Annotated in this window: 53 protein-coding genes and 1 pseudogene (1 of these 54 only partly in view); 28 read left to right on the top strand and 26 right to left on the bottom strand. The window is 62.6% G+C overall.

Annotated features, from left to right (window positions below; genetic code table 11):
• From ACLIRY_RS12980 to ACLIRY_RS12960, 5 genes are all read right to left on the bottom strand, one after another.
• Positions 1 to 230: the 5' portion of a cbb3-type cytochrome c oxidase subunit I gene (locus ACLIRY_RS12980; RefSeq protein WP_413205825.1), read on the bottom strand. 1,876 nt of this gene lie to the left of the window's left edge; only the first 230 of its 2,106 coding nucleotides appear in the window; the start codon lies at positions 228 to 230; the stop codon falls past the left edge of the window.
• Complete coding sequence (locus ACLIRY_RS12975) at positions 227 to 1,117, bottom strand: cytochrome c oxidase subunit II (protein WP_413205824.1); 891 nt, start codon at positions 1,115 to 1,117, stop codon at positions 227 to 229. The genes ACLIRY_RS12980 and ACLIRY_RS12975 overlap by 4 nt, the downstream gene beginning before the upstream one ends.
• Before the next feature lie 179 nt (positions 1,118 to 1,296).
• Positions 1,297 to 3,012 (bottom strand): thiamine pyrophosphate-dependent enzyme, encoded by a 1,716-nt coding sequence (locus ACLIRY_RS12970; RefSeq protein ID WP_413205823.1) that lies wholly within the window; start codon positions 3,010 to 3,012, stop codon positions 1,297 to 1,299.
• Positions 3,013 to 3,066: 54 nt separating this feature from the next.
• Positions 3,067 to 3,873 carry a class II glutamine amidotransferase gene (locus ACLIRY_RS12965; protein WP_413205822.1) on the bottom strand — a complete coding sequence of 269 codons (807 nt, stop codon included), beginning with the start codon at positions 3,871 to 3,873 and terminating at the stop codon, positions 3,067 to 3,069.
• A gap of 102 nt (positions 3,874 to 3,975) precedes the next feature.
• Complete coding sequence (locus tag ACLIRY_RS12960; RefSeq protein WP_413205821.1) at positions 3,976 to 5,601, bottom strand: FMN-binding glutamate synthase family protein; 1,626 nt, start codon at positions 5,599 to 5,601, stop codon at positions 3,976 to 3,978.
• Positions 5,602 to 5,862: 261 nt separating this feature from the next.
• On the opposite strand from ACLIRY_RS12960, the gene ACLIRY_RS12955 reads away from it, so the two are divergent.
• The 11 genes from ACLIRY_RS12955 (at position 5,863) to ACLIRY_RS12905 (ending at position 18,130) form a co-directional block, all read left to right on the top strand.
• A complete protein-coding gene (locus ACLIRY_RS12955; protein ID WP_413205820.1) occupies positions 5,863 to 7,545 on the top strand; it encodes a sensor histidine kinase in 1,683 nt (560 codons plus the stop codon).
• Between the two features lie 27 nt (positions 7,546 to 7,572).
• A complete protein-coding gene (locus tag ACLIRY_RS12950) occupies positions 7,573 to 8,940 on the top strand; it encodes a sigma-54-dependent transcriptional regulator (protein ID WP_413205819.1) in 1,368 nt (455 codons plus the stop codon).
• A 173-nt stretch (positions 8,941 to 9,113) separates the two neighbouring features.
• The gene (locus ACLIRY_RS12945) at positions 9,114 to 10,475 is read left to right on the top strand and encodes an ABC transporter substrate-binding protein (protein WP_413205818.1); all 1,362 of its coding nucleotides are present in this window, start codon (positions 9,114 to 9,116) and stop codon (positions 10,473 to 10,475) included.
• Positions 10,472 to 11,806, top strand: a complete 1,335-nt coding sequence (locus ACLIRY_RS12940) for an ABC transporter substrate-binding protein (protein WP_413205817.1) — start codon at positions 10,472 to 10,474, stop codon at positions 11,804 to 11,806. The genes ACLIRY_RS12945 and ACLIRY_RS12940 overlap by 4 nt, the downstream gene beginning before the upstream one ends.
• A 210-nt stretch (positions 11,807 to 12,016) precedes the next feature.
• Positions 12,017 to 12,916: a branched-chain amino acid ABC transporter permease gene (locus ACLIRY_RS12935; protein ID WP_413205816.1), complete on the top strand. Its 900-nt coding sequence runs from the start codon at positions 12,017 to 12,019 to the stop codon at positions 12,914 to 12,916.
• A gap of 1 nt (position 12,917) precedes the next feature.
• A complete protein-coding gene (locus tag ACLIRY_RS12930) occupies positions 12,918 to 13,910 on the top strand; it encodes a branched-chain amino acid ABC transporter permease (protein WP_413205815.1) in 993 nt (330 codons plus the stop codon).
• Complete coding sequence (locus ACLIRY_RS12925) at positions 13,907 to 14,692, top strand: ABC transporter ATP-binding protein (protein ID WP_413205814.1); 786 nt, start codon at positions 13,907 to 13,909, stop codon at positions 14,690 to 14,692. Before ACLIRY_RS12930 ends, ACLIRY_RS12925 begins: the two co-directional genes overlap by 4 nt.
• Positions 14,689 to 15,333 carry an ABC transporter ATP-binding protein gene (locus tag ACLIRY_RS12920; RefSeq protein WP_413205813.1) on the top strand — a complete coding sequence of 215 codons (645 nt, stop codon included), beginning with the start codon at positions 14,689 to 14,691 and terminating at the stop codon, positions 15,331 to 15,333. Before ACLIRY_RS12925 ends, ACLIRY_RS12920 begins: the two co-directional genes overlap by 4 nt.
• Positions 15,334 to 15,355: 22 nt before the next feature.
• Complete coding sequence (locus ACLIRY_RS12915) at positions 15,356 to 16,513, top strand: iron-containing alcohol dehydrogenase (protein WP_413205812.1); 1,158 nt, start codon at positions 15,356 to 15,358, stop codon at positions 16,511 to 16,513.
• 11 nt (positions 16,514 to 16,524) lie between these two features.
• The gene (locus ACLIRY_RS12910) at positions 16,525 to 16,971 is read left to right on the top strand and encodes an acyl-CoA thioesterase (RefSeq protein ID WP_413205811.1); all 447 of its coding nucleotides are present in this window, start codon (positions 16,525 to 16,527) and stop codon (positions 16,969 to 16,971) included.
• A gap of 4 nt (positions 16,972 to 16,975) precedes the next feature.
• Positions 16,976 to 18,130, top strand: coding sequence for an iron-containing alcohol dehydrogenase (locus tag ACLIRY_RS12905; RefSeq protein ID WP_413205810.1), 1,155 nt, complete (start codon positions 16,976 to 16,978; stop codon positions 18,128 to 18,130).
• A gap of 513 nt (positions 18,131 to 18,643) precedes the next feature.
• Here the strand turns inward: ACLIRY_RS12905 and ACLIRY_RS12900 are convergent.
• From ACLIRY_RS12900 to ACLIRY_RS12890, 3 genes are all read right to left on the bottom strand, one after another.
• Positions 18,644 to 19,183 carry a GNAT family N-acetyltransferase gene (locus tag ACLIRY_RS12900; protein ID WP_413205809.1) on the bottom strand — a complete coding sequence of 180 codons (540 nt, stop codon included), beginning with the start codon at positions 19,181 to 19,183 and terminating at the stop codon, positions 18,644 to 18,646.
• A 214-nt stretch (positions 19,184 to 19,397) separates the two neighbouring features.
• Positions 19,398 to 20,246: a pyridoxal kinase gene (gene pdxY, locus ACLIRY_RS12895; RefSeq protein WP_413205808.1), complete on the bottom strand. Its 849-nt coding sequence runs from the start codon at positions 20,244 to 20,246 to the stop codon at positions 19,398 to 19,400.
• Positions 20,243 to 20,923, bottom strand: a complete 681-nt coding sequence (locus tag ACLIRY_RS12890) for an MOSC domain-containing protein (protein ID WP_413205807.1) — start codon at positions 20,921 to 20,923, stop codon at positions 20,243 to 20,245. The genes pdxY and ACLIRY_RS12890 overlap by 4 nt, the downstream gene beginning before the upstream one ends.
• Before the next feature lie 220 nt (positions 20,924 to 21,143).
• Between ACLIRY_RS12890 and ACLIRY_RS12885 the strand changes: the two genes are divergently transcribed.
• Positions 21,144 to 22,586 carry a PLP-dependent aminotransferase family protein gene (locus ACLIRY_RS12885; protein ID WP_413205806.1) on the top strand — a complete coding sequence of 481 codons (1,443 nt, stop codon included), beginning with the start codon at positions 21,144 to 21,146 and terminating at the stop codon, positions 22,584 to 22,586.
• A gap of 251 nt (positions 22,587 to 22,837) precedes the next feature.
• Here the strand turns inward: ACLIRY_RS12885 and ACLIRY_RS12880 are convergent, their stop codons facing one another.
• From ACLIRY_RS12880 to ACLIRY_RS12845, 8 genes are all read right to left on the bottom strand, one after another.
• Complete coding sequence (locus ACLIRY_RS12880; RefSeq protein WP_413205805.1) at positions 22,838 to 24,583, bottom strand: nitrilase-related carbon-nitrogen hydrolase; 1,746 nt, start codon at positions 24,581 to 24,583, stop codon at positions 22,838 to 22,840.
• A 213-nt stretch (positions 24,584 to 24,796) separates the two neighbouring features.
• A complete protein-coding gene (urtE, locus tag ACLIRY_RS12875) occupies positions 24,797 to 25,495 on the bottom strand; it encodes an urea ABC transporter ATP-binding subunit UrtE (RefSeq protein WP_413205804.1) in 699 nt (232 codons plus the stop codon).
• The gene (urtD, locus tag ACLIRY_RS12870; RefSeq protein ID WP_413205803.1) at positions 25,492 to 26,241 is read right to left on the bottom strand and encodes an urea ABC transporter ATP-binding protein UrtD; all 750 of its coding nucleotides are present in this window, start codon (positions 26,239 to 26,241) and stop codon (positions 25,492 to 25,494) included. The genes urtE and urtD overlap by 4 nt, the downstream gene beginning before the upstream one ends.
• 1 nt (position 26,242) lies before the next feature.
• The gene (gene urtC / locus ACLIRY_RS12865) at positions 26,243 to 27,373 is read right to left on the bottom strand and encodes an urea ABC transporter permease subunit UrtC (protein ID WP_413205802.1); all 1,131 of its coding nucleotides are present in this window, start codon (positions 27,371 to 27,373) and stop codon (positions 26,243 to 26,245) included.
• A 1-nt stretch (position 27,374) separates the two neighbouring features.
• Positions 27,375 to 28,268, bottom strand: a complete 894-nt coding sequence (urtB, locus tag ACLIRY_RS12860) for an urea ABC transporter permease subunit UrtB (RefSeq protein ID WP_413205801.1) — start codon at positions 28,266 to 28,268, stop codon at positions 27,375 to 27,377.
• 76 nt (positions 28,269 to 28,344) lie between these two features.
• Positions 28,345 to 29,592, bottom strand: a complete 1,248-nt coding sequence (locus tag ACLIRY_RS12855; RefSeq protein WP_413205800.1) for a transporter substrate-binding domain-containing protein — start codon at positions 29,590 to 29,592, stop codon at positions 28,345 to 28,347.
• Between the two features lie 272 nt (positions 29,593 to 29,864).
• Positions 29,865 to 30,458 (bottom strand): ANTAR domain-containing response regulator, encoded by a 594-nt coding sequence (locus ACLIRY_RS12850; RefSeq protein ID WP_413205799.1) that lies wholly within the window; start codon positions 30,456 to 30,458, stop codon positions 29,865 to 29,867.
• A gap of 15 nt (positions 30,459 to 30,473) precedes the next feature.
• On the bottom strand, positions 30,474 to 31,622 hold the full coding sequence (locus ACLIRY_RS12845; protein WP_413205798.1) for a transporter substrate-binding domain-containing protein: 1,149 nt from the start codon (positions 31,620 to 31,622) through the stop codon (positions 30,474 to 30,476).
• Between the two features lie 605 nt (positions 31,623 to 32,227).
• Here ACLIRY_RS12845 and ACLIRY_RS12840 point away from each other — a divergent pair.
• From ACLIRY_RS12840 to ACLIRY_RS12795, 10 genes are all read left to right on the top strand, one after another.
• The gene (locus ACLIRY_RS12840) at positions 32,228 to 32,989 is read left to right on the top strand and encodes an IclR family transcriptional regulator (RefSeq protein ID WP_413205797.1); all 762 of its coding nucleotides are present in this window, start codon (positions 32,228 to 32,230) and stop codon (positions 32,987 to 32,989) included.
• A gap of 229 nt (positions 32,990 to 33,218) precedes the next feature.
• Positions 33,219 to 33,425, top strand: a complete 207-nt coding sequence (locus ACLIRY_RS12835) for a hypothetical protein (RefSeq protein WP_413205796.1) — start codon at positions 33,219 to 33,221, stop codon at positions 33,423 to 33,425.
• Positions 33,426 to 33,487: 62 nt separating this feature from the next.
• Positions 33,488 to 34,459, top strand: a complete 972-nt coding sequence (locus ACLIRY_RS12830; RefSeq protein WP_413205795.1) for an SMP-30/gluconolactonase/LRE family protein — start codon at positions 33,488 to 33,490, stop codon at positions 34,457 to 34,459.
• Positions 34,456 to 35,379: an NAD(P)-dependent oxidoreductase gene (locus ACLIRY_RS12825; protein ID WP_413205794.1), complete on the top strand. Its 924-nt coding sequence runs from the start codon at positions 34,456 to 34,458 to the stop codon at positions 35,377 to 35,379. The genes ACLIRY_RS12830 and ACLIRY_RS12825 overlap by 4 nt, the downstream gene beginning before the upstream one ends.
• 95 nt (positions 35,380 to 35,474) lie before the next feature.
• Complete coding sequence (locus ACLIRY_RS12820; RefSeq protein WP_413205793.1) at positions 35,475 to 36,620, top strand: ABC transporter substrate-binding protein; 1,146 nt, start codon at positions 35,475 to 35,477, stop codon at positions 36,618 to 36,620.
• A gap of 74 nt (positions 36,621 to 36,694) precedes the next feature.
• Complete coding sequence (locus ACLIRY_RS12815) at positions 36,695 to 37,558, top strand: branched-chain amino acid ABC transporter permease (RefSeq protein ID WP_413205792.1); 864 nt, start codon at positions 36,695 to 36,697, stop codon at positions 37,556 to 37,558.
• 1 nt (position 37,559) lies between these two features.
• A complete protein-coding gene (locus ACLIRY_RS12810; RefSeq protein ID WP_413205791.1) occupies positions 37,560 to 38,549 on the top strand; it encodes a branched-chain amino acid ABC transporter permease in 990 nt (329 codons plus the stop codon).
• Entirely contained in the window at positions 38,546 to 39,328 is a 783-nt protein-coding gene (locus tag ACLIRY_RS12805) for an ABC transporter ATP-binding protein (protein WP_413205790.1), read from the top strand. The genes ACLIRY_RS12810 and ACLIRY_RS12805 overlap by 4 nt, the downstream gene beginning before the upstream one ends.
• The gene (locus ACLIRY_RS12800; RefSeq protein WP_413205789.1) at positions 39,312 to 40,025 is read left to right on the top strand and encodes an ABC transporter ATP-binding protein; all 714 of its coding nucleotides are present in this window, start codon (positions 39,312 to 39,314) and stop codon (positions 40,023 to 40,025) included. Before ACLIRY_RS12805 ends, ACLIRY_RS12800 begins: the two co-directional genes overlap by 17 nt.
• Positions 40,026 to 40,050: 25 nt before the next feature.
• The gene (locus ACLIRY_RS12795; protein ID WP_413205788.1) at positions 40,051 to 41,514 is read left to right on the top strand and encodes an aldehyde dehydrogenase; all 1,464 of its coding nucleotides are present in this window, start codon (positions 40,051 to 40,053) and stop codon (positions 41,512 to 41,514) included.
• A gap of 190 nt (positions 41,515 to 41,704) precedes the next feature.
• On the opposite strand, the gene ACLIRY_RS12790 is transcribed toward ACLIRY_RS12795, so the two are convergent.
• The 4 genes and pseudogenes from ACLIRY_RS12790 to tcuA form a co-directional block, all read right to left on the bottom strand.
• Positions 41,705 to 42,154: a GntR family transcriptional regulator gene (locus ACLIRY_RS12790; RefSeq protein WP_413205787.1), complete on the bottom strand. Its 450-nt coding sequence runs from the start codon at positions 42,152 to 42,154 to the stop codon at positions 41,705 to 41,707.
• Between the two features lie 9 nt (positions 42,155 to 42,163).
• A pseudogene (locus ACLIRY_RS12785) lies at positions 42,164 to 42,316 on the bottom strand (GntR family transcriptional regulator); the annotation flags it as partial.
• A 211-nt stretch (positions 42,317 to 42,527) separates the two neighbouring features.
• A complete protein-coding gene (gene tcuB, locus ACLIRY_RS12780; RefSeq protein ID WP_413205786.1) occupies positions 42,528 to 43,649 on the bottom strand; it encodes a tricarballylate utilization 4Fe-4S protein TcuB in 1,122 nt (373 codons plus the stop codon).
• Entirely contained in the window at positions 43,636 to 45,030 is a 1,395-nt protein-coding gene (gene tcuA, locus ACLIRY_RS12775) for an FAD-dependent tricarballylate dehydrogenase TcuA (protein WP_413205785.1), read from the bottom strand. Before tcuA ends, tcuB begins: the two co-directional genes overlap by 14 nt.
• A gap of 837 nt (positions 45,031 to 45,867) precedes the next feature.
• Here tcuA and ACLIRY_RS12770 point away from each other — a divergent pair.
• From ACLIRY_RS12770 to ACLIRY_RS12755, 4 genes are all read left to right on the top strand, one after another.
• A complete protein-coding gene (locus ACLIRY_RS12770) occupies positions 45,868 to 47,598 on the top strand; it encodes a B12-binding domain-containing radical SAM protein (protein WP_413205784.1) in 1,731 nt (576 codons plus the stop codon).
• Positions 47,599 to 47,673: 75 nt separating this feature from the next.
• A complete protein-coding gene (locus tag ACLIRY_RS12765; protein WP_413205783.1) occupies positions 47,674 to 48,117 on the top strand; it encodes an acyl-CoA thioesterase in 444 nt (147 codons plus the stop codon).
• 4 nt (positions 48,118 to 48,121) lie between these two features.
• Complete coding sequence (locus ACLIRY_RS12760; protein WP_413205782.1) at positions 48,122 to 49,141, top strand: DMT family transporter; 1,020 nt, start codon at positions 48,122 to 48,124, stop codon at positions 49,139 to 49,141.
• Positions 49,138 to 50,169, top strand: a complete 1,032-nt coding sequence (locus ACLIRY_RS12755; RefSeq protein WP_413205781.1) for a dipeptidase — start codon at positions 49,138 to 49,140, stop codon at positions 50,167 to 50,169. The genes ACLIRY_RS12760 and ACLIRY_RS12755 overlap by 4 nt, the downstream gene beginning before the upstream one ends.
• A 199-nt stretch (positions 50,170 to 50,368) precedes the next feature.
• Here the strand turns inward: ACLIRY_RS12755 and ACLIRY_RS12750 are convergent, their stop codons facing one another.
• From ACLIRY_RS12750 to ACLIRY_RS12730, 5 genes are all read right to left on the bottom strand, one after another.
• Positions 50,369 to 51,748, bottom strand: coding sequence for a glutamine synthetase family protein (locus ACLIRY_RS12750; RefSeq protein ID WP_413205780.1), 1,380 nt, complete (start codon positions 51,746 to 51,748; stop codon positions 50,369 to 50,371).
• Positions 51,749 to 51,800: 52 nt separating this feature from the next.
• On the bottom strand, positions 51,801 to 53,183 hold the full coding sequence (locus ACLIRY_RS12745; RefSeq protein ID WP_413205779.1) for an aspartate aminotransferase family protein: 1,383 nt from the start codon (positions 53,181 to 53,183) through the stop codon (positions 51,801 to 51,803).
• Between the two features lie 121 nt (positions 53,184 to 53,304).
• Positions 53,305 to 53,430: a hypothetical protein gene (locus ACLIRY_RS12740; RefSeq protein ID WP_413205778.1), complete on the bottom strand. Its 126-nt coding sequence runs from the start codon at positions 53,428 to 53,430 to the stop codon at positions 53,305 to 53,307.
• 454 nt (positions 53,431 to 53,884) lie between these two features.
• Positions 53,885 to 54,853, bottom strand: coding sequence for an FAD-dependent oxidoreductase (locus ACLIRY_RS12735; RefSeq protein ID WP_413205777.1), 969 nt, complete (start codon positions 54,851 to 54,853; stop codon positions 53,885 to 53,887).
• Between the two features lie 40 nt (positions 54,854 to 54,893).
• Positions 54,894 to 55,190: a hypothetical protein gene (locus ACLIRY_RS12730; RefSeq protein ID WP_413206094.1), complete on the bottom strand. Its 297-nt coding sequence runs from the start codon at positions 55,188 to 55,190 to the stop codon at positions 54,894 to 54,896.
• 147 nt (positions 55,191 to 55,337) lie between these two features.
• Between ACLIRY_RS12730 and ACLIRY_RS12725 the strand changes: the two genes are divergently transcribed.
• Complete coding sequence (locus tag ACLIRY_RS12725; RefSeq protein WP_413205776.1) at positions 55,338 to 55,751, top strand: transposase; 414 nt, start codon at positions 55,338 to 55,340, stop codon at positions 55,749 to 55,751.
• Complete coding sequence (locus ACLIRY_RS12720) at positions 55,718 to 56,119, top strand: transposase (RefSeq protein ID WP_413206093.1); 402 nt, start codon at positions 55,718 to 55,720, stop codon at positions 56,117 to 56,119. Before ACLIRY_RS12725 ends, ACLIRY_RS12720 begins: the two co-directional genes overlap by 34 nt.
• Positions 56,120 to 56,260: 141 nt before the next feature.
• Here the strand turns inward: ACLIRY_RS12720 and ACLIRY_RS12715 are convergent, their stop codons facing one another.
• Positions 56,261 to 56,584 (bottom strand): phage tail assembly chaperone, encoded by a 324-nt coding sequence (locus ACLIRY_RS12715; RefSeq protein ID WP_413206092.1) that lies wholly within the window; start codon positions 56,582 to 56,584, stop codon positions 56,261 to 56,263.
• Positions 56,585 to 56,595 lie beyond the last annotated feature (11 nt).

Raw genomic sequence — 56,595 nt, 5'->3', positions numbered from 1 at the left:
TACATGATGCCAATCTTTTTCGCGTCCGGCGACGTCAGCCAGTCGCGATACAGCGGCCCCCACCAGCGCATCCAGGTGAGCAAGACCACCACCGCGATGCCGCCCAGAACCATCATGCTGGCCGCCCCCGCACCCACGATCGTGCTGCTGTTCACATGCTCCAGCAGGTCCGTGTAGGGCGTGACAGTCCAGTCGAGATTGCCGAAAATCAAGTCAGTCTTCCCGCTCATTCTCCGGTTCCCGTGCTTGCGCTTTGCGGCAGCCCGGTGCCGCCCCAGCGCGCGTCGGCGGACCGGTCACCAGACCGGTGGTACTTTGCGACGATCTGTTGAAAGATCTTCCTGTCGCCCAGAGACATGAGGATCGGCTCGGGACCTTTGTCCAGCCCCAGGTCCTCGCGGGCGTCGATCAGGACGGTCTGTCGGCGCAACCTGTCATAGGTGCTTTCATCCAATGTCAAGCCGCCTGTCCCGCGCGCGAGCCATGCGGCGTAATCGGTCGGCGCAAGCGCCCGAACCGTGAATTTCTGGCGGCCGAAGCCGTTGCCATTGAACTGCGTGTTCTCGCCCTCGGCCTCGCCGGTGCGGGTGGCGGCGAAATTAAGCTTCGTCGTCATGCCCGGCATGGCGTAGATTTGCCCCACGAGCGGCGCGATCAAAAAGCTTTGCATGACGGTATCGGTTGTCAGCGTCAGTTCCACCGGTCGCCCGACAGGAACCGCGAGCTCGTCGACCGTCGCGATGCCCTCTTGCGGATAGATGAACAGCCATTTCCAGTCGAGCCCGATGACCTGCACCTGCAAGGGGTCGGGGCCCAGCCGCTCATAGGGATCGAGCTTCGCCGTGGAATACCACAGCCAGCTTGCCAGCACCGCGACCACCAGCAGCGGTACACCCCACATCGCGTATTCGAGCGGTTTCGAGAATTCCCATTCGGGTGTGTAGCCGCCGCGCGGTCTCGAATAGCGATACCGCCACAGGATCAAGGGGACCCCGACGAGAACGGGCAGGATCACAACCATCGAGATCCCGACGACCCGCAGCAGATGCGTGAATTGCTCTTCGGCGACCGGTCCCATCGGCTGAAGAAAGCTCTGTTGCAGCGTCTCGGAAGCCATTGCGACCGTTGCGGGCAGCCACGCCAGTAAGCAGCCTGCGCCTATTTTCATCCAAGACATCGAACCTGTACCCACGCGATCATTCCGGTGTCTTGGAAGAGGCCTTAGGGGGACGCGGCACTGATTGGCCAGGGACAGACCCGCGTTGATTATCGCGATCAGATGAGCTGTGACACGTGTCATCGCAGGAAGTTGTTCCTCAGCAGATCCACAACCTCTCCGGCCCTGCCATCGAGCACCGCTTTGATCCCGAACATGGCGGTGGACGCGACCTGAGACACCTCGACCTTCGGCGGCATGACGAGTTCCATCTGGTTGACGTGAACATCCAGCAAGGCGGGCCCTTCGTGCCGAAGCCAGGCATCCATGGCTGGCTCCAGCGCGTCGGCAGTTTCCACATGCCAACCGTCGAACCCGCAAGCCTCCGCCAGCTTGGCGAAATCCGGATTGTGCAGGGTGGTGAAATGATCCAGCAGTCCCTCGACACGTTGCTCCATCTCCACGAAGCCGAGGGTGTTGTTGTGGAACACCAAAAGCTTGAGCGGGATTTTCTCCTGTACCAGCGTCAGCAAATCGCCCATCAGCATGGTCAGACCGCCGTCACCGCACATGGCGATGACCTGACGGTCGGGATAGGCGAGCTTGACGCCCATCGCCTGCGGCATGCCGCTTGCCATGGTGCCGTGCAGCAGGCTGTTGAGGAAGCGCCGCTTGCCGTTGGCCTTCAGGTGCCGCAGCATCCAGACCATCGCCGTACCGACGTCAGACACGAAGATGGCGTCTTCTGCTGCCTTGCCGTCGAGCATATTGGCCACGAATTGCGGGTGGATCAGCGTGGGATCGCTTTCCTCGCCCTCTTTCACGTAGCCTTGCAAATCCTTTTCCCACTGCTTGCGCTGTGTTGCGAGGTGGGTTCCGTCCGATTTCGCCCCGACCAGCGGCAGCAGCGCGCCCATCGTCGTCTTCGCATCTCCGACAAGACCAAGGTCGATGGCCGAGCGTCGGCCCAGATGCGTGGGGTCGATATCGATCTGCACGATTTTCTTCGCTTCAGGATAGAACTGGGTGTAGGCGAAGTCGCAGCCCAGCGTGATGACGAGATCGGCATCCTCCAGCGCCTCGACGCCTGCCTGGTTGCCGAGAATACCGTTAACCCCAACGTTGTAGGGATTGTCCGGCTCAAGGAACTCCTTCGCTCGGGTCGTATGCACCATCGGCGCCTTGACTTTCTCGCAAAAGGCGATGATTTCCTCGCGTGCATCACGGGCACCGATACCGGCATAGACCGAGACTTTTCCTGCGGCATCGACCAGTTTGGCAAGCGCGGCCATCTCGCCATCGTTCGGGCGGCAGATCGGCTGCGGCCGATAGATTTCCCAGTCCATCGCGTCGTCATCGGTTTCGGTGAACATGTCCCCGTTCACGATGACGACCGCCACGCCCTTCTTCGTCAGTGCGGTTTGCGCCGCCTTTGTGACGATGCGGCGCGCCTGCGACGGGTGCGAAATGTACTCGCAAAAATGCGAGTGCTGTTCGTAAATCTTCTTCTGGTCGACTTCTTGCGGGAAATTGAAGCCGCTTTCCATGCGCGCAACACTCGAGGCAATAAGGAGCACCGGCGCACCGTTGCGATGGCTTTCGTATATCCCGTTTACAAAGTGCAGCGAGCCCGGGCCGCAAGTCCCGGCACAGACCGACAATTCGCCGGTCATGTAGGACTCTCCGCCGGCGGCAAACGCGCCGACTTCCTCATGGCGAACGCCGATCCAGCGAAGGTCGCTCTTGGCTATGGCTGTCGTGAGATGATTGATCGTATCGCCGGGAATTCCGTAGACCCGCTTCACCCCCGCCTTCTGCAGGACATCGACGACGATTTCCGCCACGTGCTTCGCCATGTTCTTCCTTTCCTTGAGAGACCGAAAACCCGCAATTTCAGTATGCGCGAGGTTTCAGCTCGTAGAGTGTGACACGATCTTACCGTCTTTCAAGACCATCGCTGTTCCGCGCGGAAGTGGTTCCCAGCCTTGGGGATCCAGCGGCACCGAGGCGATAAGATGGAGCGGCCCGGAGATCTCCTCGATACTGGCTCCGCGCGCAGTCCAGCGATGCCCGCGATGGCTGTCGTCGAAGCTTCGGATACTCAGTCCCGGTTCGCGCGGTTCGGTCAAACCGTCCTCGGTTTCGAAGCGCCGCCGGTCGGCGTGGACGAACAGGTACTCGCCATCGAAGAAGAGGAAGTTGGCACTGCCCAGTTCGCGCATTTCGGTGGCAAAGGACGCGAATACATCGAGCCGCAGGACGGCATCGTCTGATGTTACCTCGCTCAGCCGGTCGAGCAGCATCAGGAAAGCCAGTTCTGAATCCGTGTCGCCGATTCGATGCGGGATGAAGGCGCGCGCGTCCTCGCGGTCCTCGATGCCGGGCAGATCCCCATTATGGGCGAACGCATGTCTCTTGCCATACACGACGCGATCGAAGGGATGGGTGTTTGCCAGTGCAGGCGCTCCCGCCGACGCCCTGCGCACATGTGCCATCAAATGCTTGCAGGGGCGCTCATCGCGAACGACCATCCGCGACAATTCGCTGGTGGCAGCTGGTTCGGGTTCGCGAAACAGATAGGCATCGCGATCCTGCGCGAAGAGGATGCCCCATCCGTCGCGATTGCGATGCCGCTCACCTCCCTCGGCTGCAAAGAGATCAAGCTCGTAGCGGATCCTGTGCGGGACCGAAGCACTCATCGCAAACAGTTCACACACTCAATTTGCTTCCGTTCTTTAAGCCGGTTCGGTTCGCGGGCAATTTTTCGAGTCTCCAATCCGGTTGGCGTGGTTCGCTATAGGCGGTCGGCAAGTGGCCTATCATGCGACTGGCTTGAACGTATCGGGATCCGCCATGCGCCAGTATTCGGCAAAGGCGGTATCCTCCGGTTCGTGCAGCAGCTTGCCGGGTTCCACTTCGGGTACGATTTGCGACCAGGGGATCATCTCCGCATTGTTCTTCCACTGACGCAGGTGGCGCGGCGTGAAATCGTCGGGCGTTTCCAGGCCACAGGCGACAACGATGTCATGCAGGCTGTCGAGCGTCTTCGATTGGAAATTGGCCACGCGCTGAGCCTTTTCCGGGATGACGAGACCACGCTGTCGGACAGGCGAGCTGGTTGCGACCCCGGTCGGGCAGGTGCCGGTATGGCAGCGCAAGGACTGGACGCACCCCAGAGAGAACATGAAGGCGCGTGCGGCATTGCACCAATTGGCGCCAAGCGCGGCATTGATCGCGATGGATGAGCCGGAAAAAACCTTCTCCGATGCCGCCAGTTTGACCTTGGCCTTCAGACCCGTGCCGATCAGTGCATTGTTCACGTAGTAAAGGCCGACGCGCAGTGGTAGGCCGACATGGTCGGAAAGTTCGAGCGGCGCCGCGCCGGTGCCGCCACCGCCACCATCCACGACGATGAAATCGAGTGTGATTCCGCTGTCCAGCATTGCCTTGCAGATGGCGAAAATCTCGTGCGGCATGCCGACACACAGCTTGATGCCGACGGGCTTGCCGCCCGACAGATCGCGCATCTTCGCGGCGAATTCCAGCATCTCTCGTGGCGTCGAGAAAGCCGAATGACCCGGCGGCGAGAGGCAGTCCTGATTCTCGGGAACCTGCCGTGTCCTGGCAATCTCTCCGGTTACCTTGGCTGCGGGCAAGAGGCCGCCATGGCCGGGCTTGGCCCCCTGGCTCAGCTTGATTTCGGTCATCTTCACCTGATCGTGCTGAGATTTGTCGGCAAAGGCCGCAGGATCGAAATTGCCGTCCTTGTCACGGGCGCCGAAATAGCCCGACCCCAGCTCCCAGACGATATCGCCGCCGTGTTTGAGGTGGTAGGGCGATAACCCACCCTCGCCGGTGTCATGGTAGAAATCGCCGATCTTCGCGCCCATGTTGAGTGCCTCGATCGCGTGGTTGCCCAGCGCGCCGAAGCTCATCGCGCTTATGTTCAGGCGGGCGGCATTGTAGGGCTTTCTGCACTGCTCCGTACCAACTGTCACCCGCGTGCGTCTGGGCGCTGCCGGGTTGGGGTTGATTGAATGGCACAGTGCTTCGTATTCTTCGGAGTAGACGTCAAGTTCGGTGCCGAACGGGTGCGCGTCCTCGTCCTTCTTTGCACGCGAATAGACGAGCGACCGGGAAACCCGGTCGTAGGGGCGCCCTTCGAGCGGACCTTCCACGATATAGCTTCGCAGGAACGGTCGAAGGTCCTCAAACAGCCAGCGGAAGCGGGCGGTCAGCGGATAGTTGCGTCTCAAGGAATGGGTGGTCTGAACCATATCCCAAATCGCGATCAGCAAAAGCGGGATTACCAGGATCAAGCCCCAGAAAAAAGCCTTGGCCACCAGTATCCCCAGGATGACCATGGCGACTGCGAGCACAATCGGTATCACTAGGCCCAGGTTTCTTTCCAAGCCCTTGTCGGCAAACAATCCGCGCACCAGCATTTATGAGGTCCTCCATGTCTACTGAGGGTAAGGTAGAATGCCGTACCGTGTAAAGAAGAACGCGTGCCATTCCCTTGCCCTGGAAAAATAGATTGCGGTTATAATGCGCGCGGCTTGGCTTAGTCTGGAGTAATGTAATCTATAGTGGTGCGCAGGGAAGGAGATTTCCCGGTCTGCCCCTCTTTTCCGTCCCGATAATGACAGGCCACGGGGGTTGGGCTAGCATGACGGTCTGTCTTTGGCTGTTTCCAAGTCTGTCCCATGCCCTCGTCCAGTATCGTCGGACGCTATATCGTCATCACCGTCACGATCCTCGCCTTGGCCCTGGTCAGTGTCGGGATGCTCTATAACCGCTTCGCCGACGACCTCCAGGAAACCTTGGTGGGCGAGCGTCTGGCCGCCCGGGAAGCGGCCACCGCCAGCCGGATCGCGGCCTTTCTGGAAGCCCGCCAATACCAGCTCACCAAGATTTCCAACTATCCAGGACTCAACGATTTTTCCGCCGGAGGGAAAGACGAGGGCGAGGGCGGTGGCGAGGTCGACGCCCTTCTGCGCCTGGAAGCGGATGTGCCCGACCTCTACGGTATTCTCTTCTTCGGTCCGGATGGCGCGCTGCGGCGGGTGATCGCCGGGCAGGCGGCTTCCGGTCCGCCCTATTGGTCCACCCGGGATTGGAAGATCGATAACCTTCCCGTCGCCCTCCAGGACGGGATCGAGGTGATCGGCCCGGCCCTGCCCACGCCGGGGCGGTCCGGTTGGCTGCTTCTGCGCCGCCCCCTGCGCGGGGCGGGGGAAGGCAGCGTCGCCCTCCATGTGCGTCTGGCTTCTATGACCGAACAATTGGACGAGTCCAATGCCAGTCCCGTCGCCCGCATGCTGCTGGCCACGCCGGATGGTGCGCTTCTCGACGCCACGGGGCGGGTGGTCGAGGCCCGTCCGGACCTGGTCCCGGGGCCGGAGATCCTGCCCGGCTGGCGGTTGATGCGCGATATCCGGGCGGCCAATGTGCTGTCCTCCCTGCGGCTGGCCCGGGGGTGGCTCTATCTTGGCGGGGCGGGGATCACCCTGTTGGTGGTTGCCCTGTTCCTGCATCTGGGGCAAAGGGTGCGTCGCCGGGTGGATCAACTCATGGAAGGCGCCAATGCCGTCGCTGCGGGCAATCTGACCTATCGCCTGCCGCTCACCGATCACGGCGACGAAATCAGTGCCCTGTCAACGGCCTTCAACACCATGGCCGCCCGTCTGCGCGAGATGATCGATCGGACGGTGCGTACGGAGAAAATGGCGGTTCTGGGAGAATTCGCCACCGGTGTTGCCCATGAGGTCCGCAATCCCCTGGCCACCATGAAGACAACGGTGCAAAGCCTGGGCCGGGACGAGCCGGACCCGGATCGCCGGGACCTGCTGGTGGATATGGAGGCGGAGGTGGACCGTCTGAACCGCGTGGTCAACGACCTGTTGACCTACGGCCGCCCCCATGCGGCGGAACGGACCCCTGTCACCGTGCGCGACCTGCTGCGCCGAACCGTGTCCCTGCTGACCTCCGCCGCCACGGAGCGGGGGGTTGTCCTGGCCACCACCGGTGATAGCACCGCAGGGCTGCTGGTCGACGAGGATCAGGTCCAACAGGTCCTGGTCAACCTGGGCCTCAATGCCATCCAGGCCACCGAGCGGGGCGGGGCCGTGACCATTCGTTCCCGCCGCCAGGGCGGGCGGACGGTCATCGAGATCGCCGATACTGGACATGGTATTCCAGCGGATCGTCTCGCCGACATCACCAAGCCCTTCTTCACCACCAAGTCGAAGGGAACCGGACTGGGCATGACCATCAGCCAGCAGATGGTGGATGCCAACGCGGGGTACATGCGCATAGAAAGCACCCCTGGCGTCGGAACCTTGATACGCTTGAGTTTTCCCGCCGCCGAGCCGGGCCGGGACGTGTGAACACGGATGCAGAGGAAGACGGATCCCATGGGCACCCCATCCATCCTGGTGATTGACGACGAGGCGCCCTTCGTGCGCTCGCTGGTCTATGCCCTGAAAAAGGAAGGCATGGCCCCTGTGGGCGTGAACGGCTGCGCCCAGGCTATGGAGCAGATCGAAACGACCCAACCCGACGTGGCCCTGGTGGATCTGCGCATGCCCGAGGTCGATGGCATGGAGACCATGGCGCGCCTGCTCAAGCGTGTTCCGGATCTGCCGGTGATCATGATTTCCGCCCATGGGGATACCCGGGCGGCGGTCCAGGCGGTAAAAATGGGGGCTGCGGACTATCTGACCAAACCCTTCGAACTGGATGAGCTGGTTCTGTGCATTCGCGCCCTGCTCGACCGGCGGCGCATGCGCGATGAGATCGCGTACCACCGGCGTCGCGAGGTCTCCTCCACGCCCTTGATCGGCGACAGTCTGGCCATGGCCACCCTGCGGGAGACCGTGGAGCGGGTTGCGGCCAGCGGTGCGGCGCGGATCCTGATTGAAGGCGAGTCGGGCACGGGCAAGGCCCTGGTCGCCCGGGCCATCCATGGCGGCAGCCGCCGCGCCGATCAACCCTTTGTCGAAGTCAACTGCGCGGCCCTGCCCGAGCAGCTGATCGAGTCCGAATTGTTTGGCGCTGAGAAGGGGGCCTATACGGGGGCCCATCAGAAGCGTCCCGGGTTGGTCGCGCTGGCCGACGGCGGCACCCTGTTCCTGGACGAGATCGGAGAACTGCCCCTGGCCCTTCAGGCCAAGCTGCTGCATTTCCTGGAGGATGGGACCTATCGTCCGATCGGCGCCTCGACCACGCGAAGTGGGGACGTGCGGGTGGTAGCGGCCACCAATCGGGATCTGCGGGCTCTGGTCGCCGAGGGCCAGTTCCGCGAGGACCTGTATTACCGCTTGAACGTGATCACCGTCCCCGTGCCGCCCCTGCGCGATCGCGAGGATGACGCCCTGGTGTTGATCCACCATTTCGCCCACCACTACGCCGCCCAGGAAGGCTGCGTTCCCATCCGCCCCTCCGCTGCGGCCGAGGCCCTGCTGCGGCGTTACGGCTGGCCCGGCAATGTGCGCGAACTCAAGAATCTGGTGGAGCGTCTGACCATCCTGTACCCCGGGCGGCCCATCGATCTGGAGCATCTGCCCCAGGACCTGCGCGCGCCCACCGGGGAGGTTGCGCGCGGGGGTGAGGGGGGCGAAGGGGGCGAAGCGACCTCCATCGGCGATCACCTGGAGGAGGCGGAACGCCAGATGGTGTTGGATGCCCTTGACCGCTCCAGGGGCCACAAGGGGCGGGCTGCGGAAACCCTGGGCATCTCTCGCCACGCCCTGAAGCGGCGCCTCCAACGCCTGGGTCTTTGAGCGCTTTCCGCTCCGTTGAGCGGGCGATCATGAGCGGAAACCGCTCGCGGCGTGGTCTGTTGCCGTCTCGAATCCCCGGATTCCAGGCGTCTTGTTCTTGGCACGCGCCTTGCTCTCTTCCAAGACAAAGATAATAAGGCGAGTGCACAACCACTTGCCGGGAGGATTTCGCCATGTCGATGCGTCCGTCGTATCGATTTCTCAGGATAGCCCTGGCCGCAGGCTGGGTCTTGGGTTGGAGCGCCTCGGGCGCCCAGGCCGACCGCATTGTCGTGGGCGCCTCCGCCAAGGAGGCCGACGTGGTGGTCGGCTGCATCTACCCCATGACCGGCCGGGCGGCCACCTATGGGGAAGACAGTGTCATGGGGATCCGTTTGGCGCTCCAGGACCTGAAGGCGGAAGCCGCCACGGGCCTTCCCACCCCCCATATCCGCGTCATCGTCGACGACGCCCTCTCCAAGGTCTCTTATGGCCTGCGTCTGGCTGAGGATTTTATCGACCAGGACGGGGTCAATTTCCTCTGTGGCATGGTCAGTTCCGGCGTGGCCCATGCCATCAGCGATTTGGCCCGCCGACGGCGGGTCATTCTGGTTGGGACGGATCATGCCTCCTCCCGCCTGACCATCGAGGCCGGGCACCGCTACTACTTCCGGTTCAGCAACGACAGCTGGATTTCCAACGCTGCGGGCGCGCGCTACCTGCGGGATATCCGGGCCGAGCAGCCCTGGCGGCGGATCGCCTTTCTCAACCCCGACTATGACTACGGCCATGTGTCCCGGGACGATCTGCTGGCGGCCATGGACCAACTGGGCATGGACTACGAGGTGGTGGCCGAACTGTGGCCCAAGCTCTACTACCCGGACTATTCCTCCTATATCCAGGCCCTGAAGGAGGTGAAGCCGGACATCGTCATCACCGCCCTGTGGGGCGGAGACTTCATGGCCTTCCTGAAACAGGCCAACGCTGCGGCGCTATTCGACGACATGCGGGTCGCCAATTTCGACACAGGGGCCAATTACGACATCCTTGTGGCCCTGGGCGACACCCCGCCACCGGGTCTTATCCTGTCCGCCCGCCACCACAACAACTGGCCGGACACGGGGTACAATAAACGGTTTGTTACTGCCTTCCACGCCCTGGCCGGACGCTATCCGACCTACGCGGCGGAGGGGGCTTATACCGGGATCATCGCCATCGCCCGGGCCGTTACCGCCGTGGGCAACGCGACGGATACCGACGCCCTGATCACGGAGATGGAGGGGCTCAAACTGCCCCTGCCGGAGGACCCGCCGGGGTTCGTCTCCCAAATCGATCCCGAAACCCACCAGATCGAGCAGGCGCAAGCCATCGGGGTGCCCGTCCCCGATACCCGCTTCCCGCCCGCGAAAGTGATGCTCGGCGCCATCAAGGTCTATGGCGCCGAGGAGCTCCGCCCTCCGGTTGATCTCGTGCGGCGCCGCCGCGCGGCGGCCTCCGGCGGGTCGGAAACACCGCCTAACCAACATAAAGAAAATCCACAGGGAGATCGTCAGTGACTGAGAGCACCACTTCCAAGAAAATCGGCTTCGCCCGCCACCTGGTCGCAGGGACCGCGGCCCTGGCCCTGGCCGCCGGCGCGCTGGCCGGAACCGCCGCCGCTGCGGAGAACGGCAAGTTCCGTGTCGGCATCGTGACCTTCCTTTCCGGTCCTGCGGCCGGTCCCTTTGGCGTCCCTTCGGCCAACGCGGCCAAAGTGATGGTTGATGCCCTGAACAACGGCGCGTTGCCCGCCCCCTACGACAGCAAGGGCATCAACGGCGCCGAGATCGAAGCGGTCGTCATCGACGAGGCCGGGGGCGCCACCAAGCAGGTGGAGGAGTTCCGCAACCTGGTCCAGCGCCAGAAAGTGGACGCGGTCGTTGGCTACATTTCCTCCGGTGACTGCCTGGCCATCGCGCCGGTGGCCGAGGAACTGGGCGCCCTCACCGTTTTCTACGATTGCGGCACCTCCCGCCTGTTCACCGAGAACGCCAACCCGCGCTACACCTTCCGCACGGGCCTGGACGCGGTGATCGACAACGTCGGCGCCGTCCGCTATCTGATGGCCACCAAGCCCGACGTGACCCGGGTCGCCGGAATCCAGCAGAATTACGCCTGGGGTCAGGATTCCTGGGCTGACTTCACCCATTCGCTGGAAGTCCTGATGCCGAAGGCGGAAGTGGTGGAAAGCCAGATGCCGAAGATCTTCCAGGGCCAGTATGGCGCGGAAATCTCCGCTCTCTCCGTCGCCCGTCCGGAAGTGGTCCATTCCAGCTTCTGGGGTGGCGACATGGAAGCCTTCGTCCTGCAGGCCAATGCCCGCGGTCTGCTGGAAGACGCCACCGCAGTGCTGACCTGCGGTGAGTCCGCCATCGACCGCTACAAGGATCAGGCGCCGGACGGCATGATCATCGGCGGCCGTGGTCCCTTCGGCGCCTTCGCGCCCGAGAACGCGTTGAACAGCTGGTTCGTCAAGGCCTACACCGACGCCAATGGCATGGCCCCGACCTATCCGGCCACCAAGATGGCCCATGCCCTGCTGGGCCTGAAGCATGCCGTCGAAAAGGCCGGTGGCGGGGATGGGTCCATCCCGACCCCCGACGCCATCGCCGACGCCTTCACGGGGGCGACCTTCGAGTCCGTCAGTGGCACGGCGAGCATGGCTCGGGCCAAAGGTCACCAGAACCTGCAGGGTATCTCCTACGGCGCCTACAAGTACGATGCCGACGCCCAAAAGGGCATGGTCACGGATGTTGTCTCCTTCTCCGGAGACTGCGTGACCCCGCCGGAAGACATGCCCGCCGAGGAGTGGATCAAGGCCGGCTTCCCGGGAGCCAAGTGCGACTGATCCCCCAGATCGACCCTCCTTGACGGTGACTCACGGTCAAGGAGGGGCATTGATCTCGATTCACGGATTTGGGCAGTGAGTGGAACCGGAAAACCGGAGCCATTTTTCCACTCACCGCTCTCGGTCCCCTGTACCCAGAAACGACAAGCGTGAACCGGCGGTGGACAACCGTCGCCTGTTTCATGCGTCCAGAATCACGGATGCGGCCCCATGCTTAGCTTCCTCGCGGTGCTGATCGACGGCACGATCTATGCGTCCTGGCTGTTCCTCGTCGCCGCCGGCCTGACGGTGATCTATGGCGTCATGCGCATTCTCAACATGGCCCATGGCAGTTTCTATGCCATCGGCGCCTATAGCGCCGCCTCGGCCATCGGCTGGTACTTCAGCGACGGATCCGGCAGCGCCGGGGTCAGCCTGTTGATCCTTTTCGGCAGTGCCCTCGTCGCCGGTCTGGTGGTTGGCTCCCTGGTGGAGCGGGGCCTGTTGCGCTTCATGTACGGGCGGGACGAGATCCTCATGGTGATCGTCACCTACGCCCTTCTTTTGATCCTCGAGGACGTCATGAAGATGGTCTGGGGGGTCAATCCCTATTTCGCCTATCAGCCCTATACGGCCCTGGGCCGGATCTCCCTGGGCGGGTTGAAGGTCTCCAACTATGACCTGTCGCTGATCGGTGTTGCCGTCGTTGTCGGTCTGGTTCTCTACGGCTGGCTGGAGCGGACCCATCTGGGCAAGGTGCTCCGCGCGGTGATCCATGACCGCGAGCTCGCCACCGCCATGGGCGTGAACGTGCGGCGCATGTTTACCCTGACCTTCCTGATCGGCTCCATTCTGGGCGCCCTGGCCGGAGCCCTGACCGCCCCCGCCATTTCCGTCGTGCCCGGCATCGGTGTGGAGGTCATCGTGCTGGCCTTCGCCGTGGTCGTGGTGGGCGGCATGGGCAGCATCGAGGGCGCCGCGGTCGGCGCCTTGCTGGTCGGCCTGTCCCGGGCTGCGGCCGTCCACTACGCCCCCCAATTCGAACTGTTCGTGATTTACGGCGTCATGTCCCTGGTGCTGGCGATCCGACCCCAGGGCCTGTTCGGCCGGACCCTTGCGAGGAAAATCTGACATGCGTTTGGACAAGACCGAACTGGCCCTGCTCGGCCTGATGGCCGCGTTGGTGGTGGCCGGACCCCTTGCCCCCGGTTGGCTGATCTTCCTGCTGACTATCGCCCTGGCCAAGGCCCTGGTGGTGCAGGGGGTGGTGATGCAGATGCGCGCGGGCCTCGTTTCCTTTGGCCAGGGGTTGTTCTACTGCGTGGGCGGCTACGCTGTCGGCATGGGAGGGCAGTTCCTGGGGATCTCCGAAGGTCTGCTTCTGCTGGCCCTGGGCGTGGTCGCCTCGGTTGTCCTGGCCATGGTGCTGGGCCTGCTGCTGACCCGTTACCGCGAGATCTTCTTCGCCATGCTTTCGCTCGCCTTCTCCATGATCCTCTACGGGGTCCTGGTGAAAAGTCAGGAACTGGGCAGCACCGACGGCTTCAACGTCAACCACTGGACCCTGCTCGGCCAGGGGATCGAGGGCGGGGACGAGGCGACCTTGACCATTTACCTGTTGACCGTGGTCTGCGCCGGAGTGATCACCTTCCTGCTGCACCGCTACTTCCATTCGGGCGTGGGGTTGACCTGCGAAGCCGTGCGCGAGAACGAGGTGCGGGTGGAATACCTGGGCCTCTCCCCCCGCTGGCTTCACTACGCCAACTACGTGGTTGCGGCGGGGGTCTCTGCCCTGGGCGGGGGGTTGACGGCCCTCGCCGCAGGGCATGTGGATCCGGAAATGGCCTATTGGACCACCTCGGGCGAATTCGTCTTTATCGCCTTGTTGGGCGGCACCGGACATGTCTTCGCGCCCTTCCTGGCGGCGGTCGTCTTTTCTCTGGTGCGGACTTACGCCATCGAATTGCTGCCCAACGCCTGGCAGATGATTCTGGGCTTCACCCTGCTGGGGATCATCGTCTTCCTGCCCAAGGGCCTGTGGAGCCTGTTCCGTCGCGAAACCGCCGCCGCCCCCCCTTCCCAGGGCGCTTCCCCGACCCCAGCCGCCGGAGGACCGGGCCAATGACCCCCCCCATCCTGGAGACCAAGGGGCTGAGCAAGTCCTTCGGCGCCGTGACCGCAGCCAAGAACCTGCACGTTCAGATCCACAAGGGCGAGATCGTCGGCGTCATCGGCGCCAATGGCGCGGGCAAGACCACCTTCATCAACATGGTCACGGGCTATCTGCCACCCACGGCGGGGGAGATCCGGATGAACGGCCAGGACATTCTGGGATTGAGTCCCCGGGCCATCACCCGCAAAGGCCTGGCCCGGTCCTTCCAGGTGGCCCAGTTGTTCCCGGAGTTGTCGGTTCTGGACAATCTGTTGATTGCCCTGGCGGCTGCGGAAAGCGCCCACCCCTCCTTTCTGCGCCCCCTGCGCACCAGGGCGCGCATCGCCCGGGCCGAGGAGATCCTGGAGGAGTTCCGGGTTCCCGCCTACCGCGACGCGCGGGTAACCGCAGTGCCCCAGGGCACGCGCAAGCTGATCGACATCGCCATGGCGATGATCGGCGAGCCGGAAATGCTGTTGCTTGACGAACCCACCAGCGGTGTCAGTGTCGATGAAAAGGGGGACCTGATGGACACGGTCATTGCTGCGGTCCGGAACCATGGCTTGACTGTTCTTTTCGTCGAACACGACATGGACGTCGTCCGCCGCTACGTGTCTCGTATCCTCGCCTTTTACAGCGGTGAGATCCTCGCTGATGGCCCACCCGACGCCGTGCTCGCCAACGAACGTGTGCGCGACCTGGTGACCGGCCACGCCATCCATGCCCCCAGCCGCCAGGGGAGTTCCGTCGTATGACCCTTTCCATCGCCAATCTCGACGTGTTCATCGCGGGTATTCCCATCCTCCGCGATGTTTCCATGGAGGTTCCCTCGGGTCGGATGATCGGCCTGATCGGCCGTAACGGCGCGGGCAAGACCACCCTGATCCGAAGCATCATGGGGCTGGTGCCCATCTCCGGCTCGATTATCTTCGACGGCATTTCCATCGGCGACCGGGAGGGGCACCACCGGGCGGCCCTGGGCATCAGCTACCTGCCCGAGGACCGGCGGCTGATCCCCAATCTGACGGTGGAGGAAAACATCCTCATGCCCGCCTGGGCGAACCGCCTGGGCGACAGTGCCAAGCGGTTGGAGTGGATCTATTCCCTGATGCCGGAGATCGCCCAATACCGCGACCGTCGCTCCATGCAGCTGTCCGGCGGACAGCAGAAACTGGTGGCCCTGGCCCGCGCGTTGATGCCCGGCCGTCGCCTGCTGCTGCTCGACGAGCCCTTCGAGGGGGTGGCCCCCGTGCTCTCCCGTCGCCTGACCGAGGTCATCGCCGAACTGCGGGGCGAGGGGCTTTGCGTCCTGCTGTCGGAATCGGATGACACCCATTCGGCCGATCTGGTCGACCAGGTCTTTCGCATCGAACGCGGCGTCGTAACCGCAGGTTAACGGGAATAGGGAGCAAGGATCCATGACCATCAACTTCACCTTTGAAACGACGCCCCGGGTCATTTGCGAGGCCGGAGGCGCGGCGCGTCTGGCCGCGCTATGCGCCGAACTGGGGGCGACCCACACCCTGATCGTCACCGACGCGGGGCTGGAGAGGGCCGGCGTGCTGGGCCCCGCGCTGGAGGGCTTCGCCGCTGCGGGCCAAGCCGTGACCGTTTACACCGAGGTGCTCGCCGATCCGCCGGAACAGGCGGTAGAGGATGCGGTCGCTGCCGCCAGGGACCTGGGTGCGGACCTCATCGTCGGCTTCGGTGGCGGCAGTTCCATGGACACGGCCAAGCTGGTGGCCCTGCTGGTGGGGCGGGATCAGGCTCTGACCGATATCTACGGTATCGGTCTGGCCCAGGGGCCGCGGCTGCCTTTGATCCAGGTGCCTACCACTGCGGGCACGGGGTCGGAGGTCACGCCGATCTCCATCGTCACCACACCCACCAGCGAGAAGAAAGGCGTGGTCAGTTCTTTGCTCTACCCGGACTTGGCCCTGCTCGACGCGACCCTGACCCTGGGCTTGCCCGCAGCGGTGACTGCGGCTACGGGGATTGACGCCATGGTCCACGCCATCGAGGCCTATACCACCAAGCACAAGAAGAATCCCCTGGCCGACAGCCTGGCCGTCAAGGCCCTGGCGCTGCTCACGGGGAACATGGACGCGGTGATCGCCGACGGGTCCGATGTCGCCGCCCGGGAAGCCATGCTTCAGGGGTCCATGCTGGCGGGAATGGCCTTCGCCAATGCCCCCGTCGCCGCAGTGCATGCCCTGGCCTATCCCCTTGGGGGCCATTTCCACGTGCCCCATGGCCTGTCTAATGCCTTGGTCCTGGCCCCGGTTCTGGCCTTCAACCGCCCTGCGACCGAGGGCCTCTACGCCGAACTGGCCGGGGTGGTGATGCCCGACCGGCGCTTTGGCTCCGCAGCCGAGGGGGCGGAGGCCTTCATCGCCTTTATGACCGAGATGGTCGCCCGCATGCCCTTCGCCCAGACCCTGCGCGAGGTGGGCGTCGCCGAGACGGATCTGGAGATGCTGGCCGTCGACGCCATGAAGGTGGAGCGTTTGCTGATGAACAATCCCCGGGTCGTCACCAAGGAAGACGCCTTCGCCATTTACTCGTCCGTGCTGTAGGAGGGACCGCCATGCGCAAGGAGTTGGAGGGCCGGGAGGCCTATAACCATTACCGGGTGATCCCCACCCGGTGGATGGACAACGACGTCTACGGTCATGTGAACAATGTTGTCTACTACAGTTATTTCGACACAGTGGTGAACCAGTTCCTCATCGAGAAGGGGGTGCTGGACATCGAAAACAGCCCGGTCATCGGCTTGGTGGTGGAAACCAGTTGCAAATACATGGCGCCGATCACCTTCCCCGACCGGGTGGAGGCGGGCCTGCGGGTTGCGCGGTTGGGCAACAGCAGCATCCGCTACGAAGTGGGCCTGTTTCGGAATGACGACCCCAACCCGGCGGCTGCGGGTCATTTCATCCATGTCTATGTGGACCGCGAGACGCGCCGTCCGGCCCCTGTGCCCGACGCCATGCGCGCGGCCCTCGCTCCCCTCGTGACCCCCACAAAGGACGCGTGATCCCATGACCCACACATTCCGTAGCCCCCGGCGCATCATCTGCGAGGCGGGTGGCCTGTCCCAACTTGGTTCCCTGACCCGGGAGCTGGGGGCGACCCGGGCGGTGATCGTCTGTGATCCGGGCATGGTCGCTCTGGGCTTCGTCGAGACGGCCAAGGCGTCCCTGGCCGAGAAGGGCATCGCTGCGGAGGTCTTTTCCGATGTGGTCGCCGACCCCCCGGTGTCCATGGTCCTGGCTGCGGTGGACCATGCCCGGGCCTTTGGCGCCGACAGCGTGATCGGCTTGGGGGGCGGCAGTTCGCTGGACACGGCGAAACTGGTGGCCCTGATGGTCCGGGGCGAGCAGCCCATTGAAACCATGTACGGAACCAATCTGGCGACGGAGGATCGGATGCCGCTGATTCTGGCGCCGACCACCGCCGGGACCGGGTCGGAAGTGACCTGGGTGTCCGTCGTCACCGACGCCGAGGGGCGGAAGAAGGCCATCTACGCGCCCCAACTCCTGCCCGACGTGGCCCTGCTGGACCCGACGCTGACCCTGGGTCTGCCGCCCAAGATCACCGCAGCGACGGGGCTGGACGCCATGGTTCACGCCATCGAGGCCTATACCAGTCGCAGGGGAAAGAACCCGGTGGCCGACGCCTTGGCGGTGAAGGCGCTGCAACTTCTGGGCAGTCATATCCGCGAGGTGGTCGCCGACGGCTCGAACCTGGAGGCTCGGGCGGCCATGCTCCAGGGATCCTTGCTGGCGGGCATGGCTTTTGTGAACGCGTCGGTCGCGGCCATTCATGCTCTGGCCTATCCCCTGGGGGCACGCTTCCATGTCCCCCACGGTCACAGCAACGCCATCGTCATGGCGCCGATCATGCGGTTCAACCTGCCCGCAGCCACTCGGGAATACGCGGAACTGGCGCGGGCGACGAAGCCGGAGCGGACCTTCGCCAGCGACGCCGAGGCGGCGGAAGCCCTTGTGGCCGATATCGAGGCCCTGGTCCCGGCGACGGGGCTGGAAACGCGGATGAGCCAATTGGGTGTACCCGAGGACGCGATCCCCGGTATGGCCGAGGAAGTGGACCTGGGCATCCGCCGTTTGATCGACTGCAATCCCCGCGACATGACCCGCGCCGAGATCGAGGGTATCTATCAAAGCGTTTTCTAGAGTGAAACTGGATCAGCTTTGGTCAAGCTGGCTCAGTTTCGCTCTATTTATATAGATTTCAGAGTGAAACTGGATCAGCTTTGGTCAAGATGTCTCAGTTTCATTCGATTTCTATGGATTTTAGAGTGCCTTCGAAGCCAGTTTTGACTAAAAAGATGGTCCATCTTGATTTCAGATCACTAGATCAAACCGCGTTAACCCTGCTCTGTCACGGCAGTGCTTTCTGCGGTTGGATCGGGCCGGTTTTTCCCTTTCTCTTCGCATGTTCCGTCGCTTCGTCTCCTGCCCTGACAGAGGCGGACCTGGGGATCGCCTGCCTTGGCGTCCGGTATGATGAAACCATTGAATTGATGGCCGGAGGCAATATCAAGCTTCGCAAAGGCCCCGCCTTGGGAACAGATGTGTCTGCTCTGGAGCTGTCCGATTACGGTCTGATGGCGCAACCCGCTATTATCATCTCCACGGCGACGATGGCGCGTGCGCCGATTCTGCGGGGCGCCTGGGTCTGTCCGGCTACCCTTGGCGCGTCGCGGCCCACTCCTTGCGCAGGAGCGCGAATTGCATGGTGTTTTCGAAAATGGGCTCCCCGTGAATGTCCTTCTCGAACGACACGTACTCCAGGAACATCCCTTCTTGCCGCATTCCCAGACGGTTGCATAGCCGTTGCGACCGGTGATTGTTGTCCTCCACGTAGGCATAAAGGCGCCGGGCGCCCTTGGCGGTGAACAGATGGGCGAACAGGGCGGACGCGGCTTCGAACGCCAGGCCGCGTCCGCCGTAATCTCCGTTGAAATTCCACCCGACTGCGAAGGTGTCTTCCTCGGGCATGGCGAACAGGTCGCCGATCAGGTCGCCTGATTCTTTCAGGCGGACGGCGATGTAGTCATCTTTCTTGCTTCGGTTTTCCACTTCCGCTTCGGCGGCAGCCATGTCGGCTAGTTTCATGGACAGAAAGCAACTCGCCCCGGGCTCGTGAAGATAGCCATACAGTCCGGGTGCATCCCCCCTTTGGAAGGTGTTCAGGACAAGGCGGTTCGTTTCAATGGGGTCCATTTGGCTTCTCTCGTGATGTCCGATCTGAACACCCTATAATGTACAAGATAGGTAATTGCCCAAGCCCCCTTTTTCCTTTTCCAAAGAAGAGCCTGGGGTCTGGGGCCTCCCGGCCCCAGGGGGGCAGGGGGGCAGGGGGGGATGGGGCAAAGCCCCGTGAGGGGAAAACACTCCCTGTCGTGTCCGGCGACGAAAAACCGGTACCCACTTTTCCTCATTCCGCTTTAAGCGCCAGCAGAGCGCGGCGGAAATCCGGCTCGCAGAGCACCACTTCGCCGGCGCCCAGTGTGCGGGCATGGTCGAGCGCGCGGGAGATCAGGCGCTGGGCGGTCTCCACCGTTTGGGGCAGGGGTACGCCGTGTGCCAAGCCCGCGATGACCAGACCGGAGAAGAGATCGCCCGTGCCAGGAAGGGCGACCGGCAGATGCTCGACCGGATGGCGGCTTGGGCCGTCGGCGTCGAGAATGACGCTTTCGATATGACCGGGGGGACTGTCGTTCAGAGCGCAGCCCGTCGCGATCAAATGGGCGCCGGGCGCCATGCGAAGGCGGGTCCTCGCCGCCTCGAGGTCGGTCAGGGTCGCGATGTCCCGACCGGTCAGCCACCCCAGTTCGAAGGGGTTTGGCGTTGCGATGTCGGCCATCGGCAGTAAGCGGTCCCGCAAGACCTCCGCGATGGCTTCCGGAACATAAAGGCCTGGCTCGGCATCGCCCATTACCGGGTCGCAGAGATAGACGAGGCGAGGATTGATGGCTTTCGCTTCGGTTACGAAATCCGCCGCCATCAGCGCCACGTCGAGCGAACCGATATAGCCCGTCATGATGAAATCCGCCCGCTCCGGCAGGCCGCGTTCGCGGGCGCCCAGAAGCAAGTCCGCGAAGAAGTCGGGCGGCAGGGCACGACCGCGCTGTGTCGGATAGTCGGGCGTGTTCGAAAAGACCACCGTGGGAATGGCCGCGACTTCGAGCCCTGCGGCCTGCATGGGAAACAACGCTGCGGAATTGCCGACATGGCCGAACACGACCTGGCTCTGGATCGAGATCACAAAAGGAGGGGGTGTCATGGCGTGCCGTCCAGTCGCTTGCCCCAGTCCTCGACCCGGCCGCTTTCCAGACGGCGGATCGCGTATGCCCGCCAGCCCTCGGCCAGCGGTTCGAGGGCGGCGATGGCCTTGAGTTCACCAAGGTTCATCCGGTCCACATACAGGGCGTGCCACAGCCGGTACAGGGTCCACTCCGGGGCGAGCCGGTCGATCAGGTCGAGGCGGTCGGTGGGTGCGACGACCCCGGGTTCCAGCACGCGATAATACCAGCCGGTGCGCCCGGTCTTTTGCACCAGACGGGCCATGTCCGGCAGGTTGAAACGCCGGTTGAGTTTCCAGCAGGGCTGCCGCCCCTGGGAGACCTGGACGAGCGCGGTTCCCAGTCGGAAGGTATCCCCTACGGCGAGGTCGGTCTCGGTCAGGGCAGAGGTCGAAATGTTCTCGCCGAAGGCGCCGGGTGCCTCCAGGGCGGCGAGGTCGCCAAGCTCTTCTCGCCAGGGCGCGTAGTGATCGAACGGATAATGATGGACTGCCTTCTCGAGGCCACCATGGACGCGCCGGTCCGCCTGTTCATCGCCTTCGAAGCCCTCGGGTCCGAGGGCGAGTGGCGTTTTCGTCGGTGTCTTGATGATGGCGCTGCGTTTCTCGCTTCCTGGCAGCGGTCGGGCGCGACCGGTCAGAAGGGTGGTTGCAGTCATGCGGGCAACTCCTGCGGACATGCGCAGCGCATGGACCGGCCGAGCGCTGCGCATGCGTAGCGTGGCGCGGCTCTATGGGGCTCGACGCCGTTCGGTGGCGTTGCGCGCGGGATCAAGGTGGTTTTCGACATAAGGGACCTCTTGCGGTGTCGCCCATATCTCGCAAATATCCGGTCTATGAAAAAGAGCCAGTTTTTAAATTTTTGATAGGCCGGTTGTCATGTCCTCTCCGCCGCTAGCGTTGGATATCGAGAAAGACCCCCGTGGTCCGCTGTTTCTGGCGATCGCCGAGGCGATTACCCGGGACATTCTCCGGGGCCGCCTGTCCCCCGGCGCCCGCTTGCCGGGCACGCGCTCGCTCGCTCGCGCGCTTGGCGTTCACCGCAATACGGTCAATGCCGCCTATCAAGAGCTTTTGACGCAGGGCTGGCTTCAGGCCGAACCGGCGCGCGGCACCTTCGTCGCGCGGGATTTTCCGGAGGGTATGGAGGGGCCGGTGGCCGTTCCCGTTGCCGCAGTGACAGAGGAGGTCGCGCCGTTGCTGGCCTTCACCGACGGAGCCCCGGATCCCAGGATGATGCCGGGCAAGGCCCTGGCGCGCGCTTTTCGCCGCGCGGTGTTATCGCCCGCCTTCCTGGCCGGAGCGGATTATGGCGACACGCGTGGCGCGCCCGTCCTGCGACGAGCGCTCACGTCTTACCTTGCCTCAGATCGCGGCGTGGTGACCGATCCCGGGCGGCTCCTTATTACCCGTGGGTGCCAGATGGCGTTGTTTCTCGCGGCCAAGGCGGCCTTGAAACCCGGCCAGGTGATCGCCGTGGAAGAGCCGGGCTACCCCCTGGCGTGGGAAGCCTTCCGTGCCGCAGGCGCCACCGTTCGGGGCATTCCTGTCGATGAGGGAGGCCTGTCAGTCGCCGCGTTGGAGCGCGCCTTGGACGAGGACTCCCGCATTGAGGCGGTCTATGTCACGCCCCATCACCAATACCCGACGACGGTGACTATGGGCGCGGCGCGGCGCCTGCGACTTCTGGAACTGGTCGAGCGCCATGGCGTCACGTTGATCGAGGATGATTACGATCACGAATATCGCTTCGAGGGGCGACCGGTCTTGCCACTGGCCGCGCGCGCGTCGGCGGATCTGCCGCTGATCTATGTGGGCTCGCTGTCCAAACTGCTCTCCCCTGGCATTCGCCTGGGCTATGCCATGGCCCCGGAGCCCCTGTTGAGCGCCATGGCGGCGGCGCGCGCAGCGATCGACCGTCAGGGGGACGCCCCGCTCGAGGCCGCTTTGGCGGACCTTATCGGCGACGGTGACCTGGGGCGGCATGCGCGGAAAGCCCGCCGCATCTATCGGGCCCGGCGGGATGTCCTGGCCGCGGCCCTGCGGGAGCATCTTGGGGAGCGGGTGGCCTTCGAGACACCAGCCGGCGGTCTGGCGCTGTGGTTGCGCTGCGAGGGCGTGGCGGCCGAGACCTGGGCAGCGCGCGCCGGGGAGGCCGGGCTCACTTTGCTTCCGGGGTCTTGCTTCGCCTTGCAAAGGCCAGTGCCTCCGGCCTTTCGTCTCGGTTACGCGGCGCTGGACGAGGCCCGGATCCTCCGCGCCGTGGAGATCCTCGCCGGAAGTTGGCCTGGAGGGAAACGGGATCAGCTTGAGTTAGGCTGATCCCGTTTCCCTCTCGTTATACCCCGCCCCCACCACGCGCCCTTTTCGCCTCGGGAAACAAGGTGCCTTTCCTGGGCATCGCCTTTTCCGGCCAGGGATATAAAAAACGCTCCCGTTTTTGCTCGGGATATTTCTGCACATCAATGTATGGATTGCAGTGGTCGGGGCGCTGGTCCCAAACCTCGGTGAGCTGTTTGCCAATCCCCGTCTCGTATGGAGACGGGGGAATGAGAGGTGGTGGCTGTACAGGATCAGACGTGATTTCCCATGGCCAGGAGCGGTTGGTAGTGGTGTGGCAGGCGCATGACGATGAGGTCTTTTCGACGGACCACGTTGGTCGGGTAGACGGAATCGAGATTGCTGGTATCAACTGTCGCGCTCGCGAGGCCCTCGGTGTCTAGTATGGCCGATTCTTGCCTTGGAAAGGCGAAACTGTCCGGACCGAAGACTGCGCTCATGCCTCGCATGTCTCGTTCAGGGGCGAGGACGTTGGCGAAAGCCAGATAGAGATTATTCTCTCCGCCGCGCACGCGAAACGCATGCCAGTGGTAGGGATCGGCGCCCCGTGGAATGGGATAGTTATGGGGAATTGTCGTTCCCTTGTGCGCGCCGGTGAACACGCCAGCGATCGCGGAGGGGCAGGCGACGATGTCGCAGCCCGAGAGCGAAAGCGCGCGAATGGCTTCGGGGTAAAGGGCATCGTGGCCAATCGCGAGGCCAAGGCGGCCGATTGGCAGGTCGAAGACTTTCCATGCGTCGCCCGGGCTTGCCCAGGCGCGGTCCCCGGCGGAAAGGTGGGTTTTGCGATACCACCCCACCAGCCCTTCGGGACCGGCCAGGACCGCCGTATTGTAATGGTGGTCCTTATCCACTTCGGCCAGACCCGCGACCAGGTAGAGGCGTTCCCGCATGGCGAGGCGCACGAAGGCCGATACGGTCGGGCCATCCAAGGCTTCAGCGCGCTCCGTCGGCTTGTCGAGCCCGGTCAGGCTCAATTCCGGGAAGACGAGTAAATCGGGTTTTTCGGTCGCCGTGGCCTCCTTCACCAAGGTGGCGATCCTGGTCAAGTTCTCCTCCGGAGTATTGCCGGGTTCGAACTGGGCGACGGCGGCTCGGGAGAGCTTGCCCGGGGGCAGGGGCTGATAGCCATACAATCGGAAAAAGTCCAAGGGATTCCAGGTGAAGCTGTTGGTCATCAGTTGGGTATAGAGGTTCGTCCGGCGATTTTCGAAAACCGGTTCGTCAAGGACTGTCCGCTTCTTGGCCCAAGTCAGGTCAATGGGGCCGTAAGCGATGCCGTCTCCACTATCCCGCGCCGCCGCCACGGATCCATCGGGATTGATGATGCAACTTCCTCCCGAGAATTGGACGGTGCGCTCCAGTCCCCACCGGTTGGACTCGATCACATAGCATCCGTTCTCGAAGGCCCGGGTGATCCAATAGGGCGCCGGTGTGCGTTCCTGGAGCCAATTGCTGATATGACAGACGATATCCACACCCTTGACGGCGGGAAGTCGGACGGTCTCGAAAAAGTGCAGATCCATGCACACCACCATCGCGATCCGGCCGATGGGGGTGTCGAAGACGTCGTGGGCGATGTCGCCGCTGGCCGCCCACTTCGGTTCGGAGATATAGGGATGCGACTTGCGATGCTTGCCGATGACCCCATCCGGTCCGATGAGAACTGCGGTGTTATAATACAGGTTGGTGACCGCATCGACTTCGGGCATGCCGATAACGATGTAGCAGTCATACCGCGCGGCGATCGCCGTGAAGCGATCCGTTGTCGTGCCGGGAATCGGTTCCACCTGGGGTTCGACTTCGTTTCGGTCGTACCAGCAATATCCGGTGGTTCCCATCTCCGGTGTGACAATCAGGCGAGCCCCTTCCTTGGCGGCTTCCTCGCACATGTCGCATAGTCGCGCGATATTCTCTTCTTTCCGGAACATCGTGGGTTCGAATTGGATCGTCGCGGCTTTGTAGGTCGTTTCTGGCATTGGATTACCCTGTCTGTTCTCTGCGAAAGACTGTCGTGATCTAAAGACTGTCGTGATCTGGTGCGACATGAGAAAAAGTGCGCACCGGTTTTCCGTCGTCATTCCGCTCTAGCGCACCAACGCAGTCAAAAGATTCAGCGGCCAGTGCACTAGACCTTTGTTTATGCATCAACTTTCCAAACTCAGGCTGAAGCCTTCGTTTGGATCGATGCATTAGACGGTCATATGTTTGTTGACCCTGTCGGCGGTCAGGTCGGAGATGGGCCCCCGGGCGACGATCCGTCCCTTTTCCAACATGATGAAGTGGTCGGCGGCCTCGCGGGCGAAGGCCACGTTCTGTTCGACCAGGATCACGGTCAGCCCAACCTCTCGGTTCAGGCGGATGATGATTGCCTCGATATCCTCGACGATGGAGGGCTGAATGCCCTCGTTGGGCTCGTCCAACAGAAGGACCTTGGGATCGGCCGCGAGCGCGCGGGCGATGGCCAACTGTTGTTGTTGACCGCCGGACAGGACACCGCCGGGGCGATCGAGGTTTTCTATCAGGTAGGGAAAGAGCTCGGGCACGAGATCTGGAATGACGCGCTTGCCATCCTGGCGGGCGAAGGCGCCCATGAGAATGTTTTCCCGGATGGTGAAGTCCGGGATGATCTCTCGCCCCTGCGGGACGTAGGCGATGCCCGCCCGTGCGCGCAGGTGGGTCGGTGCCGTCGAGAGGTCGGCGCCATCGAGATGAAGCGCGCCGGTCATGCTGTCCGTCAGACCCATCAGGGCCTTCAGAAAGGTGGTTTTCCCCGTGCCGTTCCGCCCCAGAACGGCCATGAGCTGGCCTTTGGGAACCGTCAGCGAGAGTCCATGCAGGACGTGGCTCCGGCCATAGTAACCGTGCAGATCCGTTACCGAGAGCATCATGCGATCCCCTTTGAACCGAGATAGGCCTCGCGGACTTTCGGGTTGTTCTCGATCGCTTCGATCCGGCCCTCCGCCAGAACCTGGCCCAGGTGCAGGACGGTGATTTTCTCGGCGATCTCGCGGACGAAGCTCATGTCATGTTCGACCACGAGCAAGGTGTGCCGACCTCGCATCATAGTGATGATCTCCGCGGTTTTTCGGGTTTCTGCTTGGGTCATGCCGGCTGTCGGTTCGTCGAGCAGGATGACCTTGGGGTTCTGTGCCATCAGTATGGCCAGTTCCAACCATTGGGTCTGACCATGGCTCAGATAGGCTGCGGTCTTGGAGGCCACTTCGTCCAGGCCCGTCAAGGTCAGGATGTCCTCGACCCGGGCCCGGACCGCCGGAGGGAAGCCCCATCCCAGGTTGGACAGGATCGAGGGGTGGTGGTGGCAGCAGGCGACCTCAATGTTCTGCCTGGTGGTCAGCGCCCGCAGGATGCTGGGGATCTGGAACTTTCGCCCCACCCCGGCCCGTGCGATCTTGTGCTCGGGCCAGTTGGTGATCTCCTTGTCGAAGACGAGAACCCGTCCTGCGGTGCTTCGGGTCTTGCCGCTGATCAGGTCCATCAGCGTGGTCTTTCCCGCACCGTTGGCGCCCAGCAGGACACGCAACTCTCCCTCGTCGATGCTCATGCTGACATTGTTCACGGCCTTGAAGCCGCCGAAGTCGACGCCGAGCCCGTCCACGGTCAATGCAACCTTCATTTCAGGCGCCCTCCCCATCGCGCGCGGGTATCGAATGGGCGATGCCGCGTTCCTTGAACCGTTGGATGAGTCCGTGAGCAAACCCGGAAAGGCCATTAGGCAAATAGAGGACGACGAGTACGAAGATTAGTCCGATGATGGCCTTCCACGCCTCCTCCATCCCATCGATTTCGCTGACATGGGTCTGGGTCATGCTGATCAGAATGGCCCCGACGCAGGCGCCCAGCAGCGAGGACCGCCCGCCGACGGCGGCCCAGACCACCATGGTCACGGAAAAGGACAGATCCATGAAGGTGGGCGAGGCGAATTCGGCCACGACGACGTACAGCATGCCCGCCACTCCGGCGATTGCTGCGGAAACGACGAAGAAGAATCCTTGATAGGAAGCAACGTCGAATCCCAGGTATCGCGCCCGCGTCGCGTCATCCCGGGTCGCTTGCAGGATCAGGCCTGCTCGGGTTTCAACCAGTAGGCGGGTGGCGACCAGGACGATGGTCAAGGTTACGGCGCAGAGGTAATAGGTCGCCCGGCTATAGGGATCGAATTCAAAGCCGCCGATAGTCAGCCAAGCCATGTCTGTCAAGCCGTTGAATCCATTGGTCAGGGGTTGGGCATCGACGACGACAAGGCGTGCCAGAAGCACCAGCGCGAGGGTGATGATCGAGATGAAAACACCCGAAATCCGCTTGCGGAACACCATCAGGGCGATCAGTGCAGCGGCGGTCACCGGAAGCAGGATTCCCATGAGCAGGCCAAAGGAGAGGCTCTGGAACGGCAGCCAGAGAAAGGAGCCTTTGTTGATGCAACAGAGCGCCACGGGCGCGTTGGGTTCGGCGTTCCACAGCATGAAATCCGGGATCGGGCTGTCCGAGCCCTGGGCCATGCTCGTTCGGCTCGCCAGTTTCAGGGACATGGCCAGCATATAGGCGCCCATGCCGAAGAACAGGCCCTGTCCCAGGTTGAGGATACCCGCGTATCCCCAAGTCAGAGCGATGGCAATCCCCAGCATGCCATAGACCAGGTATTTGGCGATGCGGTTCAGCCAGAACTCGTCGCCGAACAAAGGCGCGGCCATGATCAACAGAATGAACAGGGCATAAGTGCCCAACTGGATCTTCCTCTCCAAAGTCATATCAGCGCCCCTTGAAGGAAAACAGCCCGTTGGGCTTGAACAGGATGACCAGGATGACGAGACCGAAAACGACCGCGCGAGCGAGAATGTCGTTGGCGCCGAGCGCGATGAGGGCGCTGGTCTCGCCCAGTAGGCCGGAGGAGAAAATCGTGCCGAAAATGCTCCCGACACCGCCGGTGACCACGACCATGAAACCGTCGATCACGAGGGTGCCGCCCATGTCGGGAAAGACGGTCTTGAACCCGGCCATCATGACACCGGCCACGCCTGCGAGGCCCGACCCAAAGGCGAAGGTCAGGGCGTTGACGCGTTTGACGTCGATGCCGCAGGCCGCGGCCATCGGCGCGTTGCGGATGATCGCGCGGACCTGAACGCCCAGGGAGGTCCGATACAGAAGGGCCCAGGTCAGCACCGTCAGGGCGATGGTCACGAGGATCATGAAGGCGCGGTAGGTGTTGACCTCCAGCCCGGCGAGCCGGGTCGCGCCTTGGAGGATTGCGGGGACGGCGAACTGCTGCATGCCCGATCCCAGACCGTCGACGTGAATGCCGAAAAAGGACAGGCCGAACTCGAGCCGGATGGCTTGCTGGATGAGGATCGAGACGCCCCAGGTCGCCAGAAGCGTGTCGAGCAGGCGTCCGTAAAGCTTTCTGACCACGACCCGTTCGATCAGCAGGCCAAGGGCAGCGGTCACCGCGAAGGCGATGGGTAGGGCGAGGAAGAAATTCGTGCCCAACCATTTTCCGGACAGAACCGCGACATAGGCGCCGACCATGACCATCTCGCCATGGGCCATGTTGATGACGCCCATGGCGCCATAGGTGATGGCCAAGCCGAGTGCCACCAGAAGGAGGATGGAACTGAGGCTGAGTCCGATAAAGATGACGTCGAACATGGAATCCAATCCGGGCTGGGCGTCATCCTCCCGTGGCCGTCTGGCCACGGGAGGATGACAGGGTATGGAAGGGAATTTATTTGAGCTTGGCTTGGTCGAGCCCATTTGGGGTGCAAAACAGGTTGTCTGCGGTCTCGCCATAGGCGGCGTAGGGCAGGGGCTTGATCGGTTCGGGGTATTCGTTCACCACCTTGCTCTGTCCGTCGGCTTGCCATTGACCGATGCGCGGGGTCAGCCAGCAATGCAGGTTGTCCGCGTCGATGGTGACCTTGCCGCCAGGCGCGTCATAGCTCTGCCCGCGGATGGCCGACCGGATGGCGTCGGGGTCCAGGGCGCCCGCCTTCTCGACGGCCTGTTTCCACAGGAAGACCTGGAAATAGGCGGCTTCCAGAGAATGGTAGGTCACCGCCGTCGGGTCGCCGACAAACGTCCGGAAGTTCTCGATGAAGGTCTTGTTGGCCGGGGTATCAATGGACATGAAATAGGGGAAGGAGGTGTAGCTGCCCGCCGCGTATTCGGGGCCCATCGCGGCGATTTCGATTTCGGAGGTCACCGTGGCGCAGATGGGTACGGTATCTTGGCTCATGCCTTGGTTTTTATATTCGCGATAGAACGAAATGATGGAATCTCCCACCACGTTGGACAGCACGACGTCCGCGCCTGAATCCTTGATCTTGCTGACCATCGGCGCCCATTCCGAATGACCCAGTTCCAGGTATTCGTCGGCCACCCATTCCGCGCCATTCTGTTCCAGAAGAATTTTGACCACCTTGGCCATTTCGCGGGGATAGACATAGTTCGAGCCGACCAGGAAGAACTTCTTCTTGCCTAAGGTCTTCACGATCCAGGGGATGTAGTTGTAGAGCTGTTGATTGGGAACGGCCCCGGTGTAGACGACATTGCGGGAACACTCGAACCCCTCGTAGTGGGTTTGGTAGAACAGCATGGCGTTGCGCCGTTCGAAGATCGGCAGTACCGCCTTGCGGCTGGCTGAGGTGTGACAGCCGAAGATGGTCTGGATCTTGTCTTTCACGATCAACGAGGAGGCTCGCTCGCTGAAGGTTTTCGGATCGGAGGCACCGTCTTCCACCACGACCTCGACGGGACGGCCCAGCACGCCCCCGGCGGCGTTGATTTCCGAGATCGCCATTTGGACCCCGCTCGCCAACAGTTTCTCAACGACGGACAGGCCACCCGTCATGGAGTAGAGGGCGCCCACCTTGATGGGATCCGAGGCGTATGCTGATCGGATCAGGGACGGGGCGGTGAGCGCCGTCGCCGAGGCCAGGGCCGCGTTCTTGAGGAAGTCACGTCTATTGATCATGTGATATGCCTCTTATCTCTGGTCTTTTACACAAGTCATCGCGCCCGGCGCGATGACGGGTCGTAAAGGAGTAGTGTTATCCTGGATGGGCTGACGGCCTTGTCAGCGAGCGCTATCCGTTGCTCTGGAAATAAAGAAAGCCCATCGAGATGGTAAATCCCGTGGGCTTCCTTGCCGATCCAGCGTCACAACCTGCGCGCTATACTTGCTAATGGCTTCCACGTCGAAGGGATCAGCAAGTTTTATCTTAAAAAGATTAAATCATGGGCTCCTTAGGATCGCAAGCCCTTTTCGGAGGCAATGACGGCGCGGGCCACTTCGTCGATGGAGATGCGTTTGGCCATCGCCTCCTGCCGCAACTCTCGATAGGCCTCGTCCTCGCTGGTCCCGAGGTTTGCCATCAGGATGGCCTTGGCCCGGGCCAAGTGCTGATCTCCGTGGACTTTGCGCTTGTATTTTCGAACATCCTTGGAGAGTTGTCGCCGCTCGAGCCAGAGTTGCCGGGCGATCGCCAGGTTGGTCAGCAGGCCGAAAGGTTTGATCGGCCGTTCGACGACGGCGAGCGCGCCGCTTTCCAGAACGACCTGTAACATGGACGGGTTTTCGTATCCGACAATGGCCAGGATCGTCGGGGCCGGGTTGGGCAAGGTCTTAATGAAGGCGGTTATTTCCTGCCGGGCTTCGTCGTCCATGGATAGGAAGACGATGTCCGTATGCGCGGGCAGGTGATCGGGGATGGGCCAAACCAATTGGGCATCGCATCCGATGCGTCGCAGGTGATCAGTCAGGAAGACCCCTTCGGTGTCCTTGGGGTGGAGCACCAGGACATTCAGGTCCCGTAGGTCATGAAGAAGAGCGAACGACACCGAAATCCCCCGTTCTCAAGCGGTCGCCAGATTGGTTTCCGGCGTGTTTCGATCCGGCCTGTACCGTAACATATAGGGATCCGGCGCGACTCGCTCGGTCGGCTCATAGACCACCGTGTATCGGCCGTCGACGTCGATTTTTGCCACGCGGGGCCAGAGATGGGTGTGGTTCGTGGCCGGATCGATCCGGACCATGCCCTGGGGGGCGTCGAATTCGATGTCGGCCAGGGCTGGCAAAAGAGTGTTCAAGCTGGTGGACCCGGCTTTCTTCAGGGCCGCAGCGAAAAGGTGGACCTGAAAGTAGGCCGCCTCGGCGGGGGCGGTGGGAAAGGTGTCGGCGCCATTGGCCTTTTGATACTTGGTCACGAAGTCGCGGACCTGGGGTCTGTCTATCGTGGAAAAGAATGGCGCTGCGGTGATATGGCCGGCGGCGATATGGGGCGGAAGTTGGGCGAAGTCCGCTTCGCTGGTCGACTGGCTGGCCGTCGGTAGGGTTTCAGCGGAGAATCCCGCTTCGTGAAAGGCCGTCAGAAACGGCAGGATGCCCGCGCCAACGATCGTGGAGTAGATCACGTCCGGCTTACTGGCCTGGATGCGGTCCATGATCTTGACGATATGGGCCTTTTCCAGATCAAGGGGAACATACATTTCATCGGCGATTGATCCGCCTTCGCGCAGAAATAAATCCGCGATGATGCGGTTGGACTCGTAAGGATAGACGTAGTTGGAGCCGACGAGGAAGACCCGCTTGCCATAATGCCGTGTCAGATAGTCAACCAATTGCACCGAGTTCTGGTTGGGTGCCGCGCCGGTATAGATACAGTGCCGGGAATATTCGAACCCTTCATAAAGGGTGGGATAGAAAAGCAAGGCTCCGCGGGCCTCGATGATGGGAAGAGTGGCCTTCCGTGTGCTCGACATGTGGCAGCCGAAGACCACGTTAACCCGATCCTCGTCGCAGAGTTTCAAGGCCAATTCACGATATTGCGCGGGCTTTGAGGCCGGATCATGGCAGATCGGCTCTATGAGGCGACCGCCAATTCCCCCATCGTCGTTGATCTCTCGGATGGCCTGCAGCGTCGCCGCCCGTTGGGTACGTTCGATCGCCCCCGTCACGCCGGTTTCGGAAAACAGGACACCCACGCGCCAAGTCTTGTCTCGCATCACGCCCCTCAAAAAACGCAAAAAGGCCCTCTACCGTTTCCGGTCGAGAGCCACCCCGCTCAAGGTTTTCCAAGAATATTCGAGTGGCACTATAAGGTATGTTCTTGGTGCGGTGCAATAGGGTCGTTTGGGGCGGTGATGGTGAGGCACGACATACGACAGTCGATGCTTTCCCGCCATGGGGCTTTGCCCCATTCCCCACTGGGGCCGTTAGGCCCCAGACCCCAGGTCATAAAAAAAATGGGGGTTTGGGGGCATTAGCCCCCAAATGGGCTTGGGCAATCGCCCAAAAAAGTTGAGACACTGTCGTGTCCTGTGGCGGGAAAGGATCTTGGTGGCTTACGGTTGCTTGGGGCGTGTCATCCCTGGGTTTCGGTGCTTGGTCTTTTTTCAGACCATATGTTCTGTTTATTACGTTCCGCTAGACATCAACCCGGATCGCTGTCATGTCAATGGTTGAGAACCCGAGGCGTGGGGGCGCCCCTGGTGATAGGGACTGTCGCGCCTGGGCGCGCAAAGAGTGAACGCGCCTGGGCGCGCAAAGAGTGAACGTGCCTGGGTGCGCTACGAGTGAATGCGCCTGGGTGCGCTACGAGGTGAGAACGATGAAACGTCAAATGGCGTCCGGGGTGGACGCAGGCACTGAGGGAGCGGAGCGCGAGGACGCGCCCAAGGGCGTGGCCGCCGTTGAGCGCGCCCTGCTTGTTTTGTCCGCCCTGGAGGCGGAACCCGAATCGTTGTCGCTCTCCGAGCTGGCGCGTCGGACAAGTCTTTATAAAAGCACGATTCTTCGTCTTTTGGAAACGCTTCTGGGATGCGGATACGTGGTGCGGGTCATGGATAACCGCTATGCCCTGGGGCCCACGGTGCACCGTCTGGGCATGGCTTATGAGCGGCGCAATCCCTTGCGCCATCACGTGATGCCGGTGATGGGACGGCTGGTGGAGTCGGGGGCCGAGAGTCCCTCTTTTCACATCCGGCAGAGCGAAGAGAAACGCCTTTGCCTGTTCCGGATCGATTCCAATCACTCGACCCTGGACCGGGTCAGCGTGGGGGACTTTCTGCCCCTGGATCGGGGGGCAGCGGGGCGGGTGATCCTGGCCTTCGACGGGGAAGAGGGCGAGAGCTACGACCGGATTCGGGCAGAATGTTTCGCCCTGTCCTTGGGCGAGCGTGATCCCATCTGCGCGGGCATGGCCTCGCCCGTGTTCGGTCCCGGTGGGCGGGCCGTGGGCGCGCTGTCCCTCTCCGGCCCCAAGGACCGCTTCACGGGCGACAGTATTCTCCGGATGCGCAGACAACTCCTTGAGGCAGCACGGGAAATAACTGAATCCCTGGGGGGCGCTTTTCCCGTTCCCAATCCCTGAGGACCGACCCGGACGAGCTTTCGGTCCGCCGTTTTCCTTCCAGTTTCACGCCATGTCAGGCCGCCTTCGGGCGGCCTTTTCGCTGTTGCGGAATCGAATTTCGCGTCCGCTGCGGTCTGTCCTATTGAACGAAGGGAAACCCTGTGCTACCAAAAATGAAACAAATGGTCTGCAGAGTGGACCACTAACGGATCCGCCATCGACAGGTGGACGACATAGGGAGGTTACAATGCGGTTTTCCCGAGCGGCCGTGCTTGCGGCCTGTCTTGCCCTGGGCGCCATCGCCACCCCGGTCGGGGTGGCGGGCTATCCGACCCAATCCATCAGAATCATCGTCGGCTTCAGCGCCGGGAGTTCCATTGACGGGGTGGCGCGCATCCTCGGCGAGCGGTTGACCGACGCCCAGGGCCAGCCGGTGGTGGAGATCTCGGGCTGACCCCGCCCCGTGGCGGAAGAGTGTTTAACGGCGGCGTCCGGCCGCCAGACAGGAGAACCACCGTGCCAGTCGCGCACCAGAATGCCATTGTTCCCTTGGACCAAGTGACGGTCATCGGTCGAGATCTGAACCGGCCGGAATCGGTTCATGTCGCCGCCGACGGCACCCTCCAGGTCTCCCACCGGGGGGCCGGTGTGAGCCGGATCGATCCCGGTGGCCACCGCCACTTGTGTGGGCAGGAGGATAGGACCGCCAATGGTCACGAACTCATTCCCAATGGGATCGCGCCCCTGCCCGACGGCGGCTATCTGGTCGCCAATATCGGCGAGGGAGGCGGGGTCTGGCGCCTTTCCCCCCAGGGAGTCCTGACACCTCACCTGATGGAGGTGGACGGGGTGTTCCTCGCTGCAGCCAACTTCGTGAAGGTGGACGGTCAGGGACGCGTCTGGATCACGGTCAGCACGGTCTCCCAACCCCGCTTTAAGGCCTATACGGACAAGGTTTCCGACGGTCTGATCATTGTCCAGGACGGGGCCGGGGCGCGGATCGTTGCCGATGATATCTGCTTCGCCAACGAGTGCCGGATCGGTCCCTCTGGCCGCGACCTCTATGTCAGCGAGACCTTTGGCCGACGGGTGGCCCGCTACGATCTGGCCGCCGACGGGACCCTGTCCAACAAAGACGTTTTCAGCCAGTTCGGCCAGGGAGACTTCCCCGACGGCTGCCGCTTCGACGCCGCAGGACACCTCTGGCTGACCTGCATCGTGTCCAACCGGATTTACCGGATCGCCCCGAACGGCGACGCCCGCTTGGTCCTGGAAGACCTGGATCCGGCCCATGTGGACTGGGTCGAGGAGGCCTTGGCCGAGGGCCGGATGGGGCGCGAGCATTTCTACCGCGCCGGTGGCGCGATTCTGGGCAACGTGGCGAGCATCGATTTCTCCGCCGACGGTCGCCGGGCCTACATGGGATCCCTCTGCGGTACCGGCGTCACGACCTTTGAGCTTCCCCCCGAATTGAGAGGTGACGCGTGAGCGACAACCCCGTGATTGGTTTCATCGGCCTGGGCGTGATGGGCGAACCCATCTGCCGCAATATGCTCCTCAAGTCCGGCTATTCCTTGTTCGTCCACGATATCGCGGCCGAGCCGGTGGCCCGGCTCGTCGCGCAGGGCGCAACGGCGGCGGCGACCATGGCCGAGGTGTTCTCCCAGGCCGATATCGTTTTTCTCAGCCTGCCCGGCGGTCCCCAGGTCGAGGCGGTCATCGCCGGACCGGGCGGTTGCCTGGAAACGGCGCGAAGCGGCCAGGTGGTGGTGGATATGTCCACCGCCCCCGTGGGGCTGACGCGCGCCCTGGCCGACCGGCTGGCCGCGAAGGGGATCCTCCTGGCTGATGCGCCCGTTGCCCGGACCCGCCAGGCGGCGGAGACCGGGACGCTGAGCATCATGGTCGGTGCCTCGGACGCCGTATTCGCGCGGATCAAGGACCTGCTGTTCATGGCCGCCAGCGAAGTGACCCATTGCGGCGATATCGGCTGCGGTCAGGTGGTGAAGATCCTGAACAACATGGTGCTCTTCGAGACCGTGGTGGCCCTGTCCGAGGCCCTGGTGATCGGCGAGGCGGCGGGTGTTGGCCGCGCCCTGCTCCTTGAGACCCTGTCGAAGGGGTCGGCCGACAGCTTCGCCCTGCGCAACCACGGCATGAAGGCGATGGTTCCCGATGTCTTTCCGGTGGGCGCCTTTCCCACGGAATACGCTTTGAAGGACGTGAGTTACGCCCTGGATCTGGCCCGAGACATGGGCATCCTGGCGCCGGGCGCGGAACTGGCGGAACGTCGCATGACCCGGGCTCGGGAGGCCGGATTCGGCCAGGAGTACTTCCCCGTGCTCACCCGGGTTGTGGACCGGATCACCGATACACCGGCCGCCCAGGGCAAGGGAGCGGGCGGATAACCGACGGGTCGCATGACCAGACGACGCAGCCAAACAAAGAACCAATCTTGGACTAATTATGGGAGGAATAGAGAATGTTGAACCGAGGACTTCGCATGAGTGCGCTGGGGCTTGGCGCCCTGATGGCGGTGGGCTCTGCCCAGGCCGAAACCCTGAAGATCGGGGCGTTGGTCACCCTGTCGGGCCCCGGCGCCAGCTGGGGGCAGGGCATGCTGCGCGCCGCTGAGTTGGCCGCAGAGGACGTCAACAAGGACGGCGGCCTGACGGTTGGTGGCAAGACCTACAGGGTGGAGATCATTCCCGTCGACGACGCCTATAAGGCCAACGAGGCCGTCACCGGCGCCAACCGTCTGGTCTACGAAGACAAGGTGAAATACATCGTCGGCACGGTGGGCTCGGCGCCGATCCTGGCGATCCAGCCGATCACCGAAAAGGAAGGCGTGATCACCCTGACCCTCGGCTTCACCTCCAAGGCCCTCTCGCCAGAGAAGCCCTATACTTTCCGTCCGAACCTGACCACCGCCGAGATTTCCCAGGCCCAGATCGATTGGGTTGTCAAAAGTCAGGGTCTGAAAACCGTCGGTGCCCTGTTCCCCAACGACGAGACCGGCCAGCAGATCGCCAAGGACGTGGCCGCCGCCTACGAAAAGGCCGGGGCCAAGATGGTCGCCGAGTTTTTCGAGCGCGATCGTGTGGACTTCATGCCGCTGCTGACCCGTCTGATGGGCGCCGGTATCGATGGGATCGAACTGGACGGCAATTCACCCACCACGGCCGGTCAGATCGTCCAGCAGGCCCGTGACATTGGCTTTGATGGAGTCATTGCGCGGACCGGCGGTCCGGCCACCCAGGAGATCGTCAATGTGGCGGGCAAGGAGGCCACGGAAGGCCTGCTGGTGCATTCGGGCGTCGATCCCTCCATCCCCAGCCTGAAGGCCTATATCGACCGCTACGAACACACCTATGGCGACACCATGAACGGATTCAGCCCCTATTTCTACGACGGGGTGAGCATGCTGTTCCAGGCGATGCGTGAGGCGGGCACGGTCGAGGACACCGCCGCCGTGCGCGACGCCCTGGCCGCCACCAAGGACTTCAAGGGCGTGCTGGGTACCCTGAACTGGACCGGTAAGGGCGCCTACGGCATCGCCCACCAGATCGACGCGCCGTTCTACGTGGCCAAGGTTGTCGATGGCCAAGAGCAGATCGTCGCCACATGTTCTCCCAAGGGTTGCAAATAACCCTGAATCAACACCCGCCACCGGTCCGCAGCGGGCCGGTGGTTTCCGTTCGTCACCCCAGCGGGGGAGCGCCAGTGACTTTCCTGATTATGCAATCCCTGGTCAATGGGGTCATCCTTGGGTTCCTGTACCTGTTGATGTCCATTGGCTTCACCCTGGTGTTCGGCATCATGCGCGTGGTGAACTTCGCCCATGGCGAGTTCTACATGCTTGGTGCCTTCGCCGCCTTCTTCGCCGTCACCCAGTTGGATCTGCCCTATGTCGTCTCCGTCGCCCTGGCCTTTGGTGGTACCATCCTGCTGGGCGCCCTGATCGAGCGGGTGGTTTTCCGTCGGTTCCGCGGCGACGAGCTGTCGGGGATGATCGCCTCCCTCGGTCTGGCCCTGATCCTTCAGAACCTGGCCCTGATCGCCTTCGGCCCCGACCCCCTGGCGATGCCCAGCCTGATCTCTGGCGCCTGGAAGCTGGGGCCGTTGATCGTGCCCAAGTCCCGGGTGGTTGTCATCCTGGCCGCCGCCGTGATCCTGGTCGCCTTCTATGTGTTCCTGATGCACACCCGCTGGGGGCGCGCCCTGCGGGCCCTGGTGCAGGACAGCGAGATCGCCGCCGTCTATGGCATCCGGGTGGAGGTCATGTACCCCCTCGGCCTGGGGCTGGGCGTCGCCCTGGCGGCCATTGCCGGGGCGCTGATGGCGCCGCTGTTCGGGGTCTCTCCCTTCATCGGCGGCACGCCACTGCTCAAGGCCTTCATCGTGGTGATTCTGGGGGGGCTGGGCAGTATTCCCGGGGCGGTTCTGGCGAGCCTGCTTCTGGGGGTCATCGAAAGTTTCACCAGTTCCTTCGTCTCGGCCTCCGCTGCCGACATCGTCACCTTCGTTCTGGTGATCGCGGTGCTGCTCGTCAGGCCGTCGGGTCTGCTTGGTCACAAGGAGGCATGACATGAGAGCCATGGACAAAACCCCGACCACAGGCGCCCCCGCGTCCACCGGCGGCACCGGACGGGTCCGCTGGTGGACGGTCGCGCCGCTGATCGTGCTCGCCGCCTTCCCCTTCGCGACAGGAAACATCTTTCACTTCCACATCGCGATCATGATCTGTCTGGCGATCATGGCGACCACGGGCCTGGCGGTCATTGCCCGGGTCGGTCAACTCTCGCTCTGTCATGGCGCCTTTGTGGGGCTGGGGGCCTATGCTTCGGTCATCACGGTGATGCGCCTGGAGCTGCCCTTCCTGTTCGGTCCCCTCGTCGCCGTCGTCCTGTCGGTGGGTGTGGCGGCTCTGATCGGTGGTCCTCTGCTGCGTCTGCGCGGCGTCTATTTCGTGCTGATCACCTTCGCCCTGAACGAGCTGTTCCGGCTCGTGATGCTGGAGTTCCCTTCGGTTTCGGGGGGATCCAGCGGCATTCCAGGCATTCCGCCGGCCGGGCTCGGTCCCTTCGTCGCCGACACCAAGCCGACGTTCTATGTCGTGGCCTTGGTCGCGGCGGCCGCCGTGGTGGGGATCCTCTGGCTGATCCAGCGCGGTATGCTGGGCCACCGCTTCGCGGCGGTCGAGGAGAACCTTGCCCTGGCCGAGTCCTCTGGGATCAACACCAGCCGCACCCAGACCTTGGCCTTTGTCATCGGCAGCGGCATCGCCGGGTTCACCGGATCGATGATGGCCCATTACATTGGTTTCGTCTCGCCGGAAACCTTCGGGTTCCAGCTCTCCGTATCCTACATCATCATGCTGGTCGTCGGGGGGCGTCTCGCCCTTTGGGGGCCCGTGGTGGGGGCGATGTTCCTCACCCCGCTGCCCGAATTCCTGCGTGGCGCCGTGGAGTTCCAGCATGTCCTTTACGGTCTGGCCCTCATCCTGATCCTGCAATTCCTGCCCGGAGGACTGGTTTCCCTGCCGTCCGTTCTGGCGCGCCTGGGGAGGCGGACATGAGCACGCCCTTTCTCTCGGTGGAGGCGCTGACCAAGCGCTTTGGCGGGCTGACGGCCCTCAACGACGTGTCCTTCCAAGTGACCGAGGGGTCGATCACCGGCCTGATCGGTCCCAATGGGGCGGGCAAGACCACCTGCTTTAATCTGGTCAGCGGCACCATGGCGCCCTCCAGCGGTCGGATCCTGTTCCGGGGCACGGATCTGGTGGGCAAACGCCCCCATGCCGTAGTCGAGATGGGACTGGCCCGCACCTTCCAGGCAGCGACCATCTTCCCGCGCTCCACGGTGCGCGAGAACGTCATCCGTGGCGCCCTGCTGCGCCATCCCGTCGGTTTCCTCTCGGCCCTGTTCCATGGGGCGGAGTCCCGGGGCGCCCTGTCGGCGGCCACCGACCTGGCCGACGCTATTCTCGCGGAGATGGATCTGGAGGATCAGGCGGACCAGGAGGCGGGAACCCTGGCCTACGGGCACCAGAAGCGGTTGGGCGTGTCGATCGGTCTGGCCTCGCGGCCGTCCCTGTTGCTGCTGGACGAACCGGCGGCGGGCCTGAACCCGGAGGAGGTGCGCGCCTTTGGCGACATCCTGCGCGGGGTGAAGGAGCGCCACGGCCTGACCGTGCTGATCGTTGAACATCACATGAAACTGATCATGGGCCTCTGCGACGCCATCGTCGTCCTGGAGCATGGGGTGAAGCTGGCCGAGGGCGCGCCCACGGACATCCAGAACGACCCCCGGGTGATCGAGGCCTATCTGGGAAAAGACTATGACTGGACAGCTTGAGGTCACCAACCTCGTCGTGCGCTATGGCCCGGTGGAGGCCCTGCGGGGCGTCAGCCTGGAGGTCGGCGCGGGCGAGATCGTCGCCCTGGTCGGCTCCAATGGCGCGGGCAAAAGCACCACCCTGAAGGCCATCATGGGCATGGCTGGACGGGTCGGCGGCTCCATCCGCGTCGACGGCCAGGAGGTCCCCGACCGCCCGGGGGCGGCCCTGGCCATGGGGGTCTCCCTCTCGCCGGAGGGGCGGCGCATGTTCCCGCGGATGAGCGTACGGGAAAACCTGCTGCTGGGCGCCCACGCGGCGCGGGACCGATCCCGCGTGGCCGCCACCTTGGATCAGGTCTTCGACTATTTCCCCCGCCTGTGCGAACGCTCCGGCCAGATGGCCGGATCCCTGTCCGGGGGGGAGCAACAGATGGCGGCCATCGGCCGTGCGCTGATGGCCCAGCCGCGCATCCTGATGCTCGACGAGCCCTCCCTGGGGATCGCTCCGATCATCGTTCAGGAAATCGCCCGGATCATCCGTCAAATCAATCAACAGGCAGGCTTGACCGTTCTTCTGGTCGAGCAGAACGCCCACATGGCCCTGGCTCTGTCAACCCGGGGGTTCGTCCTGGAAAGCGGGGCGGTGATCGCCTCCGGTTCCGGGCGCGAGCTTCTGGACAGCCCCCAGGTGCGCGAAGCCTACCTTGGCCTGTGATATGCCCATCAAGGAACCCTCGATGATGACCCCGACCACAAACAGTCAAACGGATCAACCCGCCGCCATTCTCCTGGCCGGGCGCATGGAAACCGGAGCGGGCGAGCCCCTGCCGGTGGTCAATCCAGCCACCGGTGAGTCCGTCGGGTTTTGTGGCACCGCGTCCCCCGCCCAGGTGGACCAGGCCGTCTCCCGCGCCAAGCGCGCCCTGACCGACAGCGGCTGGGGGGCCTGGGAGCCCCATCGGCGTGCCGGGGTGTTGCACGCGATCCATGACGCGATCCTCGCCGACCTCGACCGCATCGCCGGGCTCCAGATGTTGGAGAACGGCAAGACCCGGGCGGAATCCCAGGCCCAGGCCCGGGCTGCTGCGGGAGTGTTCCGCTATTACGCGGGCGTCTGCGAGACCCTCCAGGAGGAGATGCCGCCCGCCCGGGGACCCTATTTCACCATGACCGTGCACGAGCCCCTCGGCGTGGTTGCGGCCCTGGTGCCCTGGAACTCGCCCCTGACCATGGGCGCCCAGAAGATCGCCCCGGCTCTCGCAGCGGGCAACGCCATCGTCCTGAAACCGGCGGAAAGCACCTCCCTCGTGTCCCTGGCATTGGGCGAGGCCTGCGTGGCGGGCGGTCTGCCCGAAGGGGTGTTGAGCATCCTGCCCGGCCGCGCGGACGTGGGCGGCGCGATGGTCGCCAACCCGGAAGTGGGCTGCGTCTCGTTCACCGGCGGCACCGGTACGGGCCAGCGCATCGCCGCAACGGCAGCCGAACGCCTGGTCCCCACCATCCTGGAGCTGGGCGGCAAGTCGCCGCATATTGTCTTCGGCGACGCCGACCTGGAGGCCGCAGCCAAGACGGTGGCGAGTGGTATTTTCGGCGGCACGGGCCAATCCTGCGTGGCGGGCTCGCGTCTCTTCGTCCAGGCCGAGGTTTTGGATGCCTTTCGCGACCTGCTGGTGGCGGAGACCGCCCGCTTCGTGGTGGGGCCGCCGACGGATCCCAAATCGGTGATCGGGCCGCTGGCCTCCTTTGAGCAGCGCGCACGGGTGGAGGCCTATGTGGCGAAGGGGCTGGAAGAGGGCGGCCATGTGATCACCGGCGGCGCCCGGCCCGAGGGTGCGGGGTTGGACCAAGGCGCCTATTACCTGCCGACCATCCTGGGGGGGCTGGATAACCGCTCGACCGTCGCCCGGGAAGAGATCTTCGGTCCGGTGTTGGTGATGATGCCCTTCGAGACCGAGGCGGATCTGATCGCACAGGCCAACGACAGCGATTTCGGATTGGCCAGCGGCATCTGGACGGCCGACTACAAGAAGGCCTGGCGGGTTGCCCGTGCCCTGGAGGCGGGAACGGTCTGGATCAACAGCTACAAGCAGCTGTCCATCGCCGCGCCCTTCGGCGGCTTCAAGCTCAGCGGCCTGGGTCGGGAAAAGGGCATTCAGGGCCTGCGCGCTTACCAGCAGGCCAAGAGCATCTATTGGGGCCTGTGAGTCTCCAGCGGGGTCGCCCCGTCGCGGGCGACCCCTAGAGTATTCCGAGCCCCATTTTTCTATCACAAATAAGAGCTTGGGGACTGGGGCCTTTCGGCCAAAAATCATAGTTTGGGGCCTTTCGGCCCCAGTGGGGGACGGGATCAAGCCCCGTGACGGAAAACCGGTGCCCACTTTTCGTCGTTCCGCTTTACTCCTCCCGCGCGCTCATCAGCATTTTCAAGCGCTTGCGCTGGGCCGCCCGGATATGGGCGGCGATGGTCTGGGCTGCGGTTTCCGGGTCGCGGTTCCGGATGGCCGCGACGATGCGGGTGTGTTCCTCCACCGCTTCGGCGTGGCGGCCCTCGATGGCCAGTGTGGTGTTGCCCAGCAGGACCATGGCGTCCTCCAAGGCGGCCTGGCTCGCCAGTAGGTAGCGATTATGGGCCGCCCGGCCCAAGGCCTGATGGAATTGCCGATTGTAGTGACTGGCGTCCTCCGGGGCATCGGGTGAGACCGAGCGCTCCATCTCCACGATATCCTCCAGGATCTCGATCTCCGGTTCCGTGGCCTGACTGGCCGCAGAGCGGGCCGCAGCGGATTCCAGAACTTCGCGCATGGCGTACAGCTCGACGATGGCCTGGTAGTCCAGCTTGGTCACGGTCAGGCCCTGGCCCGCCGACTGGCTGAGCAGACCTTGGGTCAGTAGGCGTTGGATGGCTTCGCGTACGGGGGTGCGGCTGATCGACAGCCACTCGGCAAGTTGGGTCTCGGTGACCCGTTGGCCGGGCTTGAAGACGCCGCTGGCGATGGCCTCGCGGATGCGTTGGTGGGCGCTGGCGCCCAGGGCGTCCGATCGGGTTTCTGGGGTGCTCTTGGCGCGGGGCAGGGTCCTGGTCCTTAGTCATGGGGTGGGGAGCCGAACTATCGCAATGGCCGCCAGCGAGGGCAAGCGGTCAAAAAAATCCCGGCGGAGGGAGCTCCGCCGGGCGAGGAGCCACCGGGGAAAGGAATCCGGTGGGGATAGAAGGGGGTCAAGGGCGCTCCAGGGCCGCCTTGAGGAGCGCGGCACCCCGGTAGATGGAATGGACGAATTTGCCGTAGGGCAGGGTCAGGAACAGGCCCAGGACGAAGCCCAGGTGAATGGCCAGAAGGATCCCCATGGCCGGAGTCTCCCGAAAGACCAGCAGCACCAATCCGGTCAGGGAGACCAGGAAGAGCAGCGCGAGGAGGGCCACGTCCATCCCCAATTGGCGGCGGACGCCGGGCTCCGGATCGGCCACGAACTTCAGGGCCAGAAGGCCGCCCGGGCCGATCAGAAGACCCATGCCACCAATCGTTCCCATCACCACGGGGAGGCTGTACCAGGAGTAGGGCGCCACCCAGCCGAAGCCATAGTCGTAGATTGTTCCCACGCAGGTCGCGGCGAAGCACAGCAGGAAGCCATACATCATGAAGTGGTGCAGCCACCGGCGTTTGTTGGAAAAGGCTTCGTCCGGGTAGGTGCAGCCTTCGCCCTCGGCACCGCCCCCCAGGTTGCGCAGGGTGGCGATGTCGCTGACCGCCTTGCCAAGGGCGCGCGGGTCGACCAACTGGCGGAGTGATCCGCCGGTCCCCGTCCAGAAGCGCAGGAAGCCCATGATCAGGGCCAGCACCGCGAAGCCGAAGGTGGTCCCTGCCACGGCGACCATCACCCCATGGGGGATAACGGCGTAAAAGGAGCCGGGGCCCCGCTGGGGGGCGAAGAGCACGCCGGTGTCCTGGAGGAGGACGGTCAGGGCCAGCACCAGTCCCAGGCTGAGGGAGACAGCCAGGGAAACCACCAGACCGTTGTGCTCGAACAGCCGGGCCAGGGGGCCCGGCCAGGCGTATTTGGCGTAGCTGTTGCCGCGCACCTCGGCCAGGACCCGGGGGAGGTTGAGGTGGAAGGGATGGGGAGGCGCGTACTGGCAGGAGTAGTAGCAGCCCCGGCAGCCGTGGCAGAGGTTCGCCAAGTAGTCCAGATCGACGTCCGAGAAGGCCCGACGTTGGGTCATGGCCGGGAAGACCGCGCAATAGCCCTCGCAATAGCGGCAGGCGTTGCAGATTTGCAGTGCCTGACGGGCGTCGGTCAGAGCATCCTGTCCCGGGTTTCGGGTGGGGTCAATGGAGGACATGCTTGGCGGCCTCCTCTCCGGCGATGCGTCCGAAGACGGTTCCAATGGTCATGCCCAGTCCGGCCAGATAGCCCTGACCGAGGATATTGCCCGCCATGATTTCTCCCGTGGCGAAAAGGTTGGGGCAGGGGCGGCCACCGGTTTGGACCACCCGGGCCTCCTCGGTGACCTTGACGCCCAGGTAGGTGAAGGTGATGCCCGGCCGCAGCGGATAGGCGTAGTAGGGCGGGGCGTCCAGGCGTTGGGCCCAATGGGTCTTTGGGGGCTCCAGGCCTTCGGTCCGGCAGTCGTCGTGGATGTCCTTGTTAAAGGAGCCGGTCTGAACCGCCGCATTGTAGCGGTCCACCGTCTCCTCCAGGGTGGCCGGGTCCAGGTCGAGCTTCCCGGCGAGGCCACGGATGCTGTCGGATTCCACCGGGGGAAAGACCGAGGGCATGAATAACGGCAGACATTTGGAATCAATCAGGCAATAGGCCGTTTGATCCGGCTGCTTGGCCACGAGGCGGCCCCAGATGGCGTAGCGCTTGGGCCAGAAATCCTCGCCTTCGTCATAGAAGCGCTTGGCCTCGCGGTTGACCACCACGCCGAAGGGCACGCAGTCCAGGCGCGTGACGATGCCGCCGTCGAAGCGCGGCGCGCGGGCGTCGATGGCCACGGCATGACATTGGGTCGGGTCGCCCACCGTCTCCATCCCTTGGGCCCGCAGGTCCCGGAGGACCGTCCCCTGGGCGTAGGGGGTGCCGCGGATCAGGAAGTTTTCCGCCTGGGGGCCCCAGCCCTCCTTGAGCCATTCGATGTTGGCCTGGAAGCCTCCGGAGGCGGCGACGGCGGCCCGGGCCGAGATCGTGGCGGGGAAGCCTTTGATGGTCACCTTGGCGCCGCGAAACACGCCATCCTCGATGTGCAGGGATCGGACTTCGGAGTCATAGAGGATCTCCACACCGATACGTTCGGCATGGGCGTAGTAGGCGTTCACCAGGGCTTTGCCGCCGCCCAGGAAGAAGGCATTGGTGCGCGACAGGTTCAGGGTGCCGCTCAGCGATGGCTGAAAGCGCACGCCCCGGGCGGTCATCCAGGGTTCCACCGCAGCCGAGGCACGGATGGTCATGCGCGCCAGGGCTTCGTCGGTGACCCCTTGGGTAACCCGCGAGAGGTCGTCCCAGTACTCCGCCTCCGAATAGGTCTCGGTCAGCACGGAGGTGGGACCGATGTGCATGCAGCGCAGATTGCGGGTGTGGCGGCTGTTGCCGCCCCGGAAGGGTCTGGGCGCGTGTTCCAGCAACAGGACGCTTGCGCCCTTCTCCCGCGCAATAATCGCCGCGCAGAGGGCTGCGTTCCCTCCCCCAATCACGAGGACATCGTAAGTTTTTGAGTGAGCCAAGGCGGCACTCCCCAATGTGTGTAGATGTATACAGTCGTGTACTATGTGCCGGGAAAGGATATCCGTCAAGGGGTCGGGTCTCGTGGCGATCGATCGGTCTGGCCGTCGATGTGCGCAGCCTGAGTGTTCTGTTGCGTGGCATGGCGCCCGCCCATGAGAGATGTCTCTTGCCGGAGGGTTGGAGTTTCGCCCGCTACCTCGCCCAGGGGGCCGCAGAGCCAGGACCGGATGGAGCGGGACCCTTCCTTGCGGCGCCGAAAAACGCGGGGCCTGAGGCCCCGGACCCCCATTCGGGATCAAAGGGTCCGCCGACCCTTTGCGGGTCTGGGCAGAGCCCAGAAACTGCGAAGCAGGGTTTCCGGATTTTCGAGGACACAGAGTCTATTTCAAAGAGAGGGCGGGGTTTTTGGTGAAAGAGAGAAAATATTCCAGCGCTATGGTGTCGGACAATGAGCCCTCATCGGAGACCCGTCACGAGAGGGGTGCTCTACAAGGTATTGTTGAGTGATTTGCGGATAACCGCAATTGAAAGATGTCGTTTGTAAACCATTATACTTAAGCAGGTTCTGCTTTGTCGGAACCTTGCGGGAAGAAGATTCTTTCCGATCAGCAATGCAACTGAACATTCAGAGGAGGTTTTAAACATGAAAGTCGAAAATCTCGAAATCGATGAAATCGACCGCAACGTTTCGGAAGATGACACCGATCTTCTGGTGGAAGCGGTTGATGAAATTGTCAAGGAAGACAATCTTCCCTGACGTTTCAGGATTGGAGGGTGTTGTCACCCTCCAATTCCTTAAATAATAAAATTTGGCGTACAGGATGGGGGTTTAACAAATGTCCATTGATGTATTGTTGGTAAATCCACCTTATCGACTTGTCCCTCCATTCACCTACGATCAATATGAACAGATAGATCCTCCCAGAAATCTTGCGATACTTGCTGCTTGGCTGGAGAAGCGCGGCATATCCGTAGCGATTCTCGATGCCACCATTCTCGAAATGTCTTTCGAGGACATGGAGCGGGACATTCGTCGGTTAGCGCCTCGCGTGGTGGGAATAACCAACCGGTCCACATCGACATTTCCGATGGTGGAAAGGACGGCGGGGCTGGTGAAGGAGATCGACCCCACCATTCCGGTCGTGGTCGGTGGAACCTATGTCTCCTGGATGCCCCTGGAGGCCATTCGGCGGTGCGATGATATTGATTATCTTGTTGTTGGAGAAGGCGACCGGCAAGGGCCGGACCTGTTCGAATGCCTTTTGAGCGGACGCTCCCCCGATGGTATTCCTGGTCTTGTCCTGAGGGATCCCCTTGACCGGGACAAAGTCCGCCAAACCCCGCCCGGGCCCGTGGTTGAGACCTTGGCCGAGGTGCCGTTTCCCGCCTACCACCTCGTTCCCTTGGAAAAATACGTAGCGCGGGGGGAGCGGTATATTCTCTCTCTCACACGAGGGTGCATTTTTCGATGCGAATACTGCACGTCATCATTTGAACGGGGACGCGTTCGATTTCATGCCATCGCCGACTTGATTGCGGAAGTGACTTGGGCCTACGACCAAGGTTTTCGGTATTTTTATTTCTATGATGACATCCTGACGGTAGATCGAAAGAAGGCGGTGATTCTGTGCGAGGAGTTGATTGCAACCAATCTGCCCATCAAATGGCACTGTCTGACCCGCACCGAATATGTGGACCCCGATCTGCTCGCCTTGATGGCGCGGGCGGGATGTGACCGGATTGCCTATGGCGTCGAGAGCGCAAGCGAGTCAAACCTCGCGATGTTCCAGCGCAAATCGCGGAACATGCGAAGCGCTTTTGACATGACCAAGGCGGCGGGCATCCGATCCATCGCTTTCGCCGTCTTTGGCATGCCTGGCGAAACCATGGCCGATCAACTCAAGACCATCCGCATGCTCAAGGAACTCGGCCCGGACATGGTCCGCGATTTCACCTACAAGCCCTACCCAGGAACCCGCCACTATGCCGAACCCGATCGATGGGGAATTCACATCACCGACCGCGATTATGTTCGCTGGTCTCAGCAGGACGAACCCGTCCATCACACGGATCACCTCACTGAAGAGGAAATCATAGAAGTCCGGGTCCTCTGCAGCTATATCTTCAGGGGGCATGGCAAAGTTGAGCCGGGACCGAAATTTCGTCGTAAGAAGAAGGTTGTTCTCCTCAAAACAGCCGATGGCGGACTCATCTATAATGGCCACAAGAAGGAGGAAGAGCGTCGGGTTGACCTGTATCTTAATTGTCTAAAAGTCACAGAATTGTATTTTGAAGTTATGCTACATTGCGATGGCTATCATACCATTGAAGACATCGCACAAAAAATAGAACGATTGTTCGGTTATGAGCGAACAATCGCGTGCCGGAAGGTCGAGAAGGTACTTCAACACGCGGAATCCCTCGGCATGCTGACGCTCATGCCCGCCTTTCTTCCGGAGGACTCGTCGGAATCGGCCTTTGCCGAAGTCGATCCTGCCCGCCTTCCGGCAGAGGATCGCATCCTTGTCGACCCCAACCTTGAACGCGCGTCAATGGCCCAACGCTAGAGTGATTTGGGAGCACTCTAGGGAACCGACCGTCTGCGCAGGGAGCCCTCCACCCCATCAAAGGAGATGTCGGAGATGAGTGAAAACTGGATAAATACCTTGAGAGCGGTGGTTTATCCTTCCCATTGCGATGCCATGGGTCATCTGACCATCAAGGAATACATGGGGTTTTTTGATCAGGCCGAATGGCATTGTTTCGCGGCAATCGGTTTCGATCCGGCCTGGATCGAGGACCGCTCCATGGGCTGGGCCGATGTGCATCATGAGGTGGATTACAAAGGGGAATTGCTGGCCGGAGCCCTGGTGATTGGAGAAAGTCGGGTCCTGCGGATCGGCGCCAAATCCCTAACCACGGGCCATCGCCTGTTGAATGCCACGACCGGAAAGATCTGTGCGACCCTTCAGGCGGTGACCGTTCAATATGATCTTGCCCAACGGTGCGCCATTCCCCTGGCGGAAGAGGTCCGGGCCGCGGCCACGCGGCTCTTGGGCGAAGACCAACGGGATGGCGGCCAATAAAACAATGACCTTGGAGACGATGCGCCCCAAGACCATGCGCCCCAAGACCATGCCGTCTCCCGTGGCGGACCCGCCCCATTCCGGCCTTTGGCTGGTTGGTTTGGCTGCGATGCTGTGGGGCACTGGCGGGGCCGTGGCCAAGCAGCTCTTTCTGATATCGGCATTGGACCCCATGGAAGTGGGGTTCTATCGGTTGGCCATCGCCGTTCCCGCTCTTCTTCTTGTTGGTGTTCTGTTGCGGCGAAGACCCAGGCTTTGGGTCGGGCGCGCTCATGTCTGGCCATTCGTCGGCCTCGCCCTGGCGACGGCGTTGTATCAGTTGGCGTACTACAATGCCGTCGACCGGGCGGGCGTTACCATTGCCACCCTGATTACGATCTGCGTGGCACCTCCCTTGGTGGCGGTCAGCTCCGGGTACGTCCTGACCGAGGCGGTGGGGCGTCGAACTGTGCTTGCCATGGGGGTGACGCTTGGTGGCACGGCGCTTCTGATCGGGTGGCCGGGATCCTCTGGCTTGGCCGCCACGGGCGTTGTCGATGGATCGCTCCTGGCTCTTTGCGCTGCGGTGAGCTACGCCACCATGGTTCTGCTCAGCCGCCGTCTTGCCCCTCACCACGATCCCTACCAGCTGATCATTCTTGGTTTTGGTGGAGGGGTAGCCATTCTTTTACCCGCTTTCGTCATCCAAGGGCCGACCCCGCTTCCTTCCCTGGAAGTTACGGGCCTGCTGTTGTTTCTCGGAACCGTTCCGACCGCCGTGGCCTATGTGTTTTTCTTCATTGGGATGCGAAGCGCGCCTGCGGCTGCGTCGAGCGTGATCAGTCTGCTTGAACCCTTGGTGGCGACCCTGCTGGGTCTCATCGTTTTTCACGAAAAAATCAGCGCCGTCGGCTCCGTGGGTGTGTTTTTTATGGTTGCCGGGCTGTTGATCCTTGGGGGAAACCCTTCGGCGCGGCGCGGGAAGAGAGGTGTTGGCAGGGAAGAGGTCGGGGTTCAATCTCCGGCCGGTCGGGACCCGGAATGACCAGGCCCGCCCCTCCCGCCTGGGATGCTCATGTGTGTATTCCCCTGGATGAAGGGGGAGATCCAGCGGTCCTGGGTGCCCATTGGCGCGCGGGATTTCGGTTCGCTTCGATCAATGTGGGGATGGATATGGCGTCAACGGCGGAGGTCATGGCCGTTCTCACGCGTTTTCATCGTCGCCTCGTCGCCCTGTCCGACCGTTTTCTCCTGGCTGAAACCCTGTCCGACCTCTCCACCGCAGAGGCAACCGACCGTCTTGCGGTCGCCTTCGATCTCGAGGGAGCCGGACCTCTCGAAGGAAATCCTGCCCTGGTCCATCGCTTCTCCGCCCTGGGCGTTCGGCAGATGAACCTGATCTACAATCGGCAGAACGCGGTGGGTGGCGGCTGCCATGATGACTATGATCCTGGCCTTTCTCCCCATGGAAAAGAAATCATCCGAGAGATGGAGTCCGCAGGCGTGGTCCTGGATCTCTCCCATGCGGGAGAACGGACGAGCATGGACATGCTGGGCTGGACCGAAAGACCTGTCGTCTTTTCCCACGCCAACGTCAGGCGCTTTTACGACCATCCGCGCAACCTGACGGACACACAAATCGATGCCTGTGCGGCGGTCGGTGGCGTGATTGGCGTGACCGCCCATGGGCTCCTTATCGGGCGAAGTGACGATCCTGCCCAGACGGTATTCGAACATTTGGATTATCTGGTGTCTCGGGTGGGCTCCTCTAACGTGGGACTGGGATTGGACTACTGCTACGATACGGGGTTGGATTCCTTGCCCGTGTCCATTGACCTGGAGTATTGGTGGCCCAGTATCTGGGGATATTCTGACCCCTCGCTTGTTCCGTCTCCTCCTGACCTGTTTGGAGCGCTTTTGCGATTGATGCGGGCCCATGGATATGAGGCCAAGGATATCGCTGCGATAGCAGGGGGTAATTTTCGGCGGATTGCCGAAGCGGTCTGGCCGGGTTCTCGGGGTGGCCCTGATCCAGGTGCTGTTCTCCACAGGGGCCAGCTTGGCTCAAGCTGATCCAGTTTCACTCTAGAAGGCGCAGCGGCCCGCGGGACCCGACAGGGGATGTTTTCCCGTCATCGGGCTTTGCCCCCAAATGCGCTTGGGCAATCGCCCAAAAAATATAAGACGCTGTCGTGTACCATGGCTGCGGTCATTTGGCCGCTTCCAAAGTCCATCGTCTTCAAGCGCGTCGAGAATGTCTTCTCGGTTGGATTCAGACGACAAATCCATAAAGCGACCATTCCGTGTCCGGGATCATGAGCGCGAGGCGGGACCACTCCGCTCGCTTCACGGCGAGGAAGGACCGGTGCAACTCCTCACCCAGGGCGGCTCGGGCAAAGGCTGAGGCCTCCAGGGCATCCATTGAATCCCGCCAGGACCGGGGCAGGCTGCCGCCAAGGGAGGAGGGGGTGGCGTCTTCCCGGTGGGCGGGGCCGGGATCCTTTTGGTGTGCGATACCCTCCATGGCCCCCGCCAGGGTTACTGCGGCGACCATGTAGGGATTGGCGTCGATACCGGCCACGCGGTGTTCGAAGTGTCGGCCCTTGCCGCCGTTGGCAGGGACCCGGATGGCGACATTGCGGTTTTCCAACCCCCAAGTATCGGACGCGGGGGAATAGAGGGTGGAGGCGAAGCGTCGCCAGGAATTCTGGAAGGGGGCGAGGACCAACATGGTCTCGCCAATGGTTTCGCGGATCCCGGCGATGGCCTGGAGCATCAGGGGGTTCAGGCTTCCATCGGGGAGGTCCGCGAACCGATTGTTTCCGTCCGGATCGGCTAGGGAGAGATGCAGATGCATGCCGGACCCCGCTTGATCGCCGAACGGTTTGCCCATGAAACAGGCCTCGAAGCCAAAGCGTCGGGCGGTGGTCCGGATCAGACGCTTGGCGATGATCACGTCATCGGCGGCGCGGAGCAGGTTCCGGTAGCGGCTGGTGATTTCATATTGACCGATGGCGTATTCGGAAATGACGGATTCCAGGGTGAGCCCGAGGTGCTCCGCTCCGGCGTAGACTGAGTCCAGGAAGGGCGACATTTGATCCAGCTCGTCGACCGCCATGGTGTTGCGGTGGTCGGGACGGTGGCCCGTCAGGGCGTAGGGCGCCAAGCGGTGATGCCCCCGGTCCTCCGGTCCATTGGCGATCAGGTAGAATTCCAGCTCGAAGGCGCCCAGGGGGGTGAAGCCTGCCGCCCGGGCTTCGTCGATGCGGCCCAGCAGGGCGTTGCGGGGTTCCGCGGCGAAGGGAGAGCCATCGTCGTTGTACATGCTGACCAGCACCTGCCCCCGGCCCGTCGAGGGGATCAGGCCAAGGCTTCCCGGGATGGGCCAGCACCGCTTGTCGCCGCCTCCATCCACATTGACCAGACCCGTTGCTTCCACGTCATCACCGGCCACATCCTCGCCGAAGAGGGAGCTGGGCATGGGGCGTCCTTCGGCGTAAATGGCGGCCAGCTCATGGCGCCGGATGATTTTCCCCCGACCAATCCCGTGACAGTCGGTCAAGACGATGTCCAGCGCCTGAACGTCGGGGTAGCGGTCCAGGAAGGACAGGGCCTCCTTGAGGGAGGACCCGGATGGGGACGGGAATGTCATGACCTGTCTCTGCAAATGGGATGGATGAAGGAGGAGGATGGGCGCTTTGGGCCTAGTGGATCAATCCCATGCGTCGGGCACGGTCATAGGTCAGGTCGATGACTTTGCGGGTCGTGTCGATCAACTCATCGGCTTCGGCATGGGTCATGGTGAAGGGGGGAGCGATGATCAAACGATCTCCCACGGCTCGCATCACCAAGCCATTCTCCAAGGCAAAATCCCGCGCCGACAGGCCAACAGAGGCGACCTCGGGGAAGTCGGCCCGGGTCTCCTTGTTGCTGGTCAACTGGATGGCGCCGATCAATCCGACCATGACCGCCTCGCCAACCATCGGATGGTCGGCCAAGGCCCGCCATTTCTCCTGAAGGTAGGGACCAATATCGGTCTTTACACGATCGACCAAGCCCTCGTCGCGCAGAATGGTGATGTTCGCCAGCGCCGCTGCACAGGCTGCCGGATGGCCAGAATAGGTGAAACCGTGGAAGAACTCCCCGCCTTTTTCCAGCAGGACCGAGGCCACCCGGTCCGAGACAGCGACGGCACCCATGGGAACATAGCCGGAGGTGATGCCTTTGGCCATGGTCAGGAAATCCGGTTCCGTCCCCATGTACTCACAGCCGAACCATTCCCCGGTGCGGCCAAAACCGCAGATGACTTCGTCGGAAATGAACAGAATGCCCCTGTCCTTCAGTCCGCTGGTCAGTGCGGGCCAATAGGTCTCGGGCGGGATGATCACGCCACCGGCCCCCATGATGGGTTCGCCGATCATGGCTGCCACGCGGTCCGCGCCGATGCCGTCGATCAGCGCGAGGGTCTCCCGGGCGATCTTGAGACCGAATTCAGCCGGTGACAGGTCCCCGCCATCCGCCCACCAGGACGGGGCAGGGGCATGGTAGACGCCGGGAATGGGCAATCCGCCTTGCTTGTGCATCCCGGCGAATCCCCCCAGGGAAGCCGCCGCGACGGTGGATCCGTGATACCCGTTGCGCCGTCCAATGAAGATGGTCCGCTCGGGCTTGCCCAATAGGGACCAGTAGTAGCGGACCATACGGAAGATCGTGTCGTTGGCCTCCGAGCCCGATCCCGTGAAATGGAAATGGGTGAACTGGGGAGGCGTGACCTCTGTCAGGAGGGCGCCCAGGCGGGCCACAGAGGGGTGCGTGGTATTGAAAAACGTATTGTAGTAGGTCAGTTCGCGCATCTGATCGGCGATGGGGGCGATGATGTCCTCGCGGCCATGACCGACGGAGACACACCATAGGCCGCTCATGCCGTCCAGGATCTTATTCCCCTCGGAATCATGCAGGTAGATCCCGTCGCCCCGGGTGATCACGCGGGCACCACGGGCATTGAGGTCCCGGGCGTTCGTGAACGGATGGAGGTGATGGGCCGCGTCGAGGTCTTGAAGCTGGGCGGTGGTGGCGTTGTCTCGCATGGTGTTTTCCTGGGCTATTGGGCGATGCCGCTGCCATCGACGGGGACGAGGGGCAAGGAAGGGGGCATGAGGGTACCAAGAGGCTTGCTGCGCCGTCCCAGCCCAAGGCGACCCGGTCGCCCTAGGTAATCGCATCGTCTGGAGAGAGCGCCAGATTGGAAGGGGAGACGTTGATGATTTTCCCCTTATCCACGCGCAGATGGAAGACCGACAAGTTCCCCCGCCGACCAGCTCGATTCTGCGTCAAATAATCTCGTATTCAATGAAATGTGATATCATTTATTGGTTTGTGATCGTGATTTTTCGATCTGTCAAGGTCTGGCGCAGGGTTTGTTCGCAACGTCTTCCGTCTTGGAGACTTCCTCACGCTGCCCACAGCGCAGGACAGTGTCTCGTGTCTTTTGGGCGATAGCCCAAGCCCATTTGGGGACGATGCCCCCAAACCCCCATTTTTCTTTTAAAAATAACAGCCTGGGGTCTGGGGCCTTTCGGCCCCAGTCTCGCCAAAGGAGGGGGGGGACGGGGCAAAGCTCCGTGACTGGAAAGGACCGACTGTCGTGTACCGTGCACGCTGCCAGCCCGGTCAAGGGAAACTGGCCGAGGCTATGCGCTTAGAGTGAAACGGGATCAGCTTGAGTCAAGCTGGCCCAGTTTCACTCTTGTTATATAGATTTTAGAGTGCTGTTTCGTCGGCGCGACGATCAAATGTCCTTGAGCAGGCGAAGCGCGTCGTAGATCGCCGCATGTGTATTCCGCGCCGAAACCGCGTCCCCTATTCGGAAAAGCTGAAAGTTGCCGCTCGGGTTGCGGATGGTTTCTTGGGGTTTGCCCTCAATGAGCCGGTCGTAGGACACCGCACCCAGGTTCGAAGACCTAGGCTTGAGCTCGAAGTACAGCTCATCCAGTGGAATTGTGCCATGGTTGATCACGATCTGATCGAACGGGCGGTGCTTCGCAACACCGCCATAATCGCTACCAATATGGGCGATCAGTTGGTTCCCGTCCTTCTCCACCGCTTCCAGCCTGAATGAAACGGTGAATGTCACGTCTCGGGACTGCATCGCACGCATGTAGGGCACAAGGTTCATGGCCATCACGTCAGGGGCGAAGGTCCGATCCGGTGTCATGATTTCCACCTTCGCCCCTGAGGCAGAGAGAATCTCCGCTGCCTGAAGGCCGGAGTGGTCGCCTGCGTCGTCATAAACAAGCACATTGGCTCCAGGTTTCACGTCACCGGAGATGATATCCCAGGACGACACGACGAAGTCATTGCCCTTCGATAGCACCTCGGTATGCGGCAAACCGCCGGTGGCGATGACAACGACATCAGGGGTCTCGGCAAGCACCGTATCGGTCTCGGCCCAGGTGTTGAAGCGCATGACCACACCCAGTTTCTCGCATTGGGCCAAGCGCCAGTCGATGATGCTGATCATTTCCTTCCGCCGCTCACTCCGCGCAGATAGACGGACCTGTCCGCCCGCCTGCGCGGCGGCCTCCAGGACAACCACCTCGTGGCCGCGCTCCCCGGCGACCCGCGCGGCCTCCAGGCCCCCCGGACCGGCGCCAACGATAACGACTGTAGCGCGCCACTTGATTTTGGAGTGAGCGACACATGGTTTTGGAGAAAAATAGCTGGGCTGGGGCGGCCACCAGCGCGATGAGTGAGTCATTGAACCAACCCGAGGAACAAGCCAATGACGACCTCCAAACTCACCGCAGCCATCGACGCCAACATTCAACTGCTCGACGAGATCCTTTCTCAAGCAGCCGCCGACGCCCAGGAAGCCGCTCAGGCCAGCGTCGAAGGCCGGACCAATGAGGCCATCGGCTGGCTCGCCTCCCTCGAAGACGCCCTGGCGTCGGCGACGGCCTTGAGGAATGCCACCGCGACCTTGAACCGGGCTCGGAGTCGGGGCTCGGAACGGCCCTCCAGTTTAAAGTCGCCCGACACCGCGGGCACTTGATCGTCACTCGACCGTAAGGGATTCCCTCGATTTCTGCGAGCATCTTGTTGCACGAGGGACAACGGATAGACTCCTCCACGCTTATTTCCTAGGCCGTGTGGACGAATTGAGGCGTAGAAAATTTTTGGGGTTCCCCTGGTGAATCTGTTGTGATTCATAGGATTCCGACTGAACTTAAGGAGTCGGAACCATGTCGACGAGAATGAGCGAAGAGGACTGGGAGCACACTCTGATGGTGTTTCGCGCCTGTCTGCCCCGTCGGGGCCGCAAAGCCCAAGATGATCGACGGTTTCTGGAAGCCATGCATTTCTTCGCCGTCGAGAACGTGCGCTGGCGCGCCTTGCCTGCTGAGTTCGGCCCCTGGAACAGCGTCTGGAAGCGGTTCGACCGCCTGAGCAAAGCCGGGGTGTTCGAAGCCTTCTTCGACGCCCTGGCCTCCATGAGCTCGTCGGCGCATCTGACCCAAATGTTCGATTCAACCATCGTGCGGGCGCACGTTTCGGCCGCTGGCGCAAAAGGGGGCAAAAGGGTCAGGCGCTCGGTCGCTCGCGGGGCGGGTTCAGTACGAAAATCCACGCCAAATCAGACCATTGTGGAAACCTGATCGCCTTTGACCTGACCGGCGGCGAAGCCGCCGACAACAAGCACTTCGACACCCTACTCGACATTGGCCCGGATATTGAGCCCAGAGCCGTCATCACGGACAAGGGCTATTCCAGCAAGGCCAACAGGGCGACGGCCAGGGCGCGCGGCATCGCTCCAGTCATCCCCCACAAAAGCAACGAAAAGAACAAGCCCGCCTTCTTTCCCAAGAAGCTTTACAAGGCCAGGGCGCGCATTGAACAGGCCTTCGGGCGCCTCAAACGCTTCAAGCGCGTCGCACTCAGATGCGAAAAAACAGCCGCCAACTTCAGATCAATCGTAAGTTTCGCTGCTGGCCTTTGTTTGATCAAATTCGTCCACACTGCCTAAGACTCCCCCGCCTCCGCGCGAGGTGGCGGGATCGGCCAGTCTGGCCGGATTGGTCGTGGGGGCTACTCCCCCCCGGCTCGGGGCGTTGGCGCGCCCCGGCCCCCGCCTAAGGCGGGGAACAGGGTCGAAAATGCAGACCACTCACCTTGGCGGGTCGGGCCAAATGGGCGTAAGCGGGTCCACAGTACTATCTGGCAAATCCCGCAGCGCTTGGCGATACGCCCTCCATGCGGCCAGAGCGCTGGCTGGCAAGGGGCTGTCTGACGCAACACGCCAGTCCGAGGCCGCGAGCAATTGATCACGCCTTCTCCGCAGGCAGGACCATCCTTGTTCAAGTGTAAGCGGGGGAGGATCGACAGCGACAGGGCCGCCGTCCTCACCGGCAACAATCTCCAAACCGGACGCCAGAGCCGCCAGCAGTTCGTCGTAGTGGTTGTCGGATATTTCGACTGCATCGAGTGGCATTTGATTGCCAT

The sequence above is a fragment of the Rhodospirillum sp. A1_3_36 genome (assembly GCF_047263945.1).
GTDB lineage: Bacteria > Pseudomonadota > Alphaproteobacteria > Rhodospirillales > Rhodospirillaceae > Rhodospirillum.
This window is presented reverse-complemented; position numbering and strand designations above follow the sequence as displayed.

Bases quoted from the DNA above. Each gene is read 5' to 3' on its own strand.
- ACLIRY_RS12730 (WP_413206094.1), bottom strand. From the start codon at position 55,190: ATGCTCGCAGAAATCGAGGGAATCCCTTACGGTCGAGTGACGATCAAG.
- ACLIRY_RS12840 (WP_413205797.1), top strand. From the start codon at position 32,228: ATGAAACGTCAAATGGCGTCCGGGGTGGACGCAGGCACTGAGGGAGCG.
- ACLIRY_RS12820 (WP_413205793.1), top strand. From the start codon at position 35,475: ATGAGTGCGCTGGGGCTTGGCGCCCTGATGGCGGTGGGCTCTGCCCAG.
- ACLIRY_RS12845 (WP_413205798.1), bottom strand. From the start codon at position 31,622: ATGCGAGACAAGACTTGGCGCGTGGGTGTCCTGTTTTCCGAAACCGGC.
- urtD (WP_413205803.1), bottom strand. From the start codon at position 26,241: ATGAAGGTTGCATTGACCGTGGACGGGCTCGGCGTCGACTTCGGCGGC.
- ACLIRY_RS12880 (WP_413205805.1), bottom strand. From the start codon at position 24,583: ATGCCAGAAACGACCTACAAAGCCGCGACGATCCAATTCGAACCCACG.
- ACLIRY_RS12795 (WP_413205788.1), top strand. From the start codon at position 40,051: ATGACCCCGACCACAAACAGTCAAACGGATCAACCCGCCGCCATTCTC.
- ACLIRY_RS12715 (WP_413206092.1), bottom strand. From the start codon at position 56,584: ATGCCACTCGATGCAGTCGAAATATCCGACAACCACTACGACGAACTG.
- ACLIRY_RS12885 (WP_413205806.1), top strand. From the start codon at position 21,144: ATGTCCTCTCCGCCGCTAGCGTTGGATATCGAGAAAGACCCCCGTGGT.
- ACLIRY_RS12970 (WP_413205823.1), bottom strand. From the start codon at position 3,012: ATGGCGAAGCACGTGGCGGAAATCGTCGTCGATGTCCTGCAGAAGGCG.
- ACLIRY_RS12855 (WP_413205800.1), bottom strand. From the start codon at position 29,592: ATGATCAATAGACGTGACTTCCTCAAGAACGCGGCCCTGGCCTCGGCG.
- urtE (WP_413205804.1), bottom strand. From the start codon at position 25,495: ATGATGCTCTCGGTAACGGATCTGCACGGTTACTATGGCCGGAGCCAC.
- ACLIRY_RS12935 (WP_413205816.1), top strand. From the start codon at position 12,017: ATGCTTAGCTTCCTCGCGGTGCTGATCGACGGCACGATCTATGCGTCC.
- ACLIRY_RS12950 (WP_413205819.1), top strand. From the start codon at position 7,573: ATGGGCACCCCATCCATCCTGGTGATTGACGACGAGGCGCCCTTCGTG.
- ACLIRY_RS12960 (WP_413205821.1), bottom strand. From the start codon at position 5,601: ATGCTGGTGCGCGGATTGTTTGCCGACAAGGGCTTGGAAAGAAACCTG.
- ACLIRY_RS12810 (WP_413205791.1), top strand. From the start codon at position 37,560: ATGAGAGCCATGGACAAAACCCCGACCACAGGCGCCCCCGCGTCCACC.
- pdxY (WP_413205808.1), bottom strand. From the start codon at position 20,246: ATGACACCCCCTCCTTTTGTGATCTCGATCCAGAGCCAGGTCGTGTTC.
- ACLIRY_RS12745 (WP_413205779.1), bottom strand. From the start codon at position 53,183: ATGCGAGACAACGCCACCACCGCCCAGCTTCAAGACCTCGACGCGGCC.
- ACLIRY_RS12905 (WP_413205810.1), top strand. From the start codon at position 16,976: ATGACCCACACATTCCGTAGCCCCCGGCGCATCATCTGCGAGGCGGGT.
- ACLIRY_RS12805 (WP_413205790.1), top strand. From the start codon at position 38,546: ATGAGCACGCCCTTTCTCTCGGTGGAGGCGCTGACCAAGCGCTTTGGC.
- ACLIRY_RS12955 (WP_413205820.1), top strand. From the start codon at position 5,863: ATGCCCTCGTCCAGTATCGTCGGACGCTATATCGTCATCACCGTCACG.
- urtC (WP_413205802.1), bottom strand. From the start codon at position 27,373: ATGACTTTGGAGAGGAAGATCCAGTTGGGCACTTATGCCCTGTTCATT.
- ACLIRY_RS12735 (WP_413205777.1), bottom strand. From the start codon at position 54,853: ATGACTCACTCATCGCGCTGGTGGCCGCCCCAGCCCAGCTATTTTTCT.
- ACLIRY_RS12920 (WP_413205813.1), top strand. From the start codon at position 14,689: ATGACCCTTTCCATCGCCAATCTCGACGTGTTCATCGCGGGTATTCCC.
- ACLIRY_RS12760 (WP_413205782.1), top strand. From the start codon at position 48,122: ATGACCTTGGAGACGATGCGCCCCAAGACCATGCGCCCCAAGACCATG.
- ACLIRY_RS12930 (WP_413205815.1), top strand. From the start codon at position 12,918: ATGCGTTTGGACAAGACCGAACTGGCCCTGCTCGGCCTGATGGCCGCG.
- ACLIRY_RS12900 (WP_413205809.1), bottom strand. From the start codon at position 19,183: ATGGACCCCATTGAAACGAACCGCCTTGTCCTGAACACCTTCCAAAGG.
- ACLIRY_RS12925 (WP_413205814.1), top strand. From the start codon at position 13,907: ATGACCCCCCCCATCCTGGAGACCAAGGGGCTGAGCAAGTCCTTCGGC.
- tcuB (WP_413205786.1), bottom strand. From the start codon at position 43,649: ATGTCCTCCATTGACCCCACCCGAAACCCGGGACAGGATGCTCTGACC.
- ACLIRY_RS12945 (WP_413205818.1), top strand. From the start codon at position 9,114: ATGTCGATGCGTCCGTCGTATCGATTTCTCAGGATAGCCCTGGCCGCA.
- ACLIRY_RS12915 (WP_413205812.1), top strand. From the start codon at position 15,356: ATGACCATCAACTTCACCTTTGAAACGACGCCCCGGGTCATTTGCGAG.
- ACLIRY_RS12765 (WP_413205783.1), top strand. From the start codon at position 47,674: ATGAGTGAAAACTGGATAAATACCTTGAGAGCGGTGGTTTATCCTTCC.
- ACLIRY_RS12890 (WP_413205807.1), bottom strand. From the start codon at position 20,923: ATGACTGCAACCACCCTTCTGACCGGTCGCGCCCGACCGCTGCCAGGA.
- ACLIRY_RS12835 (WP_413205796.1), top strand. From the start codon at position 33,219: ATGCGGTTTTCCCGAGCGGCCGTGCTTGCGGCCTGTCTTGCCCTGGGC.
- ACLIRY_RS12755 (WP_413205781.1), top strand. From the start codon at position 49,138: ATGACCAGGCCCGCCCCTCCCGCCTGGGATGCTCATGTGTGTATTCCC.
- ACLIRY_RS12975 (WP_413205824.1), bottom strand. From the start codon at position 1,117: ATGGCTTCCGAGACGCTGCAACAGAGCTTTCTTCAGCCGATGGGACCG.
- ACLIRY_RS12770 (WP_413205784.1), top strand. From the start codon at position 45,868: ATGTCCATTGATGTATTGTTGGTAAATCCACCTTATCGACTTGTCCCT.
- ACLIRY_RS12750 (WP_413205780.1), bottom strand. From the start codon at position 51,748: ATGACATTCCCGTCCCCATCCGGGTCCTCCCTCAAGGAGGCCCTGTCC.
- ACLIRY_RS12725 (WP_413205776.1), top strand. From the start codon at position 55,338: ATGTCGACGAGAATGAGCGAAGAGGACTGGGAGCACACTCTGATGGTG.
- urtB (WP_413205801.1), bottom strand. From the start codon at position 28,268: ATGTTCGACGTCATCTTTATCGGACTCAGCCTCAGTTCCATCCTCCTT.
- ACLIRY_RS12910 (WP_413205811.1), top strand. From the start codon at position 16,525: ATGCGCAAGGAGTTGGAGGGCCGGGAGGCCTATAACCATTACCGGGTG.
- ACLIRY_RS12800 (WP_413205789.1), top strand. From the start codon at position 39,312: ATGACTGGACAGCTTGAGGTCACCAACCTCGTCGTGCGCTATGGCCCG.